Source organism: Paenibacillus sp. FSL R7-0272 (genome assembly GCF_037969905.1).
GTDB classification, from domain to species: domain Bacteria; phylum Bacillota; class Bacilli; order Paenibacillales; family Paenibacillaceae; genus Paenibacillus; species Paenibacillus polysaccharolyticus.
Map to the genome: position 1 here is coordinate 3,688,733 of NZ_CP150221.1, position 57,671 is coordinate 3,746,403.

The 57,671-nt window shown below is 44.5% G+C and carries 56 protein-coding genes and 1 riboswitch (1 of these 57 cut by a window edge); of the genes, 6 read left to right on the forward strand and 50 right to left on the reverse strand.

Going from position 1 to position 57,671, the window contains the following annotated elements; translation table 11 throughout:
* The 5 genes from MKY23_RS16260 to MKY23_RS16280 all read right to left on the reverse strand — a co-directional run.
* A protein-coding gene (locus MKY23_RS16260; protein ID WP_336120145.1) for a HAMP domain-containing sensor histidine kinase crosses the window boundary here: on the reverse strand, nt 1-419 show its 5' end (the start). It extends 1,135 nt beyond the left edge of the window; only the first 419 of its 1,554 coding nucleotides appear in the window; its start codon is at nt 417-419; its stop codon lies beyond the left edge, outside the window.
* Nucleotides 416-1,114 carry a response regulator transcription factor gene (locus MKY23_RS16265; RefSeq protein WP_090916668.1) on the reverse strand — a complete coding sequence of 233 codons (699 nt, stop codon included), beginning with the start codon at nt 1,112-1,114 and terminating at the stop codon, nt 416-418. Before MKY23_RS16265 ends, MKY23_RS16260 begins: the two co-directional genes overlap by 4 nt.
* A 14-nt stretch (nt 1,115-1,128) precedes the next feature.
* On the reverse strand, nt 1,129-2,400 hold the full coding sequence (locus MKY23_RS16270; RefSeq protein WP_090916670.1) for a hypothetical protein: 1,272 nt from the start codon (nt 2,398-2,400) through the stop codon (nt 1,129-1,131).
* A 57-nt stretch (nt 2,401-2,457) separates the two neighbouring features.
* Complete coding sequence (locus tag MKY23_RS16275; RefSeq protein WP_154890435.1) at nt 2,458-3,183, reverse strand: ATP-binding cassette domain-containing protein; 726 nt, start codon at nt 3,181-3,183, stop codon at nt 2,458-2,460.
* A gap of 83 nt (nt 3,184-3,266) precedes the next feature.
* Entirely contained in the window at nt 3,267-4,448 is a 1,182-nt protein-coding gene (locus MKY23_RS16280; RefSeq protein WP_339839495.1) for an MFS transporter, read from the reverse strand.
* Between the two features lie 221 nt (nt 4,449-4,669).
* Between MKY23_RS16280 and MKY23_RS16285 the strand changes: the two genes are divergently transcribed.
* Nucleotides 4,670-5,590 carry a helix-turn-helix domain-containing protein gene (locus tag MKY23_RS16285; RefSeq protein WP_090916674.1) on the forward strand — a complete coding sequence of 307 codons (921 nt, stop codon included), beginning with the start codon at nt 4,670-4,672 and terminating at the stop codon, nt 5,588-5,590.
* A 67-nt stretch (nt 5,591-5,657) separates the two neighbouring features.
* Complete coding sequence (locus MKY23_RS16290; protein WP_154890436.1) at nt 5,658-6,422, forward strand: HAD family hydrolase; 765 nt, start codon at nt 5,658-5,660, stop codon at nt 6,420-6,422.
* Between the two features lie 47 nt (nt 6,423-6,469).
* Here MKY23_RS16290 and MKY23_RS16295 read toward each other — a convergent pair whose 3' ends face one another.
* The 9 genes from MKY23_RS16295 to pdhA all read right to left on the reverse strand — a co-directional run bounded on the left by MKY23_RS16295 (nt 6,470) and on the right by pdhA (nt 18,526).
* Nucleotides 6,470-8,770 carry a DNA topoisomerase 3 gene (locus tag MKY23_RS16295; RefSeq protein WP_339830827.1) on the reverse strand — a complete coding sequence of 767 codons (2,301 nt, stop codon included), beginning with the start codon at nt 8,768-8,770 and terminating at the stop codon, nt 6,470-6,472.
* 124 nt (nt 8,771-8,894) lie between these two features.
* Complete coding sequence (locus MKY23_RS16300) at nt 8,895-9,386, reverse strand: Fur family transcriptional regulator (protein WP_090916681.1); 492 nt, start codon at nt 9,384-9,386, stop codon at nt 8,895-8,897.
* Nucleotides 9,387-9,768: 382 nt separating this feature from the next.
* Complete coding sequence (locus tag MKY23_RS16305) at nt 9,769-11,256, reverse strand: glutamate synthase subunit beta (protein WP_154890438.1); 1,488 nt, start codon at nt 11,254-11,256, stop codon at nt 9,769-9,771.
* Between the two features lie 594 nt (nt 11,257-11,850).
* Complete coding sequence (locus MKY23_RS16310) at nt 11,851-12,339, reverse strand: dihydrofolate reductase (RefSeq protein WP_090917302.1); 489 nt, start codon at nt 12,337-12,339, stop codon at nt 11,851-11,853.
* Between the two features lie 37 nt (nt 12,340-12,376).
* Complete coding sequence (gene thyA, locus MKY23_RS16315) at nt 12,377-13,171, reverse strand: thymidylate synthase (RefSeq protein WP_090916685.1); 795 nt, start codon at nt 13,169-13,171, stop codon at nt 12,377-12,379.
* A gap of 283 nt (nt 13,172-13,454) precedes the next feature.
* Nucleotides 13,455-14,870 carry a dihydrolipoyl dehydrogenase gene (gene lpdA / locus MKY23_RS16320; RefSeq protein ID WP_036613658.1) on the reverse strand — a complete coding sequence of 472 codons (1,416 nt, stop codon included), beginning with the start codon at nt 14,868-14,870 and terminating at the stop codon, nt 13,455-13,457.
* A gap of 3 nt (nt 14,871-14,873) precedes the next feature.
* Nucleotides 14,874-16,199, reverse strand: coding sequence for a dihydrolipoamide acetyltransferase family protein (locus MKY23_RS16325; RefSeq protein WP_090916687.1), 1,326 nt, complete (start codon nt 16,197-16,199; stop codon nt 14,874-14,876).
* A gap of 176 nt (nt 16,200-16,375) precedes the next feature.
* A complete protein-coding gene (locus MKY23_RS16330) occupies nt 16,376-17,353 on the reverse strand; it encodes an alpha-ketoacid dehydrogenase subunit beta (RefSeq protein WP_090916689.1) in 978 nt (325 codons plus the stop codon).
* A 105-nt stretch (nt 17,354-17,458) separates the two neighbouring features.
* Nucleotides 17,459-18,526 carry a pyruvate dehydrogenase (acetyl-transferring) E1 component subunit alpha gene (gene pdhA, locus MKY23_RS16335; protein ID WP_090916691.1) on the reverse strand — a complete coding sequence of 356 codons (1,068 nt, stop codon included), beginning with the start codon at nt 18,524-18,526 and terminating at the stop codon, nt 17,459-17,461.
* A 254-nt stretch (nt 18,527-18,780) separates the two neighbouring features.
* Here pdhA and MKY23_RS16340 point away from each other — a divergent pair, with 254 nt between their 5' ends.
* The gene (locus MKY23_RS16340) at nt 18,781-19,515 is read left to right on the forward strand and encodes an alpha/beta hydrolase-fold protein (RefSeq protein ID WP_221789410.1); all 735 of its coding nucleotides are present in this window, start codon (nt 18,781-18,783) and stop codon (nt 19,513-19,515) included.
* 249 nt (nt 19,516-19,764) lie between these two features.
* Here the strand turns inward: MKY23_RS16340 and MKY23_RS16345 are convergent, their stop codons facing one another.
* Entirely contained in the window at nt 19,765-20,235 is a 471-nt protein-coding gene (locus MKY23_RS16345) for a low molecular weight protein-tyrosine-phosphatase (RefSeq protein WP_339830834.1), read from the reverse strand.
* A gap of 6 nt (nt 20,236-20,241) precedes the next feature.
* A complete protein-coding gene (locus tag MKY23_RS16350) occupies nt 20,242-20,937 on the reverse strand; it encodes a trimeric intracellular cation channel family protein (RefSeq protein ID WP_339830836.1) in 696 nt (231 codons plus the stop codon).
* 191 nt (nt 20,938-21,128) lie between these two features.
* Here MKY23_RS16350 and MKY23_RS16355 point away from each other — a divergent pair, with 191 nt between their 5' ends.
* The gene (locus MKY23_RS16355; protein WP_090916701.1) at nt 21,129-21,770 is read left to right on the forward strand and encodes a thiamine diphosphokinase; all 642 of its coding nucleotides are present in this window, start codon (nt 21,129-21,131) and stop codon (nt 21,768-21,770) included.
* A gap of 338 nt (nt 21,771-22,108) precedes the next feature.
* The gene (locus MKY23_RS16360) at nt 22,109-22,609 is read left to right on the forward strand and encodes a C40 family peptidase (protein WP_090916703.1); all 501 of its coding nucleotides are present in this window, start codon (nt 22,109-22,111) and stop codon (nt 22,607-22,609) included.
* Between the two features lie 126 nt (nt 22,610-22,735).
* Here MKY23_RS16360 and MKY23_RS16365 read toward each other — a convergent pair whose 3' ends face one another.
* The 27 genes from MKY23_RS16365 to metH form a co-directional block, all read right to left on the reverse strand.
* On the reverse strand, nt 22,736-23,440 hold the full coding sequence (locus MKY23_RS16365) for a response regulator transcription factor (RefSeq protein ID WP_336120148.1): 705 nt from the start codon (nt 23,438-23,440) through the stop codon (nt 22,736-22,738).
* 141 nt (nt 23,441-23,581) lie between these two features.
* Complete coding sequence (locus MKY23_RS16370; protein ID WP_339830840.1) at nt 23,582-24,631, reverse strand: ThiF family adenylyltransferase; 1,050 nt, start codon at nt 24,629-24,631, stop codon at nt 23,582-23,584.
* Nucleotides 24,628-25,395, reverse strand: a complete 768-nt coding sequence (locus tag MKY23_RS16375; protein WP_154957390.1) for a thiazole synthase — start codon at nt 25,393-25,395, stop codon at nt 24,628-24,630. The genes MKY23_RS16370 and MKY23_RS16375 overlap by 4 nt, the downstream gene beginning before the upstream one ends.
* Nucleotides 25,396-25,478: 83 nt before the next feature.
* Nucleotides 25,479-25,682: a sulfur carrier protein ThiS gene (thiS, locus tag MKY23_RS16380; RefSeq protein ID WP_090916713.1), complete on the reverse strand. Its 204-nt coding sequence runs from the start codon at nt 25,680-25,682 to the stop codon at nt 25,479-25,481.
* The gene (gene thiO / locus MKY23_RS16385) at nt 25,679-26,923 is read right to left on the reverse strand and encodes a glycine oxidase ThiO (RefSeq protein WP_339830842.1); all 1,245 of its coding nucleotides are present in this window, start codon (nt 26,921-26,923) and stop codon (nt 25,679-25,681) included. The genes thiS and thiO overlap by 4 nt, the downstream gene beginning before the upstream one ends.
* A 77-nt stretch (nt 26,924-27,000) precedes the next feature.
* Nucleotides 27,001-27,732, reverse strand: a complete 732-nt coding sequence (locus tag MKY23_RS16390; RefSeq protein ID WP_154957392.1) for a thiamine phosphate synthase — start codon at nt 27,730-27,732, stop codon at nt 27,001-27,003.
* 249 nt (nt 27,733-27,981) lie between these two features.
* Nucleotides 27,982-28,091: riboswitch (TPP riboswitch) on the reverse strand.
* A gap of 39 nt (nt 28,092-28,130) precedes the next feature.
* On the reverse strand, nt 28,131-29,684 hold the full coding sequence (locus tag MKY23_RS16395; protein ID WP_090916720.1) for an ABC-F family ATP-binding cassette domain-containing protein: 1,554 nt from the start codon (nt 29,682-29,684) through the stop codon (nt 28,131-28,133).
* Between the two features lie 54 nt (nt 29,685-29,738).
* On the reverse strand, nt 29,739-30,761 hold the full coding sequence (locus MKY23_RS16400; protein ID WP_336120151.1) for a hypothetical protein: 1,023 nt from the start codon (nt 30,759-30,761) through the stop codon (nt 29,739-29,741).
* Nucleotides 30,748-31,299, reverse strand: a complete 552-nt coding sequence (locus tag MKY23_RS16405) for a hypothetical protein (RefSeq protein WP_336120152.1) — start codon at nt 31,297-31,299, stop codon at nt 30,748-30,750. Before MKY23_RS16405 ends, MKY23_RS16400 begins: the two co-directional genes overlap by 14 nt.
* Nucleotides 31,296-31,694, reverse strand: a complete 399-nt coding sequence (locus MKY23_RS16410; RefSeq protein ID WP_336120153.1) for a hypothetical protein — start codon at nt 31,692-31,694, stop codon at nt 31,296-31,298. Before MKY23_RS16410 ends, MKY23_RS16405 begins: the two co-directional genes overlap by 4 nt.
* A 16-nt stretch (nt 31,695-31,710) precedes the next feature.
* Nucleotides 31,711-32,196 (reverse strand): ABC transporter permease, encoded by a 486-nt coding sequence (locus MKY23_RS16415; protein WP_090916729.1) that lies wholly within the window; start codon nt 32,194-32,196, stop codon nt 31,711-31,713.
* A 61-nt stretch (nt 32,197-32,257) separates the two neighbouring features.
* Nucleotides 32,258-34,324 carry a hypothetical protein gene (locus MKY23_RS16420; protein WP_336120154.1) on the reverse strand — a complete coding sequence of 689 codons (2,067 nt, stop codon included), beginning with the start codon at nt 34,322-34,324 and terminating at the stop codon, nt 32,258-32,260.
* A complete protein-coding gene (locus tag MKY23_RS16425) occupies nt 34,314-36,113 on the reverse strand; it encodes an ATPase, T2SS/T4P/T4SS family (protein WP_339830846.1) in 1,800 nt (599 codons plus the stop codon). Before MKY23_RS16425 ends, MKY23_RS16420 begins: the two co-directional genes overlap by 11 nt.
* Before the next feature lie 34 nt (nt 36,114-36,147).
* The gene (locus MKY23_RS16430) at nt 36,148-36,978 is read right to left on the reverse strand and encodes a hypothetical protein (RefSeq protein ID WP_339830848.1); all 831 of its coding nucleotides are present in this window, start codon (nt 36,976-36,978) and stop codon (nt 36,148-36,150) included.
* Nucleotides 36,975-37,688, reverse strand: a complete 714-nt coding sequence (locus tag MKY23_RS16435) for a hypothetical protein (RefSeq protein WP_154957398.1) — start codon at nt 37,686-37,688, stop codon at nt 36,975-36,977. The genes MKY23_RS16430 and MKY23_RS16435 overlap by 4 nt, the downstream gene beginning before the upstream one ends.
* A 60-nt stretch (nt 37,689-37,748) precedes the next feature.
* Nucleotides 37,749-38,771 (reverse strand): SAF domain-containing protein, encoded by a 1,023-nt coding sequence (locus tag MKY23_RS16440; RefSeq protein WP_339830850.1) that lies wholly within the window; start codon nt 38,769-38,771, stop codon nt 37,749-37,751.
* A 16-nt stretch (nt 38,772-38,787) separates the two neighbouring features.
* Complete coding sequence (locus MKY23_RS16445; protein WP_339830852.1) at nt 38,788-40,275, reverse strand: serine/threonine-protein kinase; 1,488 nt, start codon at nt 40,273-40,275, stop codon at nt 38,788-38,790.
* 186 nt (nt 40,276-40,461) lie between these two features.
* Nucleotides 40,462-41,511: an SAM-dependent methyltransferase gene (locus MKY23_RS16450; protein WP_339830854.1), complete on the reverse strand. Its 1,050-nt coding sequence runs from the start codon at nt 41,509-41,511 to the stop codon at nt 40,462-40,464.
* Between the two features lie 6 nt (nt 41,512-41,517).
* A complete protein-coding gene (locus MKY23_RS16455) occupies nt 41,518-42,297 on the reverse strand; it encodes an ATP-binding cassette domain-containing protein (RefSeq protein WP_339830856.1) in 780 nt (259 codons plus the stop codon).
* Nucleotides 42,294-42,611, reverse strand: a complete 318-nt coding sequence (locus tag MKY23_RS16460; protein ID WP_090916746.1) for a thioredoxin family protein — start codon at nt 42,609-42,611, stop codon at nt 42,294-42,296. The genes MKY23_RS16455 and MKY23_RS16460 overlap by 4 nt, the downstream gene beginning before the upstream one ends.
* Entirely contained in the window at nt 42,608-42,949 is a 342-nt protein-coding gene (locus MKY23_RS16465; RefSeq protein ID WP_339830859.1) for a cyclic-phosphate processing receiver domain-containing protein, read from the reverse strand. Before MKY23_RS16465 ends, MKY23_RS16460 begins: the two co-directional genes overlap by 4 nt.
* An 18-nt stretch (nt 42,950-42,967) precedes the next feature.
* A complete protein-coding gene (locus MKY23_RS16470; protein ID WP_339830861.1) occupies nt 42,968-43,816 on the reverse strand; it encodes a deoxyribonuclease IV in 849 nt (282 codons plus the stop codon).
* Nucleotides 43,806-44,627, reverse strand: coding sequence for a DNA-formamidopyrimidine glycosylase family protein (locus MKY23_RS16475; RefSeq protein ID WP_090916751.1), 822 nt, complete (start codon nt 44,625-44,627; stop codon nt 43,806-43,808). The genes MKY23_RS16470 and MKY23_RS16475 overlap by 11 nt, the downstream gene beginning before the upstream one ends.
* A gap of 7 nt (nt 44,628-44,634) precedes the next feature.
* Nucleotides 44,635-45,444, reverse strand: coding sequence for a TIGR01457 family HAD-type hydrolase (locus MKY23_RS16480; protein WP_339830864.1), 810 nt, complete (start codon nt 45,442-45,444; stop codon nt 44,635-44,637).
* An 80-nt stretch (nt 45,445-45,524) separates the two neighbouring features.
* Nucleotides 45,525-45,689 (reverse strand): hypothetical protein, encoded by a 165-nt coding sequence (locus MKY23_RS16485; protein WP_339830866.1) that lies wholly within the window; start codon nt 45,687-45,689, stop codon nt 45,525-45,527.
* A 122-nt stretch (nt 45,690-45,811) separates the two neighbouring features.
* Nucleotides 45,812-46,756, reverse strand: coding sequence for a ribonuclease Z (gene rnz, locus MKY23_RS16490; RefSeq protein WP_339830868.1), 945 nt, complete (start codon nt 46,754-46,756; stop codon nt 45,812-45,814).
* 76 nt (nt 46,757-46,832) lie between these two features.
* Nucleotides 46,833-50,273, reverse strand: a complete 3,441-nt coding sequence (gene metH / locus MKY23_RS16495) for a methionine synthase (protein WP_339830870.1) — start codon at nt 50,271-50,273, stop codon at nt 46,833-46,835.
* Nucleotides 50,274-50,451: 178 nt separating this feature from the next.
* Between metH and MKY23_RS16500 the strand changes: the two genes are divergently transcribed.
* Nucleotides 50,452-50,997: a cupin domain-containing protein gene (locus MKY23_RS16500; protein ID WP_090916759.1), complete on the forward strand. Its 546-nt coding sequence runs from the start codon at nt 50,452-50,454 to the stop codon at nt 50,995-50,997.
* Nucleotides 50,998-51,065: 68 nt separating this feature from the next.
* Here MKY23_RS16500 and MKY23_RS16505 read toward each other — a convergent pair whose 3' ends face one another.
* From MKY23_RS16505 to MKY23_RS16535, 7 genes are all read right to left on the reverse strand, one after another.
* Nucleotides 51,066-51,740 carry a GntR family transcriptional regulator gene (locus MKY23_RS16505; RefSeq protein ID WP_339830873.1) on the reverse strand — a complete coding sequence of 225 codons (675 nt, stop codon included), beginning with the start codon at nt 51,738-51,740 and terminating at the stop codon, nt 51,066-51,068.
* Between the two features lie 105 nt (nt 51,741-51,845).
* A complete protein-coding gene (locus tag MKY23_RS16510; RefSeq protein WP_339830875.1) occupies nt 51,846-53,480 on the reverse strand; it encodes an extracellular solute-binding protein in 1,635 nt (544 codons plus the stop codon).
* Nucleotides 53,481-53,527: 47 nt separating this feature from the next.
* Complete coding sequence (locus MKY23_RS16515) at nt 53,528-54,400, reverse strand: carbohydrate ABC transporter permease (RefSeq protein ID WP_339830877.1); 873 nt, start codon at nt 54,398-54,400, stop codon at nt 53,528-53,530.
* A gap of 12 nt (nt 54,401-54,412) precedes the next feature.
* Nucleotides 54,413-55,342, reverse strand: coding sequence for an ABC transporter permease subunit (locus tag MKY23_RS16520; RefSeq protein WP_339839498.1), 930 nt, complete (start codon nt 55,340-55,342; stop codon nt 54,413-54,415).
* 613 nt (nt 55,343-55,955) lie between these two features.
* The gene (locus MKY23_RS16525; RefSeq protein ID WP_339830879.1) at nt 55,956-56,747 is read right to left on the reverse strand and encodes an HAD family hydrolase; all 792 of its coding nucleotides are present in this window, start codon (nt 56,745-56,747) and stop codon (nt 55,956-55,958) included.
* Between the two features lie 28 nt (nt 56,748-56,775).
* Entirely contained in the window at nt 56,776-57,288 is a 513-nt protein-coding gene (locus MKY23_RS16530) for a hypothetical protein (protein WP_090916770.1), read from the reverse strand.
* A 132-nt stretch (nt 57,289-57,420) separates the two neighbouring features.
* Complete coding sequence (locus MKY23_RS16535; RefSeq protein WP_339830881.1) at nt 57,421-57,630, reverse strand: DUF896 domain-containing protein; 210 nt, start codon at nt 57,628-57,630, stop codon at nt 57,421-57,423.
* Nucleotides 57,631-57,671: the final 41 nt, after the last annotated feature.

Below are 57,671 nucleotides of genomic sequence, written 5' to 3' on the forward strand. Positions count from 1 at the left end.
GCAACTGCCATCACCGATTCTCCGGTGTTGGGTTGTCTGCCAATCCATCGTCCCATATCCCCGTTCAAAGCCTGCATAACGTCGCTCGTTTGTAACATCGCTCGATCTGACTCAAAGGCCGTCGAACTCGCCAGCACGCGGCCGTTCAGATCCAGAATCTCCAGTTCAGTATTGTCTAATGCAAGTCGAACAAGGAGTCTGGACAAGTTGTTGTTGCCGTCTTCTCCATTACTAGCTCTGGCTATTGGCTCAAGAAAGTCTCTGTTATTGGTAATGTGCGTGCTAATGGTATTGTAAATGCTCTCATAATAATACCGCTGCACAGCTAGCATAAACACAAACTCAACAAGCACCAGAGCGAGGAAAACGACAATAAAGTAGTGTAATACGATCTGCCGCGTGATCCCCTTTTTGATCATTGATCCCGGCCCTTCCATTTGTACCCGTGACCCCATACAGTTTGCAGGTATTCAGGCTCGGAAGGATTGTTCTCAATTTTTTGACGTAGACGACGGATGTTAACATCAACAATTTTGGGATCACCCATATATTCTTTGCCCCACACATGGTCCAGTAGCAAGTCACGGCTCAGCGGCGTATTTTCTTTTTCCAAGAAGAACTGAATTAAAGAAAATTCCGTAGGTGTTAATTCAATGGCTTCATTATTCTTTTTAAACTGTTTGGAGATCAGATCTAGTGAAAACGGCCCCGATTGGAACGTTACTTTAGCCGCAGTTTCACGATGTACATTGACACGACGAAGAAGTGATTGAATCCGTGCAATCAGTTCAGTCGGGCTGAAAGGTTTGCTTACGTGATCGTCTGCCCCTACTGAAAGAGCGTATACTTTATCCTGCTCCTGAACTTTGGCTGTCAAGAAAATAATACCGAGCCGTTCGTTCGTTTCACGAATCCGTCTGCATACTTCAAACCCATCAATGCCAGGAACCATAACGTCCAGCAGTGCAAGATCAATATCGGGTACAGATTGCAAAATGCGTAAGGCCTCATGACCATCGCCCGCTTCCAGCACTTCGAATCCATTTCTTTTTAAATTAATGACGATAAAACTGCGGATAGATTCTTCATCCTCAAGAATAAGTACTTTACTCATCAAGTTCTTCCTTTCTATTCAGCTGAGAAGTTTTTACTTAATGCATCCTTGCCCGCCTCAGATTGTGCAACACGCGATGCAATCACCCGATCTTTTGTTCGAGTAATTTCCTTCCAGCTCTTTCCCTTTTCAAGATCCCACTGAGAAAACGTGAAATATTTGATTTCGGCCACGGTTTCATCCGTTTTGATCATCTTAAACCGAATGTATTTTTCCTTCTCCGATTTGGTGTCAATTGTGATCTTGCCATACCATTCAGGCTTTAAGTTCAAATGGAACAAATCCGCATCATCCCGGAACTGGAACGACACAAACTTTTTCCCCTCTTTGCCATCCCACTGGTAGAATGTATAAAACCACATGCGCGAATCAAATACGTAGTGCTCCCAACCTTTTGGTGTTTCTTTTAATCCAAACTCAATAATACCATCATTATTCACATCACCGCTTAAAATTTTGTCATCTCTGTACGTTTGATCCGGTGATTTAAAAGCACTAACAAGTTTATTGTCTTTCACGTACATGATCTGTGTAAACGAACTGCGATCATCCAGATCCGCATCAAGTACAATCCCCATTTTTCCGTCAGCGATCTCACCGCCAAGAGCGTTATACACTTCTTTAACCGTATAGTCAGTAACAACACGATCCATTTCCTTAAAGCTGTCATCCTGATACTGATACAATGCAATGCTGGCAAAACCACTGGCGTTTAGCGAAACAACAACAAAATCACTCTTGCCATCTCCACTTAAATCCAGCGCGTTACCCTGCATATCATCGATAATGACCTGATTGTAAGGCACGCCGCCCAGCACTTGTTCCAAGACTCCGCCTTTATATGAATATGCCGTTAGGGCTTTCTGATCCTGCAAGCTGACACCTACGATAATGTCCGGGTTCCCATCATTCGTAATATCCATTACTTTGAACGATTCCAACTCATTGCCTGGTACATCAAACGTCAGTTTTTTGACCCAGGTTCCCCCCTGCTCTTCCAAAATCATACCGTGGATACGTACATTCTCATTAGGCGTCTCGTAAAAAACAATGGCCTCGCGAATACCGTCACCGTTCAGATCTTCCACACGAATCATGCTGGTATTGCTCATATCTTTGGGCCGAATCAACTTACTTTCAGGCGGTGTTTCCTTCTGCACAATATTATACAGTTTCTCTTTGTCCGTCGACATCATCGGCGGCTTCATTAGAAGCTTGGGGTCACTGATCACTGTACAGCCACTTAGCACGGTTCCGAGCAAAACAGCCATTGTACCTGCTGCCATGCAGCGTCCCCATCGCGAATTAAGCAATTTCATCACTCTTTTCATTAAGCACTCATTTTAAATCTGATTTTTCTCCTGCTGTGTTAATCTCCGTCCTCGTATATCAAAAGCGATCCGGCCTTCTGCGATTCCCCAGATTCGCGAAGCATGTTTCTCTGCTAGTTCAATCGGTAACACGGCAATGACCGTAGCTCGTTCCTCTTCACACAATTTGCGTAACGTTTCCAGCACGGCATCAGCCGTATGAGGATCAAGTCCAATGACAGGTTCATCCGCCAACACAACCTTGGCACCATGCGCAAGCGCCCTTGCAATAGCAACACGCTGCTTCTCGCCGCCGCTCATTTTTTCAGCAAGCTGATGCGCTTTATCCAGTAAACCTAAACCTTCGAGGTGGTCCATCGCTCCCATGTAGTCATCCGAACGCACCATGCCCGTTGCCATCCTCCATAATGGAGTTTGACCAAAACGCCCGATAAGTACATTCTTCAGCGCCGTTTTTCTGGGATATAACTGTGGGTTCTGTTCCAAGTATGCCCATTCCCGCCGAATTTTCTGTTTACCGCTCCAGCCTTCTTTCAGAATATCCATGCCGTCAACAGTAAAACGCCCTGAATCCCACGTCTCCTTCATCGCCAAACATTTCAGCAACATGCTTTTGCCGCTCCCGCTGGAGCCGACTACCGCAATCATTTCCCCTTGTTGCATATCAAAACGAATATCACGTAGAATCGGAATACGATCCGCTCCAACGGATTTACTCAAGTTCTCCACTCTGATCATCGCGATGTCTCCTCTTGTCCATGTTTTTCCCTACTACTAGTGTACTCGGAAATGGACATCAATTTCCATGCGAACACCAGCTTCTATTTTAACACAAATTCTGCTTCGCGTTTACGCCGAAATAATAGTCCTGTAACACCAAAAATGAAATACAAGCAACCAAGCATCGTAAACATACTGCCAGGTGAAACCCAGTTGATCAACTGACCTCCCAGATTCGGTGCCACGATACTTCCGATCGTAAAGTGAAAGGACGCTACCACATTGGCTGCAGGTAACAAAACTTTAGGTAAAATATCTGCGGCATAAGCGAGTCCCAGCGAGAAAAATGAACCTACGAGTCCTCCGGCGATAAGCAACAGTACAAGTGTCAGCCAGAAATTCGTACCCGCTAAAGGAACTAGCATAAATGCTAAACCGCCACCCATTCCGGCTATCATAAGAATTACTTTTCGACCATATCGGTCACTTAATATTCCGAGCGGAAGCTGCAGGAATAGTCCACCAATCCCTATAAAAGGAAGCAAAGAGGCTATCTGATCCGTATCATATCCCACACGAAGTCCGTAAACGGGAAAGTTGCTGTTCATGCCTGCTTCCATATAACCGTATAAAAGAGCTGGCAACAGCGCATACCATGCCCAAGCGAAACTGCGGCGAAAGCGTCTTTCTGGAAAATGAGCATGTTCTGCTTTTTCCGGCTTGGTATCCGGTAGCTTCATCAGCACCAGAATGAGTACAGCGGCCATGCCAACAAACAGCACTAAAAATGGCACAGCATCACCATACCCGAGCAACTTGATTCCTAATGGCCCGATACTGAAACCCAGTCCGTAAGACATACCGTAAAGGGATATATAACGTCCTCGCTTCTCTGGCGCAGTGACTAACAGCACCCATAGCTGCGCTGCATAATGTAAAGCACTGTCTCCGATGCCGACAATCAGGCGTAGCACAAACCAAATTTTAATATCAGGAAAATACGGGAACAGGATCAAGGGAAGCATAACCAGAATCAAGCCGCCAACAATCAGTTTTTTGAATCCCAGTACCCCCAGTAAACGTTCGGCTGCCAGTGTCATTGCGAATGAGCCAATGTAGAGCGCAGCGGCATTTAACCCGTTTAACCCGGGAGAAACCCCTTGCTGTTCCAGAAAAATGGATAAGACAGGTAGCAACAATCCCTGACTGATCCCTGCTGCAACGATCACGGTAATTAAAATCAAATAATTAAAAGTTGAGGGTGATATTTTAGATTTGAACATCAATGCCACGACATTTCATTCCTCCTGCAAGCGCAAACAAAGAAAAATCGCCATTGCTGACGATCTCTAGGCTGTTATTTATATGGGTATATACTTTCTTTATAAATCGGGTCTAAGCCCCGAACTTGAACATTATAGTGGACAACGCCCGGTAAAACAAGCCATAATAGTACATAAGTCGCTGTGAATACCTAGATGTGACGGGAGGATTCTGCATCATTATGGCTTATCACGTTAAAATTGATGTTTCACCGATATATGAGATGCTCAACAGCTTTTTAGTTTATGTCACGAAAAAGTGGATTCAGCATCTGGACATTGGTCCTGAATGGATTCTGGACGTTGAGCGCAAGCTAAGTTCCAACGTACGTGCTGCGCTTGCACCCGCTGCTACGTGGCCTTTTGACGATTTTGATGTCTTGTTCGCCTGGGCAGCATATAAGAATACCACTTTAGAAAATCAAGACTTTCTGGACATGCTCACAGAGCTTTCGGCTGACGAATTATTTGCGCGCGTGTCTTCATTAATGCCTTCGCTTACGATAGAAGAATCGACGCGTATTCGAAACAGCTACGTCCCATTACTGCGACTATGGGATCAGCACTATTGCCGGAACATTAGCGAAGATCATCGTGTATGGCTTGAAGAGGATGCTGAAGAAAAACGCATTTTGCTCGAAAAAATGGGCCCTGAACTGTTAATAGAATATGCTACCGCAGGTGTTATTGTGGAACCGATCGCTGGATTAAACGAAGTGATTCTGTTCCCAACGGTGCATAACCGTCCTATTAACATGTACTGCTTCTATGAAGGCATGATGATTATTCAGTATCCCGTAGATATACCTGAAGAGAGTGAAGATGAGCCGCCAACGTGTTTGCTCAGGTTCACACATGCATTGGCAGACCCGGAAAGACTTCGCCTGTTAAGATATGTTTCGGACGAACCGAAGTCACTCTCGGAGATGTGTGAGGAGCTTGGCAAAGAACAAGATCCTGTCAAAGATCAGGTTACAGCTCTTCGCATCGCAGGTCTACTGCGTACACATTTACTAGGAAGCAATCGTAAAGAAAAATATAGCATCAGACCTGACGGAGTATCTGAATTGAATATGTTTTTAGAATCCTACATTCGCATCTAACTCGTTATTTTATTTTATAGGATAGTGAATGATCCGCAGGCAAGCGCAGGCAAGGAGTGAACTAGCATTGACCTTATTAAAACAACATATCTTGTTTGACCTTGATGATACACTCGTATATTGCAACAAATATTTCAATCTTGTTCTGGGAGAATTCTTTGAGAACATGCAACAATGGTTCGACGGACATGCCCTGACCACACAGCAGATTCGAGAGAAGCAACTCGAAATAGACGTGACGGGAGTGAACAAAGTCGGGTTTGCAAGTCACCATTTTCCACAGTCTTTGATTGATACGTATCGATATTTTTCCCAAAAATATGCACGTGTAACATCAACTAAAGAAGAAACGTATTTGAGCAAACTGGGCATGAGTGTCTACACCCAGGAAGTTGAGCCTTATCCGCATATGGTAGAAACGTTGGAAGAACTGAAGTCTGCAGGGCACTCTCTTTATTTGTACACAGGCGGTGAGACCGTCATTCAACAAAGAAAGATTGACCAGATGAAACTCTCCATCTATTTCGATGATCGAATCTATATTCGTCAGCACAAAAATATTGAAGCATTGGAAGGCATCCTGTCCAAAGGCCCTTTTGACCGGCGAGCAACATGGATGATTGGCAATTCACTTCGCACAGATATTATGCCTGCCGTAAATGCCGGAATTCATAGCATCTATATCAAACAGCCCAATGAATGGCAATATAACATTGTTGAACTGCAACCGAATCCGGAAACTTCCATGTATACCATTACAGCACTGGAAGAGGTCCCGAAAGTCATTCATGAAGATATAGAGCAGAAACAACAAAAAAGAACCCTTGGCTAAAGGGTTCTTTTTTTACTTTCAACTATAAAATCTACAGCGGCCTATGATCATGCTTCCTGTTTTTCACCGGATAATTGACCGGTAACTACATCTTTTAAAATAATTCGAGCTTTCACCATACTTCCATCCTTGCGCTTGAACGAGAGAACTTGCGTACTGCCCTTCTCTACCAATGACTTCAGCATTGTACTTGTTATTTTTTTGCCAGCGTATTCTTTCCAGACGACAAATGTACATCCTTCTTTGAAACGGGAACAGCCATACCCCTTCTTGCCCTCAATAATATGCCCGGAACAACCAGGTGAAGGACATGAAGCAAGCACTTCACGTACACCAGAACTTGCGGTACCCGATTTCACAGTTGTGCCTGTACTTGAAGCTGCGTTTGCCGTTGAAGTCCTGGTCGCTTTGCTACTACTCGTTACCTTGTTACCTGCTTTGTTGCCAGATCCTCTCGCTTTCCCCTTACCTTTGCCTCTCGCATCTTCACCAAAGGCATCAGCAGCAGCGGGAGCCTGTACACGCACTTTTTCAATGATTGATAATGTGAATTTCTTGACGTTTTCCATGAACTTGTCCTGTCCAGCTTCACCTTTAGAGATCTGATGTAACCGACGCTCCCATTGCCCCGTCATCTCAGGCGAAGTCAGCAAATCTACACCGGCACGACGAATTAATTCAATCGCTGTTCGTCCCTTCAGCGTCAGTTGCATCTTTTTCCCTTGCATCGTAATGTAACCTACGTTTTTGAGACGCTCGATCGTAGCCGCCCGTGTAGCCGGGGTTCCCAGACCGCTATCCTTCATCGCATCACGAAGTTCTTCGTTCTCGATCTGTTTACCTGCACTCTCCATTGCTTTGAGCAGTGTGCCCTCAGTATAACTTTTGGGCGGTTGAGTAGCTTTCTCCTTGAACTCGCTCTTCGTACATTGAATAGGCAAGTCAGGCTGTACAGCGAAAGCTTTGTCCGTCCATTCCTCTGCTTCCTCTTCTTCATTGCTATTTTTCTTCGCTTTTTTCCTACCAGAAGCACCTTGTTCCTGATCGCCAGAACCAAGCACTACTTTCCAACCGATGGATAATAGTTCTTTCACAGACGTTTTGAACTGATGTTTCTCAACCTCCGTAAGTACCGTATGCTGTTTATACTCGGCGGGGGGATAGAAATGAGACAGGAAACGTCTCACAATTAAGTCATATATATTTTGTTCTTCCTTGGATAGTGTCCCTGGTCGTTTCAGTGTTGGCAAAATCGCATGGTGGTCTTCCACCCGGCTCGGATTGCAGACCCCTTTATTATTTTTATGCACCAATTCCGGCTTTGCGCCCAAAGCGAGCTCACTGTACGTTCCGTTTTTGAGCAAATTCAATGTTTTGTGCATGCCTTCAATGTTCTGCTCCGTAACATAGTTGGAATTGGTACGCGGGTACGAGATCACTTTATGTTTTTCGTACAGGGCCTGTGCAATATCCAGTGTTTTTTTCGCGCCGTAGCCAAATTTCGCATTCGCTTCACGCTGTAAAAGAGTCAAGTCATACAACCGGTATGGATACTCCTTGGTTTGTTTGGCTTCATATTTAATAATCTGACCTGTCTTGCCCTTTACACTGTTTGCAATAGCCTCTGCTGTTGCTGCATCCGTAAGTTTATCTCCTTGACGTACACCCCGGTATTCAACACCTTCCTGCCGAAACCAGGCCGCCACTTCATAGAACGTCTGTGACTGAAACGCTTCAATCTCCATCTCACGATCATAGATGAGAGCCAATACAGGTGTTTGCACTCGTCCAACAGACAGTAGTGCATTATGCCTTGTTGTAAACGCCCGTGAGGCATTCATGCCAATCAGCCAGTCCGCTTCACTGCGTGCACGGGCAGCATAAGTCAGATTTTCGAATTCTGCGGCATCTTTCAATCCATCAAATCCACGCCGAATACTTTCAGCTGTCAAATCCGATATCCACAGACGTTTTACAGGCTGGCGCAACTTTAATTGCTGCTGAATCAGCGCAAAAATATATTGTCCTTCCCGCCCTGCATCACAAGCGTTAACAATCGCTGAAGCACGCTTTGCGAGTTCTCCGATGATTTTGAGCTGATCCTTTGTCCGTGGATTCGGTACAATTTTGAATTGATCCGGAATGATCGGCAAGTCCGCAATATTCCAGCGTTTGTATTTCGAATCATAGGCATCCGGTTCAGCCAGTCCAAGCAAATGCCCAATCGCCCAGGTGATAATGTACTGTTCACCTTCCAGATACGTGCGATTATTTTTGGCTTTTGGTTCTATGACGGCGGCAATGGTTCTCCCCATATCGGGTTTCTCCGCAATAACCAGTGTCTTCATCCGTCCATCTCTCCTCCTAAACCGTCACTATGACGGCAAAAAGGGGCCTTCCGCCGACGGAAGCCCCTGCTTCTGAAACTTATTATATCAGATTTTGGATTCAAGAGCACCTATTCGGGATGAATTAACCGGCTGCTGGCTCATCTAGCTCATGTTTTTGTCTGCATTCTTTACACACACCTTGGAAATCAAGTCGATGATCGGTCACAGCAAAACCATACTGACGCAAAACCTGTTGCTCCAATCGAAGCAATCCATCTTCCATAATTTCTTCCACACTGCCACATTCCGTACAAATCAAGTGATGATGATGGTGAGAGCCGTCTGTGCTACGCAAATCAAAACGTGCAGCTCCATCGCCGAAGTTAATTTTCTCTACAACCTGCAAGTCACTGAGTAGCTCTAGCGTACGATAAACGGTTGCGAGTCCAATCTCCGGAAACTTTTCTTTTACCAGGAGAAATACTTCTTCTGCGCTAAAATGATCTTTCTCATGTTCCAACAACACACGTACCGTCACTTCACGTTGCTGAGTTAACTTATATCCTTTATCAACCAATTGGCTTTTGATTTGATCAATTTGCTCTGAAATGGACTTGTCCCGATTACTTGCCATACGGGTGCACCTCCGTTATATGTTATGTTACCTATCTTTACTTAAACGTATCTACAGTCATGTACTCAATTCAATGTCATGTTTAGACAGCATCGTCAAAGTTAAAATTCTATTTCCCATTATGAATCAATCCGACTATGAATCAATCCGACTTCAATCTTATTTATAATAATTATAATCTAATAATAAGTCTTTATCTTAGAAAATGCAATGCTCTTATTCACATTGTCATCAGAAATGGAACAATTCAAAGAAAGTTTATTGATCAAAATATATAGCAAATACCCCTCGCATATACGAGGGGTATTCATCGCTTTGTTTATAATGTAAATACTTTATGATGTAAATTAAGAAGACAGAAAGATCGAACAATGGTACTGGTTTATACCAGTACTGTTGCGCCCATCAAATATTTATCCACTTCACGAGCGGCTTCACGGCCTTCATTGATAGCCCATACTACTAGACTTTGACCACGGCGCATGTCACCTGCTGCAAATACTTTATCTACGTTCGTGTTGTATTTGCCATAACGCGCCTTCACGTTCGTGCGGCGATCCGTTTCAAGTCCCAACTGCTCAACAAGCGTTTGCTCCGGTCCGTCAAAACCGATCGCAATCATCGCCATCTGCGCAGGGAATACACGCTCTGTACCTGGAACTGGCTGATAAATCTTGCGGCCTGTCTCATCGACAATACGTTCGATTTGAATCGTGTGCAGTTCTTTGAGATTGCCCTCTTCATCACCCACAAATTTGGTAGTCATGATGGAGAATTCACGTGGATCTTGACCAAACAACGCTTTGGCTTCTTCTTGTGCATAATCCAGTGTGTATACGTTCGGAAATTGTGGCCAAGGATTGTTAATTGGATCACGCTCCATCGGCGCCTGAGTATGCGTACCGAATTGTGTGATCGTGCGACATCCGTGACGCAGCGATGTAGCTACACAGTCAGAGCCTGTATCTCCGCCCCCGATTACAATAACATCTTTATCCTTTGCAGAGATGTAGTTGCCATCCTCCAGGTTAGAGTCCAGGAAGCTTTTGATGCTTCCATTCAGGAAATCCATCGCATAGTGCACACCTTTCAGGTCAGCACCTTCAATGTTAAATTCACGTGGCTTGGTTGCACCGCCACACAGAACAACAGCATCATAATCATTAACAAGTTGCTCAGCCGGAATATCTTTTCCGATCTCTGTATTCGTAATAAACTGAATTCCTTCAGCTGCTAGCAGGTCTACACGGCGTTGCACCACTTTTTTATCCAGCTTCATCGTTGGAATTCCATACATTAATAATCCACCGACACGGTCTGAACGTTCATATACCGTTACCGTATGTCCAGCCTTGTTCAATTGAGCCGCTGTTGCAAGTCCCGCCGGACCTGAACCGACTACAGCTACACGCTTACCTGTGCGTTTCTCCGGTGGCTGTGGTACAACCCAACCTTCTTCGAAGCCTTTTTCAATAATGGCTTCTTCAATCGTTTTGATCGTTACAGGCTGACCAATCAGGCCCACTGTACATGATCCTTCACAAGGGGCTGGGCAGATACGGCCTGTAAACTCCGGAAAATTGTTCGTTTTGTGAAGACGCTCCAGCGCTTCCTTCCACAAACCGCGATAAACGAGATTATTCCATTCTGGAATCAGGTTATGAACCGGGCAGCCTGACGTACCGCCAGTCATATCTATACCTGTATGACAATAAGGGGTACCACAATCCATGCACCTTGCACCTTGTGTTCTGAGCTCTTCTTCAGCCATATGTTTATGAAACTCTTCCCAATCCTTGATGCGCTCCGCTGGCTCTCGATCGGCAGGGAGCTGCCGTTTGTATTCCATAAATCCAGTAGGTGTAGACATCTTACGTTTCCCCCATCCGTTCTTGTCTTAATCCCTTCATGCGTATGGCTCTATATGAAATGGATTACTCTTTTACTTGAGTTTTTGTCTATTGTATCACAAAATCTACTCAAAGATATTTCAATTATAGTAGCACTTACGACATTGAATATTAAATGGATTATCCGCATAATTATTTGTATTTTATACATCATAGCGTTCAACTGAACGTATGGTCAATAGCTTAAATTTGGTCTTAAACCAGAGTATAATGTTTTTTTACAAGCGAAAGTTGAGAATAAAAAAAGCGATAACGTCATATAAATGTAAGATAAATTGTCATTAAAATCAAGCTTTTTAGTGAAGTTTATACTCATTTACGAAAATAAAGCTCAATTTAAAGCTTTACAACGTTGAATTCCTACAGTTTTTAGACTATTCGACCATAAACGAATGTTGATCCAATGTATATTATGCAAAATTCACCAGTCAATGTGTTATATTGATGTAATGGAATACGATTTGAAATGATTGTTCACAATCAATACAAAACATTATATTAAAAAAGACACTGTTCACGGAAAATTCCTGTGTTCAGTGTCTTTACATGTTTTTCTAACGTTTACGCTCGTAAAACTCGAATGTAAAAGGATATACGTTTTTCTCATCCTGCTCGCCTTCGATCTGCTTCTTTAACTCCCACTCGCTCCAGTCCACTTCCGGGAAAAACGTATCTCCCTCAAATTGCTCATGAATCTTGGTGACGACAAGCCGATCCGCAAACGGTAGAAACTCCCGATATACCTGAGAACCTCCAATTACACAAAGTTCTTCACCTTGAGCAGCCTTCAGACCTTCTTCAATCGTATGTACGATCTCTGCTTGATCCGCTCTATAATTCAAGTCTCGAGTCACAACAATATTACGACGGTGAGGGAGTGGCTTGCCGCCGAATGATTCCCACGTATTACGTCCCATAATTATCGTCTTGTTTATCGTTTGTTGCTTGAAAAAAGCCATATCTTTTGGCAATCGCCAAGGAAGAGAATTATGATGTCCAATCACACCATTCTCCCCCATTGCCCATACCAATTCAATACTCAAAGGCCGCACATCCCTTTCATCGAATACGTTATTGTGTTTATACTGCAATCGGTGCTTTGATACCTGGATGATGTTCATAATTTTCAAATTCAAAATCTTCAAATTTGTAATCAAAAATCGAATCAGGCTTACGTTTGATCACCAGCTTAGGCAAAGCAAAAGGCTCGCGCTCTAGTTGCGTTTTCACCTGCTCCACATGATTGGAATAGATGTGCACATCACCACCAGACCAGATGAAGTCGCCCACTTCCAGATCACATTGCTGTGCAATCATATGTGTCAGAAGTGCATAACTGGCTATATTAAACGGTAAACCAAGGAAGGTATCCACGGAGCGCATCGTCAGCATACAAGATAGTTTACCCTCCGCCACATAAAACTGAAACGCAAAATGACAAGGCGGTAATTTCATGTTGTTAATTTCGGCTACATTCCACGCACTCACCAGATGACGGCGGGAATCGGGATTATTTTTGATTGAATCCACTACAGCAGCGATCTGATCTATTTTCTCCCCGTTCGGCGCTTCCCATGTCCGCCATTGTGAGCCGTAAACCGGTCCAAGATCGCCATTTTCGTCTGCCCAGTCATCCCAGATCTTCACACCATTTTCTTTCAGATAAGAAATATTCGTATCCCCACTCAAAAACCATAGCAACTCATGAATAACGGATTTGAGGTGAATTCGTTTGGTTGTTACAAGCGGAAAACCTTTCGATAAATCATAACGAAGCTGTCGGCCAAACACGGATTGTGTGCCCGTTCCGGTACGATCTCCTTTGTGGACCCCGTTATCCAATATATCTTGTAATAAATCGAGATAGTTTTTCATGTTGGTATCTCCTCGCATCTCTATATATGTTTCGCACTCATACCCATCTGGGCCACAGACTTCGAGAGGTCTGTTCATTACTAAAGTGTACCACAATTGAGTACTAGGAAGAAATGAATTAGCTAAACAAGTTGAGGCGTGTATGCTTCTATCATTCTATGGACACCGATATCTTGATCTTCTCAATTACAACTCAAAAAAAAGAGACAAGCAACGCAATTAGCGCCACTCGTCTCTTTCGAATCTACATATAATGCCGGACGAATCCGATGCTTCGATGATCTTAACGGGAGATGATGTGGATCGGGTGACCCATTACCAATTCCGCTGCTTCCATCACGATTTCGCCCAAAGTTGGGTGAGCGTGAATAGTAAGCGCCAGATCTTCCAACGTTGCGCCCATCTCGATTGCAAGACCAAGCTCAGCAATCAAGTTGGAAGCTTCCAGACCAACGATTTGGCAACCCAATACAAGGCCACTTTCTTCGTCAGCAACGATTTTCACGAAGCCTTCTGCATGGTTCAAAGATACTGCACGGCCATTACCCGCGTAAGGGAATTTACCTGCTTTTACTTTGTAACCTTTTTCTTTTGCTTCTTTCTCCGTGTAACCTACGCTGGAGCACTCAGGATCTGTGAATACAACAGCTGGCATACATTTGTAGTCTACTACAGATGGTTGTCCAGCGATTGCTTCCGCAGCAACTTTACCTTCATAAGAAGCTTTGTGTGCCAGAGCAAGACCAGATACGATATCACCAATTGCGAAGATGTGCGGGATGCTAGTGCGACCTTGGTGGTCAACTTTAACGAATCCGCGCTCATCAACGTCAACACCGATCATATCAAGACCGAGTTCTCCGTCTGTATTAGGACGACGTCCTACAGTAACGAGCAGGTAATCTGCAGTTACTTCTTTGGATTCACCATTTACAGAATATTTAACAGTTACATCTTTATCCGTTTGCTCAGCGCTTTCCGCTTTTGCACCCGTTACGATTTCGATGCCTGTTTTCTTCATGTTTTTAGCTACAAGGCTAGTCATGTCTTTATCGAAACCTGGCAGTACCGTATCCAAACCTTCGATGATTGTTACTTTAGCACCGAATTTGGAGTACATTTGACCAAGCTCAGCGCCGATATAACCGCCACCGATTACGATCATGCTTTTTGGTACTTCAGGCAAGTTCAATGCTTCTGTCGAAGACAAGATGCGTCCGCCAAACGGGAAAGGTTTCAGTTCGATTGGACGGGAACCTGTTGCAATAATTGCATTTTTGAACTTGTAACGTGGTGACTCGTGATCGTTAAAAACACGAGCTTCGTTTTCGTTGATGAACATGCACTCACCGTTGAAAACTTCAACTTTGTTGCCTTTGAGCAAACCAGCTACGCCGCCAGTCATTTTCTTAACAACGCCGTTTTTGAATTCTTGAGTTTTGCTGAAGTCTACTTTAACGTTCTCAGCGGAGATACCAAAAGCTTCGCCGTGAAGAGCAGACTCATATTGATGAGCAGCAGAGATCAGAGCTTTGGATGGGATACATCCACGGTTCAAACATACGCCGCCCAGCTCGGATTTGTCTACGATCAATACGCTTTGGCCCAGTTGTGCAGCACGGATGGCAGCTACATAGCCGCCAGGTCCTGCACCAATTACTAATGTGTCGATATTGAGAGAAGCGTCGCCTACTACCATATCTTACACCTCCATAACAAGCAACTCAGGGTTAGCGAGCAGCTGTTTAATGTAATTCATAAAGTTTTGTGCTGTTGCGCCATCGATGATACGGTGGTCGAAGCTCAAGGACAATGCCATTACAGGTGCTGCAACAACTTCGCCGTTTTTGATAACCGCTTTTTCGCTGATGCGTCCTGTACCCAAGATAGCAACTTCTGGGAAGTTGATGATTGGAGTGAAGAACATACCGCCAGCAGAACCGATGTTACTGATGGAGATTGTGCTTCCTCTCATTTCATTCGCGCTCAGTTTGCCATCGCGTCCACGAGCTGCCAGATCACGAATGGAATCAGCGATCATCCAGATGGATTTACGATCAGCATCTTTGATTACAGGAACGATCAGGCCGTTGTCTGTATCTGTAGCGATACCGATATTGTAGTATTTTTTGTACACAATTTCATTTGCTTCTTCATCAATCATTGCGTTCAACGCTGGGAATTGACGGGAAGCTGCAACCAATGCTTTAACGATGAATGGCAAGTAAGTCACTTTTGTGCCTTTTTTCTCTGCGATTGGTTTCATGCGAGTACGGAAGGCAACCAGTTCAGTTACGTCCACTTCGTCCATGATTGTAACGTGAGGTGCAGTGTAAGCCGATTTAACCATTGCATTGGAGATCGCTTTACGGATACCTTTGAAAGGTACGCGCTCTTCTTCAAGGCGTTGATCAGCCGCTGCAGCTGCAGGTGCTGCGGATTTTTTCTCTTCTTGAGCCGGAGCGTCGGAAGAAGTTGCCGCTGCGGAAGATCCGCCACCGTTTTTGAAGGATTCTACATCTTCTTTGGTTACTTTACCGTTGTTGCCAGTGCCGTTAACCTGAGCGATGTCTACACCTTGCTCACGAGCAAATTTGCGAACGCTTGGCGTAGCCAAAACGTCTTTTGCAGGAACTGCAGGAACGCTGTTGTTGCCGCCTTCTTGAGCTGCATTGGAGCTTGAAGCTGCCGCAGAAGAACCGCTAGTATCAGCTCCACCTTGTGCTGCGTCTTTCTCTTGTGCACCTTGGTCTTCAGCAGGAGCGTCATCTTGCTCAGGCAGTTCGCCTTCTGCATCGATAACCGCTACAACTTCACCAACGTGGCAGACTTGACCGTCTTTAGCGAAAACTTCAGTTACTGTTCCGTTAACCGGACAAGGAACTTCAACAACCGCTTTGTCGTTCTGTACTTCCATGATGATATCGTCGTCAGTTACTTTGTCCCCGACTTTGATGTGCATCTTGATGATTTCGCCTTCGTGAAGGCCTTCGCCCAGTTCAGGGAATTTATATTCAAATTTAGCCAACTGAAAAACCTCCTTGATTATTTGCTCCATCCTGAAAACAACCCTTAGCTCCAAAAACCAACTGTTACTGCGAGCGCAAATAACTGTCAATCAAGGGACTAATGGCTGTTTACAGTGCAGCTTGCGCTACGATGTGAATCACCATACTGCGCCTTGCGGCATGTCAGATGATTGAATTAGAAGTTCATGACTTTGTTAACCGCAGCAACGATACGCGCCGGGTTAGGCAACCATGTATCTTCGATTTGTGCAAAAGGATATACCGTATCCGGGCCAGCTACACGCAGAACCGGTGCTTCCAAGTGCAGGATTGCTTTTTCATTGATTTGCGCAATGACTTCAGCTGCAACACCTGCGCTCTTTTGAGCTTCTTGTACAACGATTGCACGGTTTGTTTTCTTAACGGAAGCAACAACCGTATCGATGTCGATCGGGCTGATCGTACGAAGGTCGATAACTTCAACTTTGATCCCTTGTTTTTCAAGCTCTTCTGCAGCTTTTACAGAAGTATGAACCATCATACCGTAAGTAACGATGGTAACATCGGAACCTTCACGAACAACGTTCGCTTTACCCAGTTCAACAACATAGTCTTCTTCAGGAACTTCTGCACGGAAAGCATGGTACAGGTTCAAGTGCTCCATGAAAAATACTGGATCGTTGTCACGGATGGAAGCGATCATCAGACCTTTTGCATCGTAAGGGTTAGAAGGAACTACCACTTTAATACCCGGAGTTTGCGTGAGCAAACCTTCCAGAGAGTCTGTATGCAATTCTGCCGCTTTTACGCCGCCACCAAATGGTGTACGGAATACGATCGGAGAATTGTATTTGCCGCCAGAGCGGAAACGCATACGAGCAGCTTGAACTACCATTTGGTCAAGGGCTTCGAAGATAAAACCTACGAATTGAATCTCAGCTACCGGACGGAAGCCTTGAATACCCAAACCTACAGCCAGACCGCCGATTGCGGATTCAGCCAGTGGTGTGTCAAATACACGCTCTTCGCCAAACTCTTTTTGCAAGCCTTCCGTTACACGGAAAACGCCGCCTACATTACCTACGTCTTCACCGAAAAGCAGAACGTTAGGATCACGTTTCAACTCTACGCGAAGCGCATCACGAATTGCTTCTTTCATGTTCAATTGTGCCATTTGCTTCATTTCCTCCTTAAACATTGACAGTTCACATTTGAATTCATACATGTATACCGAGACACCAGTACCGGCGCCGGATGTTTATGCTTTATCGGAAAAAACTTATTGGAAATCAGCTTTTTGCTCTTCCAAGTGCTTAGGCGTTTGTTCGAACATGCTGTCGATCAAGCCTGAAATCGTCATTTTCTCGGTTTTTTCCGCTTTTTTGATCTCTTCGTTCACTTTTGCTTTTGCTTCTTCTTTCACACGTGCTGTATCTTCTTCAGTCCACAGACCTTTTTTCTCCAGATATTTAGCGAAACGTGCGATTGGATCTTTTTCGCTCCACTCAGCCTCTTCTTCTTTTGTACGATACTTGGAAGCATCATCAGAAAGGGAGTGTGGACGGAAACGATAAGTTACCGCTTCGATCAAAGTAGCGCCTTCTCCGTTACGTCCGCGTTCAGCAGCTTCCTGAACCGCTTTGATAACAGCGAAGATGTCCATACCGTCAACTTTAACACCTTTGATCCCTGCTGCTACCGCTTTATGAGCGATGGACAGAGCTGCTGTTTGTTTAGCAAAAGGAGTTGTGATGGCATAACCATTGTTTTGTACAAAGAAGATAACTGGCAGTTTGTAAACACCAGCGTAGTTCAGACCTTCATAGAAGTCACCTTCGGAAGATCCACCATCACCTGTGTAAGTGATAACCACTTGTTTTTGTTTCTTCAATTTGTAACCCATAGCAATACCCATTGCGTGCAGAATTTGAGCACCAATGATGATTTGCGGCATCAATACGTTAACGCCGTCCGGAATTTGTCCACCATGTTGGTGTCCACGGGAGTACAAGAATGCTTGATAAAGAGGAAGTCCATGCCATACGAGTTGCGGAATGTCACGATAGCCAGGACATACAAAGTCTTCTTTTTCAATTGCAAATTCACTACCAACCATTGTAGCTTCTTGACCAGATACTGGAGCATAGAAACCAAGACGACCTTGACGGCCAAGGTTTACTGCACGGTCATCCCAAGTACGGGTAAATACCATGCGATACATAATTTCTTTTAATTGATCGTCGGAAAGCTTAGGCATCATGTCTTTGTTAACAATTTCGCCGTCAGGAGACAGCACGGACAGAGCTTCTACATCCTCCGTGTATACTTCATAAGGAACCTTGCTCATTTTTTTCTTCACCTCAACAAAAAATTTGAATATCAAGTTCCGCTGTTATATTATTATTATACACCTGTTTCACTGCATACGTCAAAGAAATCCGTAATATTTTTATGTTTCCTTTTGGATTGTATGTATAACAGGGGTTTAATATTGGTATAACAGCATAATACATGATTGCGTGTTTGACCCATCCCCGCACCAGGTTAATCTTACCGTATTGCGCGGGTGAATGCAAAAATAACCCGGAAAGGTGACGTTTTATGACGGATTCCCGCTATTTGAAACGTACAATTGTTAAGGAAGAGATTGAAAGCCGTTATCTCGGCGAGAAACGAACCTTACGTATTTATCTCCCCCCAGGCTATAACGAACTGCTTAGCTACCCTGTCGTTTATTGTCAGGATGGCGAAGAGTTTTTCAACTTTGGCCGAATCGCTACCACAGCTAACCGCATCATTTTGGATGAAGGCGCCGAACCTTTCATTATTGTAGGGGTTCAAGTGGACGTCTCTGTAAGGACGCAGGAGTACGCTCCCTTTGGCAGTCGGTTTGAATCTTATACGAAGTGCTTTGCAGAAGAGATTATTCCCTATGTCGAAGAGAAATATCCTGTAAGGCGCTCTCCGCAGGAACGTGTTCTTGCTGGTGATTCATTGGGAGGCAGTGTTTCATTACATCTTGCACTGAAATATCCTGAGTTGTTCACCCGCGTTATCAGCATGTCTGGTGCCTTCTACTCCGCTTCTCAGGAAATCTATGCTGCAGCCGAAGACTTGTCCTGGTTGTCGATCTGGATGATTGTTGGTTTGCAGGAGACGGCCTTTGAAGCCGATACCGGAACGTATGATTTTGTACAGCTGAGCCGGGATACTCGTGATCTGCTGGAGAAACGTGGTGCTCTCATCTCCTATCAGGAAAAAGACGGGAATCACCAATGGGGCTTCTGGCAAAAGGAACTGCCTGATGCCTTGCTTTACTTTTTACAAGAAAGTTAATAGAAGATTGTCTCAAAAAGTTAATGCAGGAATGGCTAAAAGGTTCTAGCTACAATTAAATATTTCGTTGAACAGGCGGCTGCATAGCCGCTTTTCTTTTTACGATTTTTTGGACAATACGTTGTTACCGCTTACATTCATGCCCTGAAAAAGAAGCAGGAGTTCTAATTCGTTCCGTTCCTGCTTCTTTGCCATTTCACCAATAATAATGAGCTACTCAAGCTTGGCTTGTATTTTATCTAATTAAAATTAGGTTAAAGGATGCTCTTCTTGAATTCTGTTCAGCAAGACATCGCAACCTGCGTTCACAAGCTCGTACACTTCTTCAAAGTTCCCTGTGTAATACGGATCAGGCACTTCTCTCAGCTTTTCGTTCGGTAGCAAATCCATGAACTTGATAATCTCTGCCTCTTCTCCACCTGGCAGGCTACGTACATTCTCTGCATTAGAATTATCCATACATATAATGTAATCAAATTCAGTGAAGTCTGCACTCACAAATTGTCTTGCTGTCATGTTGGCATAAGAGATTTGATAACCATCAAGCAACTTACGTGTACCCTCATGCGGAGGTTTGCCCACATGCCAGTTGCCTGTACCAGCCGAATCAATCCGAATCTGTTCGCCAAGCCCCTTCTTCATCACTTTATGACGCATTACTGCTTCCGCCATAGGGGATCTGCAAATGTTACCGAGACATACAAATACAATGTTAATCATGATAAGTTACTCCCCCTTGCTCAAAGTACCTTGAATTACGGACGGTGCATGTTGCGGAATAAGTTTCTCCGGCTTCAAAACGACGGTTTCATTAGGCGTCAACGAGCGGCGCGGCAGCTTCCATTTGTAGTGCACGGAACACATCCGGAAAAAGACAACTGTTGCAAAACAGATCAGCAAACCAATGTTTGTTGTAAACCAGCCCATTCCGATGGCAAACCCTGCTGCCATTGCCCATACTGCATAGATCTCATCACGAAGAACAAGTGGTTTACGTCCGGCAAGAAGATCCCGAATGATTCCTCCGCCAATTCCCGTCAGTACAGCTGCAACGATTACAGCACTGATGGGATGACCCATATTAGCCGCATACAATCCGCCCTGAATTGCAAAGGCAGCCAGTCCAATTGCATCAAACAAAGCTTCAGTCCGTTTCCAGTGACTGATCCACTTCAAGGGCAATACAAAAGCAACAGCTACAGAAACCAGCGCAAGCATGATTAACGAGCCCTGACTCCATAATGTTGTTACAGGCACGCCAATAAGCACATTCCGGATCACTCCGCCTCCGAATGCTGTCACAAGCCCAAGTACCAATACACCCAAAATATCATATTCCTCTTCCATAGCTACAAATGCACCGGACATTGCAAATGCGATCGTACCGATAATGCTGAATACTTCAAAAATGTGTAAGTTCAACCTGTTCAAACCTCACTTTTCAAGTCATCTCCATGTCGCTCTCCCCATTGTATCCGCGAGTACGGAAATTGTGCAACCACATTTTGTCGATTATACTGGTTTGGTGTATAGTTTTATAGCTTAGCGCAGGATTTAGCTTCAATTAGAAAATCAAATGGTGTCCCTCTATAAATAAGGAAGGATGAAATAGAATGGATTATAAACGTATTGTCATCTTCACAGGTGGTCAACTCACGCAGGAATTCCTTCAGGAGATTCAGCCCGATGACGTTATTATTGCGGCAGACCGCGGAGCCTTGTATTTAATCGAACATGGTATCCAACCGCACATCGCAGTGGGCGACTTCGATTCTATAACGGAAGAAGAACGAGAGATCGTAAACAGTAACAGTGTAGAATTCATTGCTTGTGATCCGATCCATAAAGATTTGACAGATACCGAAATGGCATTTGAAACAGCTCTGGATCATGAACCTACTCATATTCTCATCTTTGGCGCAACGGGCACACGAATGGATCACACTCTCGCCAATGTTCATATCATGGTTCGTGCTATGCAACATCATATCTCTTGTGCGCTTCAGGATGAGCACAATTATATGACGTTAACCACTTCAAGTGCTGTTGTCGAACAACGCGGTTTTACCTATGTCTCTTTGCTTCCATTAACACATGAGGTCACAGGGATATGCCTGGAAGGATTCATGTACCCTTTGGATCACGCTACTATACGTATGGGACAATCCTTAGGGATCAGTAACAAGCTATTGGACAAGTCAGGCACAGTTACGATTGATAGCGGCCTGTTACTTATTATTCAAAGCAAAGACTGAACACTAAATACTATATTAGTAAGGCATTTTTAAGTTAATACGAGTCAAAACCTACAGCTCAACGCTTAATTATTACGTTTTTGTAACCTGTTATTTTGTTTCCTAAATCAAATTAAATGAAGAAATCCCCTTGATTATCAAGGGGATTTTTGTTTTATAGTTATTTCTGGATTCGTCAATGATTAATTTTTTGACATTTTTAATCGTATTTTAATAATTACATCTAAAGTACTGTCCTATCAACCTTTTTGCTTATGTATCCAATTTCTAGGGTGTTACAAACCTGTTATACTCGCTCTAGCAACTTAACGAAAACGAATTTTGGAGGTACTAACTACATGAAAACAAACTTCTTCATCCAAAAGGCCGTAACCGTCGGGTTGTGCGCTACACTAGGTTTTGGAGCTGTATTAATGACAAATGCACCTGTTGCACAAGCCGCAACGGCATCCGTATCAACAGGACAGCAAATTGTAAACTATGGTAAAAAATTCACTGGAACTCCATATAAATTTGGTGCTTCAACAACGACAACCAGATACTTTGACTGTTCTTCTTTTATGAAGTACATTTTCAAAAAATATGGTGTAGATCTTCCGCGCACTTCCGTACAACAATCCAAAGAAGGTAAATTCGTCTCTAAAGCCAACCTTCGTGTTGGTGACATGGTGTTCTTCTCGAGCGGCAGCCGCTCTACGGGTTCTAACATTACTCACGTTGGTGTGTATGCTGGAAACGGTAAAATTCTTCACACGTACGGCTCTCCAGGTGTAACCCTGTCTGATCTGAACTCCGGTACGTGGAAAAGAACTTACATTACAGCTCGCCGCGTCCTTTAGTCCATCTGCCTTTATAATTTAAACTGACGACCGGATCAATTGATCCGGTTTTTTCATATCATCCTATCCTTTAAATACCCGGATTAATCCTTGTTTCAAACTGGAGAATGGTGGAATATTTAAAAATCAGCTATCCACCAACATATAACCTATCCCTCGAACCGTCTGGATTAACTTCACCTCTCTGCCTTTATCCACTTTCACCCGTAGGTGTTTAATGTAAACATCAACAACGTTCGTATCCATGGCAAACTCATATCCCCACACATCGCGCAAAATATCTCCCCGTGTGCAGGCTTCATTCAAATGCAAGGCTAAAAACTCCAATAATTCATATTCTTTCGGGGTCAGGTTCAAATATTGCCCTCCACGACTCACTCTACGCGAACGCAGATTAATTCTGAGGTCTTGAACTATAATCATTTCCTCACCTTCATGGGAAGCACTGGCAAACAACCGGAGCAGGCTACGAATTCTCGCAAGCATAACCTTCCAATGAAGAGGCTCCTCCATTACATCATTCGCTCCAAAATCAAGCCAATCAATGACCCGTTGCGGCGAAACTTCAGGAATAATTACGATTAGAGGCGTGGATACACTAGGATTCATCCACCGCTTCAATGCAATTTTATCCTGTTCACTCTGATGCATATCCTCAGACTCTCGATCCACCAAAATAATCAAATGCGGACGAACAGCCCTAAAGTCCTCTATGTCGTTCAACTCATACCATTCTACATGCTTCACCTCATAACCCTCGTCTTGCATGATACGCTCTATACGGCCCACTAAATCCCCAGTACCCACTAATATGATAGCTGTTTTCATCATTTCTCACCCGGCCCGTCTGGTTTCCGTTGCTACTTGGCATGGATTGTACCGTTAGGATGCCATAAAAAGAAAAAGTCCATCCCCGCGGGGAACAGACTTTGTCAATGCATGAGTTTTGATATTACAAGTAATTGATGTGGTTTATCCAAAATATCGATGAACCAGCGTACGCGCTTCAGACGTATCTTTTGTGCCATGAACAAGGACACGCCCATCCTGAAAAATGACCAACCGATGTTGACCTGTTGTGAATGACACCAGAAAAGGATTCATTTCCACTTTTCCTTCACCAAGCCGTTCCAATCGATCTGCTGTCTGCGGAAGGTCCAGTTGTATGCGGCGCGCAGGACGAATCTGAACAGTATCCCTACCACATAACACATCGGTTTTCTCCAGATTGGATGCAGAAAGAAACGGGTACGTAGCTGCTGGGCTACATGATGCACATTCTTGCTTTTTTGCCCCATCTACATTAATGGATATGTACTCGTTCCTCCACACATCAAATGACAACAATTTACGCCGAAGAGTAGCTGTGTTACCACTTAGCAACTTCATCGCTTCCGCTGTCTGATTGGCTGTCACCATCTGCACCGCTTGAGGAATGATGCCCGACGTATCACAAGTATCCCCACCAAGTGGTACTTCTCCTAAGAGGCAGTTTAAGCAAGGTGTTTCGCCAGGCAAAAACGTATACGTAATGCCATAGCTACCCACACATCCTCCGTATATCCAAGGTATATTGTGTTTCTGTGCCATATCATTAATCAGTAATCTTGTATCAAAATTATCCGTTGCATCCATGATTAAATCGGTATGCTCCACTAGCTCTTCAAGTTCATCCACGCGCACATCCATCACTTTGGCTTCGATGCGAACGCTTGAATTGATTTCTGTTAAACGTTTGACAGCCGCCATCGCTTTGGGCATGCGCTCAATCGCATCCTGTTCAACATAAAGTTGTTGCCGCTGGAGGTTGCTCCACTCCACATAGTCCCGATCTACAATGGTAATTTGCCCGACACCGGAACGCACTAGCGTTTCTGCAATACCTGTTCCAAGTGCGCCGGCTCCGATAATTAAAACTTTGCTGTCTTTTAACCTCGCTTGACCTTCTTTGCCGAGCGGAGCATATCGTTCCTGTCTGGAATAACGATCACTCTGCTCCTTATGATGTAACTGATCTGTCATGTATGAACCATTCCTTCCACCGGACTGCTTGCTGCTGCATAACGTTTCACCGGAATCATGCCTGCCGTATACGCCAGTCTGCCCGCTTCGACCCCAAGCCGCATCGCTTTTGCCATGGCAACCGGATCATCTGATCCAGATACGGCTGTGTTAAGCAATACACCATCCGCCCCAAGTTCCATGGCATAAGCGGCATCTTTGGGAGAGCGTAACCCTGCATCTACAATAACAGGCACTGCCGCTTGCTCTATGATGATTTCGAGATTATAAGGGTTAATGATCCCTCTACCTGCTCCAATTGGCGAAGCTCCAGGCATGACTGCATGTACACCAAGCAATTGAAGCCGTTTAGCTAAAATAACGTCGTCCGAAATATAGGGCAACACGGTGAATCCTTTTTCGAGCAAAATGCTACAAGCCTTGTACGTTTCAAGCGGATCAGGGAGCAACGTTACTCCGTCTCCGATGACTTCGACTTTTATCATATCACAAAGCCCCGAAGCTCGCGCAAGCTCAGCGATCCTTACGGCTTCTTCCGCAGTCGAAGCACCCGCCGTATTGGGTAGCAATGTGTATTTGCTCAGATCCAGCGTATCCAGAAAGTGTTGCTTGCCCGTCTCCTCCAGATTCAGACGACGTACAGCAAAGGTCAACACCTGGGTACCTGAAGCTTCCACGGCCTGACTCTGTACTTCCATATCGCTGAATTTGCCTGTTCCAAGCAACAACCTTGACTCAAACGAATATTTACCAATCGTTAACATCATTCAACCTCCTAGGTTTTAGCAAGTTTCAACTACCAACTACTCAATCAACAAGATTCAACCACGCCTGTGAATCACTTTGCTTAGCCGCCTCCGACAAAATGAACAATCTCAATCCGATCTCCTTCTCTTAGCGTTGTTGTTCCATGGTGATCTTTGGTCAAAATATTGCGATTCAACTCAACCACCACGGTTTTCACTTGTAAGTTAAATGATTGCAGTAATTTGTCGACACGATTTAACTCGTCTTCAACCTCCATCTTTTGGCCGTTCACGATAATGTTCACGACATAACCCCCTTTCTGTTCAATCGTTCAGGCGAAAATGCTTCGATCCCGATCTCTTCGGCACTCTTGCCCTCTACCATGTCTGCGATCCAGCGACCTGTTATTGCACTAAGCAATATCCCATTACGAAAATGTCCATACGCTGCATACAAGCCTGAAACCCCTTCACATTTGCCTATATACGGCAGTCCATCAGGGGTGGAAGGTCTTATACCTGCCCATGCCCGCACAAAGTCCGCCTCCTTGATTCCCGGTACCCAATAACTTGCCGCTCCAAGCAATCGTTGCATACTATTTGCCGATACGCTGTGATCTTTTCTTCCTGGCAAACTGGTTGCGCCGATCCATACCTCTCCGTTTGCTTTCGGAACAATATAGGCATCTTCTGCATATACCGTGCGATCGGGTCTGCCTCCAGCCTGATCTGTAGTAAACCGAACGGCCAACATTTCACCTTTCACCGGACTTGAAGGCAAAACGACCCCCACTTGATGCATGAGTTGCTCCCCGTGTAAACCAGCAGCTATTATGATATGTTTGCAACACACCTCTCCCTTAGCCGTTTTAATCCCTTGAACACCATGCCTATCTACGATCAGCCGAATATCTTGAACTCCTTCCAAAATGCGGGCACCCATCATTTCAGCTGACCTCGCATAAGCTCTTGTCAATGACACGGGCAACACTTCGCTCTCCAATGATCGGTAATAAGCGCCGTACGTATCCCGATTCAACCACAACGCTTCTCGTTGCACTATGCTTCGATCCCACCAAAGTTGCTGCACTCCGGAAGTGGTATTTCGTCTATCCTTGTATTTACTTAGATCACCGTATGAACGAAACGGTGTAATAAATCCGTTGCGCCGTAAGCCAAGATCCATACCTGTTAAAGCGGATATTTGCTCTTTGTGCTTATGAAGTAATTCCCTACTGTCATATGCGGCTTGTGCCATGAGTGGATGAGCAAAATCCTCACTATCTGCTGCCAGCATGCCGGCAGCTGCACATGAAGCTCCGCTAGCAATTTCCGACTGCTCAACAAGCAGTACTTCCTGACCTCGGGATGCCAGTTCAAAAGCAATCGCACAGCCTATGACTCCACCGCCCACAATGATTGTTTCTGCATGAAAGGTTTCTGGTTTCTTAGTTAAAGTTTCGGATAGCGGTAGCCGCTTAAACTTATCTTGTTCACACGATGAGTCGATCACTTCCTCGGGTTGACTCGGTCCTCTCTGTACCATTTTGTCATCTCCTTGTTTGAACAACATTCCGATCTTATTAGGTTGGCGTCATTTCCAACTTTTTGATCGAGAAACATTCACTTCACTGCTTCCACAGCCTGTTTAAGAAGCGCAGCAGCATGAGCAGGGTTTGCATGTTTTAACACACTTGAGATCACAGCAGCACCCCTGGCTCCCGCAGACCTGACGGCCCGAATGTTATCCGGCTGGATCCCCCCAATTGCAATAACAGGTACCTTGACACTGGAGCACACTTCCGATAATGCATCTAATCCCCTCGCTACAGAATCCGGTTTGCTTGCACTTGCGTACACATGCCCGAAAAAAAGGTAATCCGCGCCATACTCTTCGGCAATTCTCGCTTCATGCAACGAATGCACCGATATCCCCAACCGGAGCCTCAAATCATGCTTGTTCTCGGGCTTTACCATTACTTTTGCCCTTTCCAGCATATCTTGGCTCCAATGTACCCCTTGATAAAAATGGCCTGACGAATATAGGTTCGCACCGTTGATTACAATGCGGGAAGCTGGAACACCCGCTTCTGCCATCAATTTGGCCCAGTTAAAACATTCCTGTTGCGAGAGTTGCTTTTCCCGGATATGAATGTAATGCACATAAGGCCATATATCTTTGGCTGCCTTCAACATGACTGACTGTTCCGCTTTATTCGTAGATATCACATGTAACTTAAAAAAGTCTTGCTCTAGTCCACACGTTGGTACAGATTTATCTGTCCGCTTGTACCACTGGTCTGTTGAAGTTTTACCTGATTCATGAGCATCATAATCAAACATCAAGGTATGCAATCTCGTTCTCGCTCCTTTCAGCTACAGGCTTGGAGAAGTAGTAATGACAAATATAAAACCAAAAAAGCCACTCCCGTAGGGGAGTGGCTGCGTATAAACAAAGGTTCAGTTCAATCACAAGCGTCTGACAAATACCTGTTAAACAGTTTGATAGTCAAATCTATAACTGTTTATTTTGATATTGAACCGCTTGGCATCACGATGTAATAAGATCCTGTTCTTACGTTAAGAATCATTTACTATCGTTTTCGCTGAAACGCGCCACTTCCCTACGCTGGTATGATCCAGATCAGGTGCAAAGGGTCCGGAATCGCATTCTTCCATCTCAGCCGCATCGTGCGGCCCCCCTAGTGTTCATATGAAGTTGTAGCCTATATTACCACAACCGGTTTTTTTTGTCATCGTGCTTTTTCGGACCACTCTTCTACATCCCACGTTTTGGTGACCCAGCCTTCATAAAAATCCGGTTCGTGCGATACAAGTAAAACGGTTCCTTTATATTCCTTCAGCGCCCGCTGTAGCTCAGCCTTCGCCGTTACATCCAGATGGTTCGTCGGCTCATCAAACAAGACCCAGTTGCTCTCACGCATCAACAGTTTGCACAAACGGACTTTGGCTTGCTCTCCCCCGCTCAGCATGTTAAGCGGACGAGTAATATGCTCATTTTTGAGCCCGCAACGTGCAAGATGTCCTCGCACCTCGTTCTGTGTTAGATGTGAAAACTCGTTCCATACATCATCGATCGGTGTAATATTCCCGGCTCGCACTTCCTGTTCAAAGTATGCCGTCTCCAAATAATCACCAAGAAACGTTTTTCCGCTAATCGGCGCTATTTTACCCAGGATCGTTTTGAGCAGTGTTGATTTACCTACCCCGTTGCATCCCACAATCGCGATCTTTTCCCCACGTTCAATCGTCATAGTCATCTTAGGTAGTAATGGATACGTATAACCGATCTCAAAATCAATACCTTCAAAAACGGTTTTGCTACTTGCGCGGGCATCCTTGAACTTAAATGTTGGTTTTGCTGCTTCGTCTGGTCGATCAATTCGCTCGACCTTTCCAAGTTGTTTTTCCCGGCTTTTCGCTCGACCAGAGGTCGAAGCTCGAGCTTTGTTGCGTTGAATGAAATCTTCCTGCTTTTTGATATATTCCTGTTGCTTCTCATAGGCATCAATATGCTGTGCTTTCTGCATATCCGCCATTTCAAGAAATTTCTCATAGTTGGCCGCATAACGCGTCAATTTTGCAAATTCCAGATGATAAATGACATTAACCACTTCATTCATGAACTCTGTATCATGGGAAATCAATAGAAAAGCATATGGGTAGTCTTTCAAATATCTAGTTAGCCACTCAATATGCTCTACATCCAGATAGTTTGTCGGCTCATCCAACAAAAGGGCAGTGGGTTTCTCCAACAACAATTTTGCAAGCAGGACTTTCGTACGTTGTCCACCACTGAGAGCTGCAACATCCCGATCAAGGCCAATTGCATTTAATCCCAAACCGTTTGCCATTTCTTCCACTTTCACATCAATCAGATAAAAATCGCCCTGTTCAAGCTGTTCCTGAATATCTCCCATTTCTTCAAGCAACTGCTCAAGTTTGTCTGGATCGGCATCAGCCATCTGATCCGTAATGGCCATCATTTGCTTCTCCAGTTCCAGTAGCGGCAAAAAAGCATCTTTAAGCACATCACGAATGGTCTTGCCTGGTGTTAACTTCGTATGTTGATCCAAATAGCCATATCGAACTTTTGGCGTCCATTCCACTTTACCGCTATCCTTAAGCAATTTTCCGGTGAGAATATTCATTAGGGTTGATTTTCCGGCACCATTAGCCCCAACCAGACCCACTCGTTCTCCAGCAAGCAGACGAAACGAAACATTTTTAAATAACGTACGGTCTCCAAAATTGTGACTGACGTTCTCTACTGACAATAAACTCATAAGATGAGACTGCTCCTATCTATATACATTACTTTTAGTTCACGTTCCAAAACCCTATTCTAGCACAGGTTCAGTCTTTTCTGAAAGTAATGACACTTGCGCGGAGCAATCATATTCGAAATAACCTCTGGCGGCTGCCTGCCTTGCAGTTGTAAACACCTCTTCAGCACGGAAACCGGGGTTACAGGTGGCAGGATAATGATATTTTATGCCTGTTGCGGGATCAATCCCGCCAACAACCGCCGTTTTTTTGACTAGCCGGCCTCCACCAATGGCATAATTGTTAATCTTCTGACCCCCTACAGCGATCCCCTGTATAAAAGCCATAATACCCGTATCATTGATCGAATTGTACCAATCTTCCTGCGAGACTAAAGGCATCGTGAATAGATAAGAGACACCATTTCTCCTGGAAAATTCATTATGTCGATTGATTACGTCTGCAAGTTCTTCCTGTATTCGGGTCACGATCCGGCTACGCCGCACCTGTTTAAAAGTTGTAGAGTCCTGAAGCAATGGAATCGTGGAATTCGAAGCCAGCTCCTGCTGAAATCCTTCGATCCATTTTCCTGCACCAGCATCATAAGCATACACATAACCGTCAAGTGTGAAATTAATGCTATTTCCGTCTGAATCTGAATATGTATAAGGTTTTTTGGGACTCCACACATGTCTATGAGACTTTTCCATCTCCCCAGTCATCTCGGTTTCCTTGGCAAAAATGTAATAACCATCATAATCCAGAACTACAATCGCTGGAATATAGTCAAACATATGTTGAATAGCTTCCTTGTCATCCTGTATGCCCATGTTTAATGCCATCGTTTGGGTAAAGGTGGTCAACGCCAGTTCCTTATCCGCTTTAACAAACTTGGCAGAATCATAACCTGCTTCAGCATGTTGTTTTTCATTCTGGTGCATGACCGCGCCAGCATCCATCACTGCGGTTTGTAACGCTGTTTTGTAGCGATAAGCCAGTTCATTGGCCTCTTGTGCATCTTGCGCATGAAACGAGAAGATATAAAATAACGGAAAGAAAATGAGAATAAACACGATAGAAAGCTCAGTAATCTTCATTCAGTACCATACCTCCATAAGAAGCAAAAATCGCAGAAGCCTGAACTGTACCTTGTAACCATTCTCGTATCATCATGGAAGGTGTGCGGTTGGTACTTTTAAGACTCACGGTGAAGAAGTCACCCATATTGAGCGTATATCTGCGCCCGGGATCATCGACGGACAATGTGCTAGACAACGGATATAACCGCTCCTGAATCTGTGACAAGTAGTATGCATCATGAACAACCTCGTATGTACCCATGAAGCTACTCTGACTCATCGGATCTGAATACTGGGGGACATATTTTTTGTGTAAATGTTCCATGGATATGTCAAAGTTGTTGCCCGTTTGGGCTAACTGTTCTTGAAACTCCGCGAGCATTCGAGGTGAGATATATCCCTTGGTGCGGACAGCATCCACAAATCGTATGACACTCTGAGTCGCTGTCAAGCGTGCAATATCATCCTGACGTTCAGCAGTCTCGGCTGCAGGATACACATAGAGCAGTAAAACGCCAAGCAATACCGCAAACAATTTGGATACTGCATTGATCACGGTCCCTGTACCTCCTTCCAAAAAGAAAGCTTTAACAATTCACCGGATGCACTTCGGTTATATTCAGCTCGATAATTCCCATCCAGCTCAACCGGAATCATAGCTGATCGATGTTCAAGTGGATCAATCACATACTCATGACCGTCTAACTGAACATGAACCCCTGTACCTGTCATTTGCCGCACCGTATGCAGAACCTCAGCTCCGGTGTATCCGACAAAACCACCTGTAAGAAGTGTCGTATGAACTCTTCCTTCCATAGCCGCATTTGTTTTCACCCTGTCATTCAAGGCTTCGTTTAAAATATGGATATTCCACTGCCCGTACAGGCAGGCTGTCACAAAAAGGACAACCGCCGTACAGAACAGCATCATATGCTGTGTGTTCCGGGTCATATTCAACCAGCTCCAGTCAGGATTGCTGGAATATCAGACCTCTAACCACATTGGATCGGTCTTTAACGATAATGGCTTTAAATTTACCGCTTGGATTAACGTATTGATTGTCCTTTTCACTCATCGTCTGATTAATGCTGCCTACCTTGTCATCAGGTGCAATGACAGAACCATAGTCCGCATTATTAACGTCCTGAGAGATGTTGAGCTGATTACCGTACCACTGTCCGCCTTTGTTTTTACCTGTAATAACCTGAATACCAAACTGGTCCTTGTCCGCGTATTTCCGTAAAGCATTGGTCACTTGTGATCCACTGATGGTTGTTCCGTCATACACAGTAAATGCTGCCTGAGAAAGCTCGGTTTGAATATCTGCAAAGTTATTCTGAGCTGTTTTCGTTGCCTCCTGAGCCGAAATAAATAACAAAACTACAATCGTAATCAAAGCAATCGTCAAAAATATCCCCGCTGCCACCTTTAAAGCACTTGATGCATTATTCATACTAAATACCTCCTAAAGTGTTATGAATGATTATTTTTCAGTTCTTCGTACAAGCGAAACACTACAATTTCTGGATTTGTTCATAATACATGCTCATCTGTACAAAACTCATGCCTACCAGCGGAATAACAAGATACATGAAGATCAGAGCGTACATGGGTGTAAAACCGATCGTCCTCCCCCATCCAGCCTTGATATCAATGATTTTGCTATACTCCTGTTTGCGCTGTTCAAAATAAAAGGCCATCATGCTTTCTAAATCATCAAAAGCTTCTCGAATGGATATTTTACCTAGAGCCAGTTGCAGTTTATCAATCAAACGTTGAAATTCAGGCAAACCCACCTCCTCTTTTAATTGTTCAAGCGCTTGTTCAGCCCCATGTTCGAAGTGCAACAAACACTTTTGTAGTGGCCTTTTGAAAATGACAGCGAATCGATTAAGCCATTCTACGATCTCCTCCACAGACATTCGATCCATCTCTCGTAAAATCGAAATGACTGTCTGAAATTGATAAATTTCATGTCTCATATCCAACCTTCGCATTTTACGCTGGAACAACATAAGCCAGATGGGCAGATTATAGCCCCCTATCCCTATGAGCAGTGCCAAAACAATCTCCCACCAACGCATATATTGGTTGTTATATGATTCGATCTTGTCTATAATCCGCTGAATTGTTGCTGTCTGAGCATCATGATCAAGCTGGGCTGGTGCAAGTTGCAACAGCGCATTGGAAATATCTTCATATGTGGCTGCTCGCTTCATCTCAACATACGCCATAACTTTTCCATCCAGTGCCGTCTTCTCTCGGGCAACTTTCAAATCTGCCTCTGACATTGCACCAAACATGCGGTCATCCCTGATTGGATCGTGCAATATGTGATTACGCTCGACTTGATGTAGCAAAAGAATCAAGCCTACAGTCAGAACCAGACAACTTGCGAATAGCAATAATCTGCGAATAGCTAACCATTCGTATTTCAGCTCGGTACTGCTCTCTCTCATTAACCTGATCGTCTGATTGTAAGGAGTTGTTCCTGGTTTGGCTGCAAAGAGCATCGCCAGCCTCCGCAAAAAAATATGCTTATACAAAAAACGATCCAGTCTGGATTGTTTCTTCCCGGAGCGGTAGCGGGTTTCATCATATTGCTGAAGACGCTGTAATAGCAAGTAAGCAACAATGATGATAATGTATATGGATATTTTAGTGATAAAACCAAGTTTGCTTCGATAAAAATCATCCATCGTCGGGAAACTGACCCGAGCCCAACGCTCAATTGGCCCTGTAAAGAGTACAGGTACAAGAGCAATCACGTTTAACCCTTGTAGCAGATAATCAAGCCTGTCACGCCTTAATATCTCCAGGTGTATCTCCTGAGTAAGATTACCTATACCTTTCAGATAGATGGAGCCCTGCTCCTTATCCTTATCTCCGAACTCCATCACCATATAAGATACACCGGCAAAACCTTTGAGAAAACGGTTGGGTGCCACTTCATAATATCGTTCAAGTGCTTCATTGGGGTCGGGAGAAGTCAACACTTCATAGATTAGCCTCACCTGCTCGGCAGCTTCTCCTGTACCTGCTTCGGACGCTTCATAGAGCGCTTCCTCAACCATGCCATGCTGATGATACCGATGTCTTACATCGGCGAACAAATCTAACATTTGCACCAGCAGTTTTTTCTCCATACGACTCAGGCACATATCTAACACAAGACTGTTCAGCACGATAGCACACAGCGCAGCCAGAAGAATAAAAGCGATACCTGGCTGTAACCAAAACAACACTGTACTAACACTTCCGTACCCGCCCATAATAATCAGAACAACAGTCATCGTGACTCTGCGAAGCGCTGGTTCATCACTGGCATAACGATATGAGATTCTTTTTTGCACTTGCAAAATATACGTGGAAAGCAAGGGTATCTTCATACCGACTTGATATGCCTGCAACAGGAAACTTCCCCAATCTCTATACTTCTTACCTTGAAAATTCACGATTTTCCCCGTAGCGTACATCGAGGTTGACTCTCTCTGCCTCAGCATACGAAGAATGATCAGCGTGATGACTAAACCAATTACACAAAAACCGACTACAACCAACAATAGCCATTTAATGCTCATAGGTTTCACCCCAGTGTTGTCCAATAAACCGCCCAAACTTCTCGGCATCTGGTAGCGTCATCTGCTCCTGCATGTCTACGATGCTAGAAGCCGAGATCGGAGCAGTAGCCACATATTTCCCTTGACGATACTCTACGACATTTCTAAATGTGAACCCCGCCCTTTCTTCCATACTTTCCGCTTCACGGGAATGGGGAATACATTCAGTAATCCGCTCAATATATCTGCGGCCCTCTGCATCTTTTTTCATATGAACATCAAAGTTAATGACACTGACAACCTGTTCTTCAGCAATATGTTCATGCTGAAACATTCCTGTTTTAAGTAATGAATTCCGGAGTGAAAACACCAGATCACGGAATGTCTTGGCGTGATGTGTAAACAGGGTAAACAAACTCGCCACCTGTGACATCTGAATCATCCAGGCAGCCACCTCATCACTCGCAACCTCACCAAGAATGTTTACTGTCCCATCTGTTTTTTTCTGTAAATCCAGTCCCTGCTGACCCGATATATGTTCCGTTTCCCGAAAACTCAGAATGTTACGGCGACTGTATATCCGTCTTAATTGCAACTCAAATGCCATCTCCTGTACACGCAAAGTATAGGAAGCATAGATATGTTTCACCATCGCCATCAGCAATGTTGTTTTACCAGAGCCCTGTGCACCGGTTACTGCCGTGATCCGACTACCTTTCATCAAATATTGCAACAGTTCTATTGGTAATTGTGCGTTGTTACCTGTAATCAATTGTTCAAGGGAGGCGTTGGGAATATCAAACTTCCGAACAAAGAATGCCCAGGATTCCGCAAAAGGAGGACGCACAACGACAACACGTGAGCCGTCTTTCATCTCATTCACTTTATAACCACTTGCTTCCGATAATTGACCAGGATAATTGTATTTATATATGTTCTGACACACTCGTTTCAACTCCCGGATGCTGCCAAAGCTTAAGAAAGACAAATGAATAGACTTCCCTTTATAAAAAATCCATACACTCTCCATCCCGCTTAGCGGTTCCTCGTTATGCTCATCCTCAAAAGCATGTTCCAAAAGATCATTCCATGAAGCCGGTACATGATTCCCCGTATATGGCAGTATTTCAAGAGCCCCGCTTACCCCTCCGCTGACACCATCGATCCGTTGATCCCTGATTTCATCTACTACCGAGAATCCTTTATATTGTTGGTAGATACGCTGCACGATAATTTCTACCTTTTCTCTAAATCCCAATTCCCGGTATTCACAATCAAAAACATGCTGGATATCTTGATCGGAAATATAGTAACTCCCGCTATCTTCTGAGCCTTCTTCCAATCGGAGTTTACCTAAATCATAGGTATCAATCATTCTGGAAAGAGCATCTACCCCAAATTGCTCACGGTATAAATAAAAGATGATCTCGAAGCGGTCTTGCACGCTTAATCGTTCTGGTTCAGCAAACATCATCACTTCGTCGACGTTGGATTTATTCAAACCAATACTTCGTGTCAACAAGTCACTAATCAGGTTTTTGACATACGTCTTGTCACTGATGCTTCCTGATACACAGCTTTTGAGCGCCTTTCTCATCTCAGCTCGTTGATTGATTCTGCGGCGATACTCTTCTTCATGTAAACCGGCATCGGAAAGCTGGCTATGGCTTATTTCATGCAATGAATTTTTCACTTGTTCAATCAATGTCTCAAACGTAAAGTACTCTTGCTCAGGTATACGTTCATTTTTTTCCCGGATATAGGCTCGATACTTGAACCATACATACCATATACCTGTAATTAGAATCATTGTGATGAATATCGCATTCCAGACCACTAGAGATTCAGGCTCCCCTTTCCAGCCTCTTCAGCACAGTACGCATGCCCGTACCATCCATAATCAGGCGAGCGAGTTCAGCCATAGCTGAGGCAAAACTCCCTTTTTGAACTTGTTTTTTCTCAGTCAGACTCTCCAGTTGCAAGTATCTGGCGACATCTCTGCGGTTGATCGCATCCAGATACCCGGTCGTATACGGGACTGCGGAAAGACTTCCCTTGTATCTAAAACCACGCTTTATATTGGAGAGTGTAGCACGAGAATGCGAATCATATTTATTGATAAGTACATGTAGCTTCCGTTCTGTTATTTGTTCAGGCAGGATCTCTTCGAAAAAGTGTTCCAGATCCCTCATATTCTGATTCAGAACAACGACAACATAATCAGCCTGCTGCACAATAAGCTGTGAATCAACATTAGATTGCCCTGCATCCAGAAGCACAAGATCATAACATTGATTAGCAGTCTCCAGCAGTTTTTTTAACAACTCCTCTTTTTCACTCACAGAGCGCTCCTTTCTATACACGCTCCCAGTCAGTAGATCAAGCTGCTCTTTCAACAGCGGTTTGGTGTAATCTTTCAGGTTGTGCTTGTTAAGGCTACCACTAATAAACAGCCGTTCAACAGCATCCCAACCATTTTCTTCAAAAGAATATGAGACATCGGCTGAACTCTTCTCATCCTGAAATATTCCTGATTCTACACCATAATTTGCCGGACCTGTGTTGACAAGCAATACTCTGGCTCTATACTGGAATGCTGTCGCATAGGCACTCATTAATGCACTTGAGGAACATCCCGTTTCAGCAAATGGACTCCAAAAAGCAACCGTACTCATGCCCTCATCCTCCCCGCTTCTTTGATCGCACGGCGGCTGCGAACGCTCTCCCACCCGGTCAGTTGTTCCACAACACGACATAAGGATTTTTTGTAATTTCTGGACAGTGGGCCGAGATTCACACGGTGATAATGTTCATTTTCAAGCTTGACCGCAGCACTCAGTTCATCCCACGGGAGGATCAGGGACTCTCCAGTCCAACGAAAGGGGCCACCCTCAAGGTAGGCCCACAGATATTGGGCTTCAAGTCTACAATCCACTCCATTAATCAGCATTCGTTGGAAAGCCAGCTCTTCAGGAAGCTCATGCTCGTTGAATAACTTTTCCAGCCACCCTTTCCCTCGTTCCAGATTATATCGTTCATAATCGCTCACCCAGACGCGAACTTCTGCGGCAAGCCATAAATGAGGTGAAGCAAAGTGCAAGGTCTCGATGTCATATAACACATAATCATAACCATCCAGGCTCTCACCGTTGATCTGCAAATGTTGTTCTACCGCCATTGAAGTAACAAAATGACATGCAATATCAAATCCCTCAAATTCCACAACTCGTAATGATTGCTGATGATCTCCAACACTGTATCCATATTTTTGTTGCAACGTACCGTCCACTAAGAGAACCCGCTTACCTGTTGAAGCAAGTATTTTACTCAGATATAACATCAGATCATTTTTCTCACATAAACCTGCAAAAATCCAAATGTGCACTGATTAGCGCCCCTCAATCTCAATTTAATGTTGTTATAAAAATTAATGATTTAATGCAAATTACTCATTTCCCATCAGCAATTGCTGTTGCTCGTTCAAAGTTGAAGATTCAATAACGTCCGGTGCCTCTCCCGTGTGATCTGTTCCCCTATTGCCTGATCCGTCGTTCCAGATCGTTCCTTGATGCTCAGATGAATCTTGAACTGTTGGCCTTTTATTATACGTAACAGAAGATTGTGCCACATCTTGTTCGACACCATTAGATGGGGCTGACATGGAGGCAGCGAGCGAACTTTCGAGTGAATTTCGAACTTGTCTCGATAATTCCTGCTCGGCATGACGAACGATGTTGGGATCACTCTCCAGTAGCTTTAACACTTCGGAATTGGCTGGATATGTCGGAATAGCTGCTGTCTGAAATTGTGGTTCTACATAGGTTAGAGCGTAGATTGAAGCTTTATGTAAATAGGCATCCACGATCGCACTGGACAACGACAAAATTTCTTCTTCTGTCATCGTAATCCATAGTGTTGCTGCGTTTAACCGTTCCACCTTTTTCTTGGACAAGAGAATGTAGTCTTGACCTGTAGGAAACTGAATACGTACGTCGATCATGTCTCCTTTGGCTAGCGAAGATGGTAGCAATACCACTTGCAACTCGCGATTTCTTAAATCAGCCGATGCAGGTGTTCCCTCATATACCATCTCCGTTGTAATCGCCGTTCCTTTTTTAAGCTCAATTTTAGCTGACTGTCCTTCCAGCTTTTGCGAACTAGACCATAGATTGCGTGGAGCCTGAGCGTCCGGTATTGCAATCAGTTTCAGATCCTCTGGTGAGATAAGTTCTCCCGCTTCGATATCCCTGATGGTTACCCACCCTCGGGCACCAGAATTCCACTGTTGCAACAATTCCGCTTCTTTCTCCTCATACGCTGACAGATAACGTTCCTCCATAGCTGATCTGACATCCTCTTTGGTGCTCAGCTGATATACCACATAACCTCCAAAAATCATACCAACAGCTCCTGCTCCAATCAGTCCTGCATAAATCAGTTGACGACTTTGTTTTCTTAATTTGGACAAAAGAGGCTCTCCTTTCCTAATCTCCTCTACTCATGTACTTTTTAAGTGAAAAAAATGAACGTTTTGGGGTCTGCCCTACCATTAAATGCCCTAGAATTTGTGAGAATACCTTATCCATATGAACATCCTTGTCAAATGGGTCCAGCTGCAGTGGTAAACCGTATACGTGGGATGTATCCAGTGTTTTACGTACACGCTCCACTGCGTCTGTTGCGGCGAGCGGAAGGCAGTATATCCATTTCTCCCGGGGAAAGCGATAATGCGTGCGTACAAAAGCTCCAATCTCCGCTTGTTTCCATTCTGCACCAGAACCAATAATGATAGGCAGATCTGCACGCAAAAGCTCCTCTAATCGATTCTGATCCTGTCCGCTTCCTAGATCCATCACAATAAATTGATAGCTGCCGCCCAGCAGGGATAAAATATCGGCCCGGCCAGACTGCTTCCAATAATGCACGCCATCCACCGCAAACTGCCTGCTTGATGCTACAGGTTTACCACCTAGTGCAATTTGCTGGATACGTGTAAATGATTGAGAGCGAGGTGACATTTCGATCACTGCGACCTTAAAGTTCTGCCTCTCCAGATAATGGCTGATCGCTATAGCTGTATGAGTAACACCAGCACCCGCTGAAACCCCGGTAAGAGCAATTACTCTCGTGCCCACGCCAAGCGTTAGCTGTTGATCTACAGGCGAGGACATCATTCCCGGTATTCGAAGCAGCTCCTTCCTCACCTCATTCGCCGTTTGAAACCTTTCATTCACGTCATATCGTAGCAATCGTCTGACAACAGGGGCGTATGTTCGCGGGACATCACTCCGTATAGAACTTTCTACGCCTTGAATCCATTCGGTGTAAGCTCCACTCGTCATTAGATACAGCATCAAGGCTCCAAGACCATATAGATCTGAACGTGCATCCGTTTGTCCGGAACCATATTGTTCTGGTGCCGCAAATCCAGCAGTCCCGAGTTTAACCGTATCTTCAGCAAGATGCGTCTTATAACTGCGGGCAATGCCAAAATCAATCAAGCGCACTTCATGCTCTGGTGTAATCATAATGTTGGACGGCTTCAGGTCTCGGTAAATGACAGGAGGATCCAAGTTATGCAAATAACTTAGAACATCCAGTAATTGAAGTACAAATTCCATCAACTGTTCCACCGGAATTTTACCCCGGCACTGTTTGAAGTAGTCGCTCAGCGTTAACCCTTCAATATATTCCATGACAAGGTACGTATAACCGTCATCGTCAGGAGCAAAAAAATCAACAATCTGCGGAAGTCTCGGATGCCGAAGTGATGTCAACAGAGCCGCTTCTCTCTCCATACTGTCTTCATAGGGCATCTTCGTGACACTTTCCTTCACAGCCCAGATCTTCCCTGGCAGCTTCAAATCCTCTGCCTCATACACATGGCTCATTCCTCCTGAACCAAGAATCGATAGGATACGATATCTACCTCCCAGCAGGCTCCCGCGTTCCAGCCTCGCCGGATGTCTCATAGGTCTACCTCCTTCCAAACAACATAAAAAGGGAAAGCTTCACCGATAATGAGCACACTGAAATTCCAGTCATGCTCACTTCGGGATGCTTTCCCTCAAATTTATTGTCGTTATGGTTAATATTGGTATCATTATAGTACACATAATCAACCGTTGTAAAGCAGAATATTTTATAAGTTAAATGACTTAATATTTAATCATATAAAGCGTGATCTCTTCACGATTATGAAACAGCTGCTTCGAACGCTGAATCTGCATCCGTGAACGCTCAAACGTATCGATCACTTCTTTTATAAGCGCAAGTGGTTTCTTGTGAAGCAATTTCACCGTAACAATGGCTGTCCCACCGGATTGGAGACTATACAGAAGGTCAGATACCAGTCTGCTCATCAGCTTCGGACTCCAGCTCATATCACATACAAGCAGATCGAACTCACCTTCGCGGAAGCGCACATCCCCTGCATTTTTTTTCAAAAACGTCAATTTAGGTGAAGCCAGTAAGGTTGCATCCATCTTCGCCGGGTCTACCGCGGTTACCTCAAGCCCGCGCTCAAGCAGGAATGATGTCCATCCCCCAGGCGCTGCGCCAATATCAAGTGCTTTGTGAAACGAAGTAAAATCAATACCAAACGTTTGCTCCGCTTCAAGCAACTTAAACTTGGCTCGTGAGATTTGTCCTTCTTCCTTCTGAAAACGGATCGCTCCGCCACTCCAGTCGGACAGATTCTGTTCCGGTCTGGATACACCTGCATATAACATATCATTAGCAGCAAATACCGAAATGACATATTCCGCATCCCGAATAACCCATTCACAGCCCAGATCATCCAGTTTTTCCGTCAGCATTTGTTTCAAAGAAGCTGCGTTTTCGCGCCAAAAAGAACCCTCCGTTTTGCGAGTTTGCAAGACGACCTGCGCATCAGACAATTCCTTATGGTTCAGAATAAATGCAATCAATTTCTCCAGAGACTGCTCCGCATCCTCTGTATTCTCTTGAAATTGAACAGGCTGAATATGACGCAAAAACGTCGGAGACTCTTGCAGAAGTCTAATCGAAACTTCTTCCTCTGCAACTGGTAAACCAGCCAGTAGAATCTCACCTGGAACCAGCACCGTGCTCTTCACTGCTCCAAAAGTACGGCGCAGCTCCTCCTGTGCATAAGGTGCAAATCCGTGATTGGCCGTGCATATAAAACGGGAAAAGTCTGTTTCTCCCGAAAACGATTGTGTACTCAACTTGTGTTACCCTCCAGAACGTACGCGTATCCATGGACGATCCTCATGCCATTGAACTTCCACCGGAATATCATACGTATGCTTAATTGTATCTTCTGTTAAAATCTCATGTTTTGGCCCCGCCGCAGCAATGCGTCCATCACGGATCAATGCGACATGAGTAAACAACGGCACGATCTCTTCCACATGATGGGTGACGTACACCACCGTCATATTCCGCTGGCGCAGACGATCAATTTCAATCAGCATCTTCTCACGTTCATACAGATCAAGGCCCGCACATGGCTCGTCCATAATAAGCAACTTTGGTTCCGCCATTAACGAACGTGCCAACATGACTTTTTTTCGTTCTCCCTGGGATAACGTTCCCAGCGGGTGATTTGCCAGTTTTGCGAAACCCATCTCATCCAGCAGTTGCATCGCCTTTGTTTTCACTTCATCTGGAATCGTCTGATAAAAGCGCAAAAAGGCATAGGCTCCTGTAGCGACAACCTCCCACACCGGATCACGTAAGGTCAATTTTTCAATCAGTGTTTGGCTGATATAACCGATCTCTTTGCGAACCTCCCGGACATCGCATTGCCCGTACACATTACCGAGCACTTCAATGCGTCCCGAACTTGGAAACATATATCCATTCATCATTTCCAGCAGTGTAGTTTTACCTGATCCATTACGCCCCAGGATAACCCAATGTTCCCCTGGTTCAATGCGTAAATGAACGTCATCAAGTATTTGATTTTCTTCGCGACGAAGCGAAATGTTCTGCATCACTACAACACTCATTTTAACACCGCCTTCCGAATCTCATTGAGCAGATGCTCAACCGAGTTCATCCGATAGACCATCCTGGGTACATCTTGGTCACCATCAAACAACATTAAAGCCGGTACACTCGAAATCTGAAACTGCTGCACAAGCTCCGGAATATCATGAATATTCATCTCATATAAAACACCTTCTGGCAACATGTGCTCAGCGACCTCCAGCATTCGACGAGCTGCTGCACACGTTCCGCATAACGGAGTATAGATAAATACCGCTTGAGGCAACCCTTCCCATACACCGCGCATTACCATTTTAGACGTAATCGGCTTCATAACTTTTCAGCCTCCGCAGCCACTCGCAACATGACTTCACCTGTCATCGGACCGTTATGAATTATAACGGATTCAGGTTTGTTGCTATACAACATCTCGTACATCTGGCGTTTTCCGTACATACTCGACGTATGTAAATAGATCTCACGCGGATAGAGCCCTTCCCGTACAATCGCTGCAGCTACTTCACCGCCATTCATCGAATCCGGCCCAAGTTCATAGTCCAGTGATAGAATGTCTACTTCGCCATCTCGCAATAACAAAAGGCATTCCTCAGCATTGGTAGCCAGAACAAACCCTTTTGGACAAGAACGATAGTCATCCAGAAAAACATGCATCGTCTCGCACCTCCCCACTTATAACCAGGAACGCATGAGCTGTATATCTTCACTGTGCGTTCCGTCTTCTCCTGTTTCCGTCTCCATTACAACTACCGCCTGCTTAATATGGGGTGCTTGCAACAGTTTCTTCATTGATTCATAGCCCATATGTCCATGACCAATTCTCGCATGTCTGTCTTTGTTCAGACCGGATGCATATTTGGAATCATTAAAATGAACAGCCGCCAGGTCATCCCAATATCCCAGCTGCCTGCCTTTTTCCAACAAAACGTTCTCATCTCCAGCCTTCCACATCCCTGAAGCAAAAGCATGACATGTGTCGAAACAAAATGCAATATGCTCAGGGAATCGACTCAGCTTGCGAATCTGGATCATTTCCTCCATCGTTGTCCCCATGGGTCCATGATCCCCTGCCTGATTTTCAAGCAAAATTTTGGATTCGCCTTGCCACCCTTCCAGCGCGGTGTCCAGACAGTGAATCAAATTACGATATCCCTCTAGCGGATCTTTCGTCTGTATATGGCCAAAATGAACAACCGTTCCAACCGAACCACATGCATTAGAAATCTCAAGATCATTGCGAATCGATGAAACAATAGCATGAAACCCCGCCTCTCCACGGGTCATACCTAGTGCCGGATTCGTAGGATAAGGTGAGTGAGCAATGGATGCCATACCATGTTCTTCACACCAGTCCCTGCACAATGTAGCATCTTTTTGATCAAGACTTTTCAGACTAAGACTGCGCGGATTTTTCGGAAAATACTGAAAAGCCGTCGCTCCCATCTCATATGCTCTCTTGGCCGCCTGTAAAAATCCACCTTTAGTGCTTACATGTGCGCCGATGCCGGTTTTAGGCCTCATGCTGACATTGCGGACAGAAAAATGCCTTTTTGCCCGTAATTTCAACTCGTTCAATGGTTCCCCCGCAGCGAGGACAAGTTTCACCCTCCCGGTCATATACCCGGCACTGCTCGTCAAACTTTCCTGTTTTGTTGTCTCCCTGCATTAGCGGCATTTCCATATAACCGCCCTCGTGCGCAGCCTCACGTAACACCGATTGCATAGAGTGATACAGTCGCTCTGTCAGTTCAGTTGAGTTCGCAATGTTCTGCGTTTTTGAGCTCGGTCTAAGTCCCGCAGCAAAGGCGATTTCATCTGAATAACAATTGCCGATGCCAGCGATAATATGTTGATTTACCAAGGTTGTTTTGAGTGTTCCCCGGCGACCTTTAAGCAGTCCAGCAAAACGTTCCTTATTCATTCTTCGATCCAGAGGTTCTGGACCTAGATCGGACATTGCTTCTTCTGTCTCCTTGGAAGTCATCAGATGCAAGTACCCAAGACGCAAACCGATGAAGAACAGAATATGTTCTCCGAATTGAATCTCTACCTGTGTGGTGCGGTCAGGACGCTCGTTCTCTGTCCCCCAGAACAACATGCCACCCAGCATAAGATGCAACACAAGACGTTTGCCGTTTGCAAGGTGAAAGATCAGATGTTTAGCGCGCCGTTCCACAAATATAATCCGATTGCCTGTTAACTCATCTATGAACACATCAGCAGTCGTATTGATCGTCTTTTCACGGTTCACAACTACTCCTGTTATCGGTAAATCAAGTATATGCTCGGACAATAACATCCTGTAATTTTCCATTTCCGGTAACTCTGGCATTCTTTATCTACTCCTTCTTGGAAGCCTGGCCTGCCTTTTGGGCTAACCATGCAGTCATTGTATGCAAATCTTCAAAAACATGATCTGGACGTGCCTTCACTGCTTGAATATGTCCATCCATATTTTCATGTGTAGTAATGCCTGTCAGAACAAGTATCGTTTCACAGCCTGCTGCCACGCCTGCAGCAATATCCGTGCGCATATTATCTCCGATAACAGCCACTTCTTCTGCCTTCAAGTTCAACCGGCGTATGGCTGATCTCATAATAATGCTTGAGGGTTTACCGATCACCGTTGGCTGAACGCCGGTCGCCGCCTCAATCGCAGCCCCAATCGTGCCCGCGCCGGGCGTTAATCCATCATCAGCCGGAAGCTGAAGATCAGGGTTAGTCATAATAAACTTAGCTCCCCCATTAATCCAGCGGAGTGCCTTCGTTAATTTTTGATAGGTAAATTCACGGTCGATGCCTTGGATCACAACATCTGGCTCATCCTCCGTCAGAATTAAACCCGCTTCTTCAATGGCCTGTAACAGCCCACGTTCCCCGATGCATGCCACCTTCGCCCCGGGGAAATCTGCAGCAACGTATTCAGCCGCGGCAACCGCAGAGGTACATACCTCGGAAGCATCCGCTTCTATCCCCATGCCATTTAAATGATCAGCCACACCTTGGGGTGTACGGGAAGAATTATTGGTCACGAACAAATAAGGTACTCCCTGCTTTCGCAACGTGCGAATGAGCTCATCGGCTCCATCAATACGATGCCTGCCATGATACAATGTACCATCCAGATCGATCAGATAGGCCTTAATCATACATTGCACTTCCTTTCTTCATTCCTTCATTCTGTTAACATTTCATCCCCTTAACAAAATCAGGCGATGCAAACAAACCTTTATACTATGTATTCAAGCATGTAGGAGGGTTCAGCCTCATAGAAAGAGTCACATAACAAGTCGAACCGGATCGAACACAGACGGTTTAACTCGCGCGTCTTCTGTACAAGCTTGTCATTTCCTGCGCTTTCCCGGAAAATAATTCGGAAAATTTCCCTGCTCATATTGCCCATCCTACACGCTTTCTGAACAGATTGCAAAAGGGACCTCGGGAATATTTCTCCCTCAGTCCCGTCTCACTCGCCGGTTGTTGATATGGCCTGCGTCATGAATCAAGTCCTCTGCTTTATTGCGAAGAATCATGCTTCTCATGAACCACAGGAATCAGTTGGTGCTCGTTCGCAAGCCTTGTGTTCGGAAAGATGCTCTTCGCTTCATCGAGTAGTGGCTGAAGCTGTTCCTCATCTTTATAACGGGAACTGAAGTGAGTCATAATGAGCTGACCCACATTTGCCGCTAGGGCCGCTTCCGCCGCTTGTCTGGATGTACTATGATAGTACTCATGAGCAGTGTCAGCCAGATCATGCATAAACGTCGCTTCATGAACAAGAACGTCTGCATCCTGGGCCAGAGGTTTCACGTTTTCGCAAGGACGGGTATCACCCAGAATCGTAATCACCATTCCACGTTTCGGTGCTCCTAAAACATCCTCAGGACGTACCGTATCACCACTGTCTGATGTAATCGTCTCTCCCCGCTTTAACCGTCCGAACAACGGGCCTGGTTTCAGACCGTAAGCCGCTAATTTAGCCGAATCAAGACTACCTGGGCGATCTTTCTCCGTAACCCGATACCCATAGCTGTCAATACGGTGCTCGAGCAGGGCCGATTCGACGATAAAGCTGTCATCTTCAAACAATACACCGCCAGTATGCTCCACAATATTCAAATCATAATTCAAACGAGATTGGCTAATCTCCATCGTTGTTGCAATCATGCGCTCCGTCCCTGGTGGTCCATACACCGTAAGCGGAGTCGTTCCACCCTGATATGCCCTGCTGGACAGCAAACCAGGTAATCCAAACACATGGTCACCATGCAGATGGGTAATAAATATTTTCTCCAATTTGCTTAGTTTAAGCGGAGAACTTAAAATCTGATGCTGTGTCCCTTCCCCGCAGTCAAACAACCACAGCGCTCTGCGCTCATCCAACATTCGTAGTCCAATGGACGTTACATTCCGTTGCAGCGTAGGTACACCAGCATTAGTTCCCAGGAAATATAGTTCCATTCTGGATCGCACCTCTTTCTGTTGCCAGCAAAAAACCTCCGACCATGCGGAGGGCTTGCCTGAACAACTTATCAATTTATGCTTTTTCGACGTTAAAATATTTGGCCTGCGGATGGCTAAATACCATCGCGGACACCGATGCTTCAGGTTCCATCATGAAACCTTCCGTCAACTCTACTCCGATATCTTCAGGCTGCATCAGCTTGAATAACGGACCCTGATCCTCCAGATCCGGACAAGCCGGATATCCAAAAGATACTCGAATCCCCTGATAACGTGCGCCATGACGTTGTTTCATCGTCATATCAGCCGGGTCAGGGAAGCCCCAGATATCCCTCATCATGTGATGCACACGTTCTGCCAGTCCTTCCGCCACTTCCAGTGCTACAGACTGCAACGCATGCGAACGTAGATAATCCCCTTGATCCTTCCATGCCGTCGACAGCTCGCGCACACCATGTCCCGCAGTGACAACGAGGAAGCCCACATAATCCATTTCACCGGATTCAACTGGCTTCAGGAAGTCGGACAGACACAGGAACGGCTCCACCTTCTGGCGTGGGAACGTAAAGGTATGCAGGATGTTGCTCGTATCTTGCGGATCATAAATGATGACGCTATTGCCGCTCGACTGCGCCGGGAAGAAACGATACATCGCATGAGCCTGAATGATTCCGTCACGAACCGCTTCCTGCATAATGCCATCAACGACCGCTTTCAAATCGGTTGCCTTCTGATCACCCGCAGCGAGCAATTGCTCTACTGAACCACGAAGTCCCAAATGGTGTCCAAGCAGCATCTGCATGTTCACATAAGGCAGGATGTGTGATAACGGGTAATTCCGCAATGTATGTCGCTCTAGATCAGGGGGTACAAGCACCGGATGATCAGCTGAAATGGCCGAGCGTTCTACCCGGGTTAACTCAGGTAGTGCTTGAACCTCTCCTACATTTGAAGCATCAGCTTCTTTTTCCGCATCCATTTCTGCTTGCATCGCTTCCCGTGACACTGGATTCATCAGCTTGTTTGCCAGATCCAGACCATCCATTGCATCCTTCGCATAGACTACCATTCCGTTATATTCAGGACGAATCCGGTTTTTGGTAAACTTACGAGTCAATGCCGCTCCACCTACCATGATTGGCACATCAATACCAGCCGTGCGCAGATCCTGAGCGGTAAGAATCATCTGCTGAGCAGACTTAACGAGCAAACCCGAGAGGCCAATAGCGTCCACTTTTTCTTCCCTATACGCCTCAATAATACGCTCTGGTGGTACTTTTATACCCAAATTAATGATCCGGTAACCGTTGTTGGACAAGATGATCTCCACCAAGTTCTTACCGATATCATGTACATCCCCTTTAACGGTGGCAAGAATGATCTTTCCTTTGACAGAAGTTTCGTTCTTCTCCATGAACTGCTCCAAATATGCGACGGAAGCCTTCATCACTTCTGCACTCTGAAGAACCTCCGCTACAATTAACTCATTGTTGTTAAAGAGACGCCCGACTTCTTCCATGCCGCGCATCAACGGACCGTTGATGACTTCAAGCGCTGTATATTTGGCTAGAGCTTGCTCCAGATCGGGCAACAAACCCTCTTTGCTTCCTTCAACCACATAAGATGCGAGACGTTCTTCTAATGAAAGGTTCGAGATTTTTTCTTTCTTCTCTACCTTTTTGTTACGGAATGCCGCTACGAAGGCAGCCAGAGTATCATCGTTTGTATTATATAAAAGCTCTTCCGAGAGTCTGCGTTCTTCTTCCGGTATGGACGCGTAGCGCTCCAGCTTCTCGGTATTCACGATGGCATAATCCAGCCCTGCTTTAGTACATTCGTACAGGAACACGGAGTTTAGCACCTCACGACCAGCCTCAGGCAAACCAAAGGAGATGTTACTAATACCCAGAATCGTATGACACTCTGGTAACGCTTCTTTAATGATACGGATACCTTCAATCGTTTCTTTTGCAGATCCGATGTACTGCTCATCACCCGTTCCTACCGGAAAGACCAGTGTATCAAAAATCAGGTCTTCTGGCTTCAACCCGTATTTGTTCACCAGCAAATCATACGAACGTTTGGCTACTTCAAGCTTGTCCTCGCGGCTGATCGCCTGACCACGCTCGTCAATCGTTCCGACAACTACCGCTCCGCCATATTTATGCAACAAAGGTGTTACCAACTCAAATTTCTCTTCGCCATCCTCAAGGTTAATGGAGTTAATAATCGCCTTCCCTTGAGAATATTGAAGCGCTGTATCAATAACTGAGGCATCTGTTGTGTCGATCATCAGCGGAACCTTTACTTTTTTGACCACAAGTTCAAGGAACTTGATCATATCTTCCGTTTCCTCACGGTCAGGGTCCTGTACGCAGACGTCAACGATGTGTGCACCGTTTTTCACTTGAGCCCGGGCAATTTCGGAAGCTTCTTCGTACTTGCCCTCGACAATTAGTCGTTTGAATTTCCGTGAACCAAGCACGTTGGTGCGCTCACCAACCATATATGGACGATTGTCCTGTTCGACATATACCGGTTCAATTCCCGACAATGCAGGCGGGTGTGTTCCGTTCAATTCTCTTGGGGGGTATTTGGCGAGTGTATCACGCATGGCCCGGATATGTGCTGGCGTTGTTCCGCAACATCCTCCTGCAATGTTCAACCAACCCTGTTCTGCAAAAGCACCGATCTTCTGCGCAAGTGAATCCGGTGATTCGTGATAGTTACCATTCTCGTCAGGCAAACCTGCATTGGGATAACAACTCACAGCTACAGATGCCATGCCAGACAGAGATCGAATATGGTCACGCATGAATTCCGGACCCGTCGCACAGTTTAGTCCTACCGAGATTGGGTTAAGGTGTTCTAAGGATATATAAAAAGATTCGATGTTCTGACCGGCCAAGGTCGTACCCATCGGTTCTATGGTTCCTGAGATCATGAGAGGCAGCTTGATACCGCTTTGATCAAATGCTTGCTGAATACCGATACTACCTGCTTTGACATTAAGAGTATCCTGTGAAGTTTCAAGCAGTAGCGCATCAACGCCTCCCTCTATTAAAGCGAGGGCCTGCTCGAAATAACTGTCCACCAGCTCTTGGAATGTCACCCCGCCAGTCACAGACAGCGTTTTGGTTGTTGGTCCCATCGCTCCGACCACATATCGTGGTGACTCCGGTGTGGAGAAGCGGTCAACAGCTGCTTTTGCAATTCTGGCCGCTTCGAGATTTATTTCACGTGCACGATCTTGAATATCGTATTCGGCGAGAACCACTGAAGTTGCACCAAATGTATTGGTCTCGATTAAATCGGCACCAGCTTCCAGATAATCCTCATGAATACGTTGGATCAAGTCTGGACGGGTTAGCACCAACATTTCATTACATCCATCCAGATCTTCACCGCCGAAATCTTCGCTGGTCAGATCCACTTGTTGAATCATTGTCCCCATTGCGCCGTCGAGGATTAATATTCGTTGTTTTATTGCATCGTGTAGACTAAGCTTATCCAATATCTTCACCCCCGCAAAACGTTAAATCTTAGTTTAACAGAAACTTACTTAATGTGAAAGATCGGTTTTGCTCCCGAAAGGTCGCGGATTTGCAGGAATGAAGCAGAATTGTGAATCGACAAATTTTGAGCAATCCGATATAATATCAATTAATCCAAGTGGAAAAGAGGGAAAGCGCATGGCTGAAATTGTTATCCGAAATACGAACGAACGAATCACTGGAGACGAGAACGTTCGAAATTTCTTGAACAAATATGACGTATTATACGAGAAGTGGGACGCTTCCAAATTAAACACGGAACTGCAAAACAACTTCGGCTTAACGGATGATCAGAAGCAAGAAGTATTAGAAACCTTCGATTATGAGATCAAAGACTTGGCGGCACGCCGCGGGTATCAAATCTGGGATGTCATTACCCTTTCCGAGCAAACACCAGACATCGAAGAGAAACTGGCCAAGTTCGAAGAGATCCATACGCATGCGGAAGATGAAATCCGTGCAATTGTTGCAGGTAAAGGTATCTTTGTCATTAAAGCAACTGATGATACAGGTTACTTCAATGTAGAACTGTCTCCGGGTGACGTTATTTCCGTTCCTGAAAACACACCGCACTTCTTCACTTTAATGGAGAACAAACAAATTATTGCGGTGCGCCTGTTCATCGAAAAAGACGGCTGGATCGCCGATCCGTATCCTGATCCAACGTTTATCAAAAACGCCTAACTTTGATTAAAAAGTTAACGTGCTTAACTAACCCCCTGCTCATGAGAGTCGGGGGTTAGTGTGATAACCTATATGAAATAGTGAGGATACTTGTCCTTTAAAATCTCCTGCTCGTATACTACAAGCCTAAGATGTGCTTCCATAACCTGTGCTGCTTCCTCCGTCTGACGCTCTGTAACCAGCCTCAAAATCTCTTTATGTTGAGAGATAATCACTTCAAGATTCGAGTCTTCTGCTAACCGGAGTAGTCGTAATCGATTAAACGGCATGTTCAACTGTCGCAACATTTTCCACGTCCGTAGCTTTCCAGTGCCCTGAAACAAAATCTGGTGGAATTCCTCATCCAATTCGAACAGTCGATAGAAGTTCTTTTTCCCAATACACACTTCCTGCATGGCAATGTTGGTTTCTAATTTGAACATGTACTCTTCAGGAAACGAAGTACAGGCTAACATGACAATTTCCTTCTCCATCTTCTCGCGCATAAACCTGCCTTCTTCCACATGCTCCAGGTTAATATGCGAAACAATCGTGCCACTCTGTGGAATGATATCCAGTAGTTCTTCTTCGGCAAGCTTCATAAAAGCTTCTCGTACCGGTGTGCGGCTCACCTGTAATTCATCTGCGATCTCTTTTTCGGAAATTTTGGTACCTGGTTCAAGCTCCAGATGAAGAATTCGTTCTTTGAGCAAATTATAAGAATACGCCCTGGTAGAGCCTCTTGTTTTCTGATTAAATGCCATGCCTTGACCTCTTTCTCTCAGCCATATTCCTTTCATATTAGCACAAACTACCGATTCACTTAAATAACTTTAGCGAAACGGTAGCTCGGCTTCAGATCTTACAAATTACTTTTTGTTTTCCTTATACGTCTTATAAGTGTCGTTCGCCATCTTCACATAATTGGACAAACCCTGACTCTCCAGCTCTTTTAGGAATGTATCATACTCGGATAACTTCCGTTCACCTATAATAAACTTCAACGTATTCTGGTCTGTGTAGTCTTTGAGCGGCGTGCTCATCAGTGTTACACGTTCACGATCTTCGGAAGAATAAGGGATAGGTGGTTCAGCCGGAATCACTTCCTTTGTCTCTTTCATATTTTTCTGGAACTCAAGTTCTTCTTCGCTAAACATGGATTGAAGCAGGTCTGTTGTTCCACCGTAAGCAAATACACCACCAGAGAATCCGAAGTCAACGCGAAGGTCTTTCGTACCCTTAGGGTTCAAACCATTGTAATTAATATCATCTACTAACTTGCGTTTGCCACCTTCTTTAGTGTACGTCTCGTTCTCTACACCCCACTTCGCAAATTCCTGTCCCTCATCACTGTAATACAACCAGTCGATAAATTGTAAAATCGCTTTGAAATTGTCACTATCTTTAATCTTCCCGGAAATCATCACACCGTTTTCGAGTCTGGAACCCGACATCAGCTGCCCTTTCGGCCCTCCCGGAACTGTGATCTTAGCAATCGAGAATTTCCCTTCACCCAACGTTTTATTCATATCATTTCGATGCAGTACAAGTGTCTGTGAGTTACCGTTAATAATAAATGATTTACCCGAAACGAACTTTTGAGTAGCTTGATCATCGTCTTGCGTAAAGCTTTCCTTATCAAGGAGTCCTTCTGCAACCATTTTGTTAAAAAACGTCAGCAATTCTTTGTACTCTGGCGTCGTTGCCGTGGCAACAAATTCATCCTGGTCGGCTTTGTAGGTCAAGCCATTTCCATATCCCCATCCAGCCTTAGTCCCAAAACCCGTAGCTGCAATGCCAAGTGTACTGTTGAATTTGAAACGGTCTGAAAATGGAATGGAGTCCGGATAGATTTCTTTTAATTTTTTGGCTGCGGTATAGAGTTCATCCCAAGTTGTAGGAATGGCAATATTATTTTCTTTAAAAATGTCTGTTCTTATGATCAGTGTATAATCAGGCCATACTTCCTCATGTAATCCTGGTAAAACATAATACTTACCGTCCTCCTGACGCAGTCCTTCAAGTTCAGGTTCGAGTTTCCACTTTTCAATTTTGTCCTTGAAGTTTGGCATCAAATCAATGTAATCACTGATCGGCAGAATCGCTCCAGAAGATACAAAAGCAGATTCTTCACCCGGATAAGTCTTTGGAATAACGAGCGGAGCATCGCCAGAACTGATTAACAGCGATCGCTTCTGTGGATAGTCACTCATCGGCACGATGGTTGGCTCCAACGTAACTCCTGTCATCTCCGATATTTTTTTGAATAACAGCCAGTCTTTTTTATAAGGATACGTCGGATGATCACTATACAAAATAGAAAGATTAAATGGTTCCGTCGCTTTGAATGTTTCGCCCACTTTATAACTCTCCATGGCTGATTTCGTGCCCACTTCGGTAACATCTGGGCCAGTCCCGGCACCACTGCTACAAGCAGCAAGTACAGCAGACATTGTCATTGCCAGAATCATCTTGCTAATCCGTTTACGAGGCTTTCTTTTCAATCCATTCATCCCCTTTTGTTTAGTTTCCAAACCTATGTGTGCAAAGGTTACTGCTTAACAGAACCCAACATGATACCCGTTACAAAATATCGCTGTACAAATGGATAGATGGTTAATATAGGCAGGATCGTTAACACCATCGTTACCGATTTGATGTTAGCAGCAATCTGAGTGAGATTGTCCGCAGAGGTCGCTCCCGCAGTGGCACCACTCGTTGCCCCGGCAATCATATTACGCAAATAGATCGTGACCGGAAACAGCTCTTTTTTGTCCAAATACAAAAAGGCAGGGAACCAGGAGTTCCAATGTCCAACAGCGTAGAACAGCACCATCGTGGCCATGACCGCTTTACTGAGAGGCAAAATGATACGAAGCAAAATACCGTACGTGTTTAACCCGTCAATTGATGCTGCTTCCTCTAACTCTTCTGGCATGTTCTCAAAAAAGGATTTCATGATGAGCATGTTATATATGCTGATTGCACCTGGGACAACCAGTGCCCACATGGTGTTATTAAAACCAAGGGAATTAATGAGTACGTAGTTAGGAATCAGACCCCCGCTGAAAAACATCGTAAACACGGCAAACATGGTCAGAAATTTACGTCCCATCAATCTTTTTTTAGACAATGCATAAGCAAAAATCGTCGTCATAAACATTGAGATTAAAGTTCCCACCACAGTGTAAATGATCGTATTTTTATAGTTCAACCAGAACATGTTGTCCTTTGAAATGGTTTTATACGTATCCACATTGAACCCTCTCGGGAACAAACTTACCTTGCCTGAATTGATGTACGCTTCACTACTGAAGGATTGGGCAACAACGTTAAGGAAGGGATAAAGTGTTATAAAAACGATAAACAGCAAGAAAGTGACATTGAACACTTTAAATACCTTGTATGATCTTGATTCCTGCATGGTGCTCCTCCTTTACCATAAACTTCGTTGTGTCAGTTTGCGTGAGATTGCGTTTACAGAGAAAACCAGAGTCAGCCCAATAATCGATTCAAACAAACCAATTGCTGTGGCATAACTGAAGTTGCTGGATTCAAGACCTACACGATATAAATAAGTCGATATTACATCTGAAGTCTCATAAATAAGCGGATTGTACAAAAGTAAGATTTTTTCGAAACCTACAGCCAGGAAGTTCCCCATGTTCAAAATTAGTAACGTGACAATCGTTGGCAAGATGCCTGGAATCGTTACGTGAATGGTTTGCTTCCAGCGATTCGCTCCATCAATACGAGCTGCTTCATACAAAGAATCATCAATCGTAGTTAGAGCTGCCAGATATAGAATGGCTCCCCAACCCATCCCCTGCCAGATTTCAGAAGAGATATAAATGGTTCTGAACCACTCTGCTCTCTGCATGAATGGAATGTTATCTCCTGTAAAAAAAGCAACAAGACCGTTAATTGATCCGTTCACTGCCGTTAATTGCAGAATCATACCGGCTACGATAACAATCGATAGAAAGTGAGGCAGATACGACGCTGTTTGCACAAATTTTTTAAATCGTTTGCTCTTCACCTCGTTAAGCATCAGTGCGAAAATAATCGGCACGGGAAACGTAAATAACAACGCAAGCCCGCCGAGCATAAGTGTGTTACTGAAAACTCGCCAGAATGTTGGGTCCTCAATGAACATTTTGAAGTACCTTAGCCCAACCCAGGTTTCTCCAAAAATACTGCCACCCGGGACAAATCGTCTAAAAGCGATAATATTACCTAACATCGGACCATATTTGAAAATAATCAGATAAATGATGGGAAGAACGAGTAGCGAGTACAACTGCCAATCTTTACGAATCAATATGGCAGCTGTTCGCAACTTGCTTTCTTTACGTGAAGATATCATCGGTATCGTTGCCTTAGATGTTTCTGACTCCATGTGTCATTCACTCCGATCCATAACTTGATTAAGAAAGATACTTTAATCGTTGTTGACAAGTCTTCTCTCTCCTCGTGTTGTAGAGGATACCTGTCTATTCGATTCACCTCCACTACAAAATCAAAAATGTAAACGGTATCAATTTGGAATATATGTACATCCAATCATATGCAAACGTGTGAAACCTGACTGAGCATGCATTGCTTGAATGTCGTTGAATTGATCAGTCATTCTATAAAGCGCTTACAAAATAGTGATTAAATCATTCGCCTTTTTCTTCTTTCATTCATCTGAAAATGTACTTGTAGTTTGATCAGTGAATGGTCTCGAAATATTGTAGAAATAAAAACTAGTCATACTAGTATGTTAGTTGTATTCTAAAGCAGCTTTTTTTTAATTTCAATAACTTTTCATTAAAAATTTAAATAATCGCCCCTAACAATGCATTAAAAACACTCTTACATGGAATGCATTAAAACAAAAAAACATTGGTTACGATACATGAACAAACGATCATTCATGTCATAACCAATGTTAAATGAACAGCTATTTGGACGAAGATTTTATGTCATCTATGATTTTAAAAGTTTGCAATAAGCCCCTCTAATTCAGACAAATGTTTAATCTCGTGGTTCGGTGAATAACTTTCATTATTTGTTTTGTTCTCCCGGTTAATCCATACTGCACGAATACCTGAAGACAACGCACCACGAATATCTGTTGTTAACTTATCGCCTACCATCATACTTTCTTCTGGTTGAACACCCAGTCTACTTAGAGCGTGCTCAAAAATGGATGGATCTGGCTTACCTTTACCAAAGCTACCTGAGATAATAATCTCATCAAAGAAAGGAGATAACTCCGGAACACCATCAAGTTTCTCTTGCTGTAAAGCAGGACATCCATTAGTCAAAAGCAACAATCTGTACTTTCCTTGCAAATGACGCAACGTATCCATCGTTTCTTCATATACATGAGGTCTCGATCTACGTTCTGCACCAAACTGTGAGGCCAGGCGCTCTGCAAGCTCTTCTTGATCGACACCCAGCTTTAGTAAACCGCGGCGCCAAGACTCCTTGCGATAAATTGGAGCCAATTGTTCAAGCTGACGAAATTCCGGTTGTTCTCCTGCCGTAAAGTTCGCCCAAAGTCCTTCAAAAGGGTTAATTCCAATCATTTTGGTAAAAGGAAACGTTTCGTAAGATTCATATAGTTCACGCGCTTCATTACGAACAGCCTCTTCGAGTGCCTCAGCATTAACACCTGTTTCTGCTGCTGCAATCAGACAAGTTTCATGAAAGGCTTCTCGAACACTCCGTTCGTCCCATAATAAAGTATCATCCAGGTCAAACATAATCGCTTTTAACGCCATTCCGATCATCTGCCCCTTTACACGTTAATTACTTATCAATCGTTTCTACGGTAATCTGGTGTGCTTTTGCAAATTTCAGCAACCGCTCGGTAATCGCTTCTGTATCGTAACGATTTAACAACTTGGTGAAAACCCATCTTTTTCCACGACTGTTGTGCTCAATAACAACAGTGCCTGGCTCAAAACGGAATTTGATAATATCGTCAACCCCGATCGATCGTTCACGATTCCCCTTCGTTGTGATGATTCGATTACTGCTAATTTTAACGTAAGGACGGCGTAGCATAAAAATGACAGCCAAAAATACATAGAGCAACATTGTGACCCAATCCCAGGTTGTCATCGGTGCTTTCACTAAAAAAGTACTCATGAACAGATACAAAAACGCCAAACCAATTAAAAAGATAGGGAACAAAAGGCTTCTGCCTTTGTAAATATCCTCACCTGGATTTCCTGTGATTGGTTGACCGCTTTTTTTACGTTGCTGATTCAATTGCTTCGAATTTTTCCGAACCGTTCTCTCGAACGAACGCCGTGACATGTGAATCCCCCTTATGTGTCTTGTATCGGCTTACATAATTATACTGCAAACCGATGTTCCCCCTTATAGTAAGCATCCCCAGCTAACATGAAGAAACCTAAATATCATAACGATATGTTTAGGTTTCGTAAATTAATGTTTGAGTTTGCCTTGGTGGCCTTGGCCCTTGTCGTCGTCAACAATCTCAATTGAATCGAGTTGCTGTCTGAAGTTGCTACGAATGTTACCCAGGTAAATTTCTCTCAATTTGGCACGTTCAGCAAGTTCTTCCTCTGATAGTCCAATGGATTTCTGCTTGCGAGCCAATTCGTTAATACGTGCTACCAGACTATCTATATCCAAGCTTGTCCCCTCCAAAAATACAAAGTCATATTAACTTTGAC

Coding starts and splice junctions, on each gene's coding strand:
- MKY23_RS16430 (WP_339830848.1), bottom strand. CDS start 36,978: ATGAGTACGGTTGCTTTTTGGAGTCCATTTGCTGAAACGGGATGTTCC.
- MKY23_RS16500 (WP_090916759.1), top strand. CDS start 50,452: ATGGCTGAAATTGTTATCCGAAATACGAACGAACGAATCACTGGAGAC.
- MKY23_RS16295 (WP_339830827.1), bottom strand. CDS start 8,770: ATGAAGACACTGGTTATTGCGGAGAAACCCGATATGGGGAGAACCATT.
- MKY23_RS16400 (WP_336120151.1), bottom strand. CDS start 30,761: ATGAAGATTACTGAGCTTTCTATCGTGTTTATTCTCATTTTCTTTCCG.
- MKY23_RS16480 (WP_339830864.1), bottom strand. CDS start 45,444: ATGATTAAGGCCTATCTGATCGATCTGGATGGTACATTGTATCATGGC.
- MKY23_RS16300 (WP_090916681.1), bottom strand. CDS start 9,386: ATGGCAAGTAATCGGGACAAGTCCATTTCAGAGCAAATTGATCAAATC.
- MKY23_RS16375 (WP_154957390.1), bottom strand. CDS start 25,395: ATGTTAACGATTGGTAAATATTCGTTTGAGTCAAGGTTGTTGCTTGGA.
- MKY23_RS16410 (WP_336120153.1), bottom strand. CDS start 31,694: ATGACCCGGAACACACAGCATATGATGCTGTTCTGTACGGCGGTTGTC.
- thiO (WP_339830842.1), bottom strand. CDS start 26,923: ATGGTACAGAGAGGACCGAGTCAACCCGAGGAAGTGATCGACTCATCG.
- rnz (WP_339830868.1), bottom strand. CDS start 46,756: ATGGAACTATATTTCCTGGGAACTAATGCTGGTGTACCTACGCTGCAA.
- MKY23_RS16280 (WP_339839495.1), bottom strand. CDS start 4,448: ATGTTCAAATCTAAAATATCACCCTCAACTTTTAATTATTTGATTTTA.
- MKY23_RS16345 (WP_339830834.1), bottom strand. CDS start 20,235: ATGATTAACATTGTATTTGTATGTCTCGGTAACATTTGCAGATCCCCT.
- MKY23_RS16505 (WP_339830873.1), bottom strand. CDS start 51,740: ATGGCATTTAATCAGAAAACAAGAGGCTCTACCAGGGCGTATTCTTAT.
- MKY23_RS16395 (WP_090916720.1), bottom strand. CDS start 29,684: ATGAGTTTATTGTCAGTAGAGAACGTCAGTCACAATTTTGGAGACCGT.
- thyA (WP_090916685.1), bottom strand. CDS start 13,171: ATGAAAAACTATCTCGATTTATTACAAGATATATTGGATAACGGGGTC.
- MKY23_RS16530 (WP_090916770.1), bottom strand. CDS start 57,288: ATGTCACGGCGTTCGTTCGAGAGAACGGTTCGGAAAAATTCGAAGCAA.
- MKY23_RS16425 (WP_339830846.1), bottom strand. CDS start 36,113: ATGATTCTAATTACAGGTATATGGTATGTATGGTTCAAGTATCGAGCC.
- MKY23_RS16365 (WP_336120148.1), bottom strand. CDS start 23,440: ATGATGAAAACAGCTATCATATTAGTGGGTACTGGGGATTTAGTGGGC.
- MKY23_RS16420 (WP_336120154.1), bottom strand. CDS start 34,324: ATGAGCATTAAATGGCTATTGTTGGTTGTAGTCGGTTTTTGTGTAATT.
- MKY23_RS16355 (WP_090916701.1), top strand. CDS start 21,129: ATGGATTATAAACGTATTGTCATCTTCACAGGTGGTCAACTCACGCAG.
- MKY23_RS16460 (WP_090916746.1), bottom strand. CDS start 42,611: ATGAAGCCGATTACGTCTAAAATGGTAATGCGCGGTGTATGGGAAGGG.
- MKY23_RS16475 (WP_090916751.1), bottom strand. CDS start 44,627: ATGCCAGAGTTACCGGAAATGGAAAATTACAGGATGTTATTGTCCGAG.
- MKY23_RS16415 (WP_090916729.1), bottom strand. CDS start 32,196: ATGAATAATGCATCAAGTGCTTTAAAGGTGGCAGCGGGGATATTTTTG.
- MKY23_RS16525 (WP_339830879.1), bottom strand. CDS start 56,747: ATGGCGTTAAAAGCGATTATGTTTGACCTGGATGATACTTTATTATGG.
- MKY23_RS16445 (WP_339830852.1), bottom strand. CDS start 40,275: ATGAGACATCCGGCGAGGCTGGAACGCGGGAGCCTGCTGGGAGGTAGA.
- MKY23_RS16465 (WP_339830859.1), bottom strand. CDS start 42,949: ATGCATGTTTTTCTGGATGACTATCGTTCTTGTCCAAAAGGGTTTGTT.
- MKY23_RS16305 (WP_154890438.1), bottom strand. CDS start 11,256: ATGTCTACACCTACTGGATTTATGGAATACAAACGGCAGCTCCCTGCC.
- MKY23_RS16520 (WP_339839498.1), bottom strand. CDS start 55,342: ATGATATCTTCACGTAAAGAAAGCAAGTTGCGAACAGCTGCCATATTG.
- MKY23_RS16470 (WP_339830861.1), bottom strand. CDS start 43,816: ATGAGGCCTAAAACCGGCATCGGCGCACATGTAAGCACTAAAGGTGGA.
- MKY23_RS16330 (WP_090916689.1), bottom strand. CDS start 17,353: ATGGCACAATTGAACATGAAAGAAGCAATTCGTGATGCGCTTCGCGTA.
- lpdA (WP_036613658.1), bottom strand. CDS start 14,870: ATGGTAGTAGGCGACGCTTCTCTCAATATCGACACATTAGTAATTGGT.
- MKY23_RS16265 (WP_090916668.1), bottom strand. CDS start 1,114: ATGAGTAAAGTACTTATTCTTGAGGATGAAGAATCTATCCGCAGTTTT.
- MKY23_RS16515 (WP_339830877.1), bottom strand. CDS start 54,400: ATGCAGGAATCAAGATCATACAAGGTATTTAAAGTGTTCAATGTCACT.
- MKY23_RS16485 (WP_339830866.1), bottom strand. CDS start 45,689: ATGAGCAGGGAAATTTTCCGAATTATTTTCCGGGAAAGCGCAGGAAAT.
- MKY23_RS16285 (WP_090916674.1), top strand. CDS start 4,670: ATGGCTTATCACGTTAAAATTGATGTTTCACCGATATATGAGATGCTC.
- MKY23_RS16360 (WP_090916703.1), top strand. CDS start 22,109: ATGAAAACAAACTTCTTCATCCAAAAGGCCGTAACCGTCGGGTTGTGC.
- MKY23_RS16275 (WP_154890435.1), bottom strand. CDS start 3,183: ATGATCAGAGTGGAGAACTTGAGTAAATCCGTTGGAGCGGATCGTATT.
- MKY23_RS16270 (WP_090916670.1), bottom strand. CDS start 2,400: ATGGCAGCAGGTACAATGGCTGTTTTGCTCGGAACCGTGCTAAGTGGC.
- MKY23_RS16455 (WP_339830856.1), bottom strand. CDS start 42,297: ATGAGTGTTGTAGTGATGCAGAACATTTCGCTTCGTCGCGAAGAAAAT.
- MKY23_RS16340 (WP_221789410.1), top strand. CDS start 18,781: ATGACGGATTCCCGCTATTTGAAACGTACAATTGTTAAGGAAGAGATT.
- MKY23_RS16370 (WP_339830840.1), bottom strand. CDS start 24,631: ATGACAGATCAGTTACATCATAAGGAGCAGAGTGATCGTTATTCCAGA.
- pdhA (WP_090916691.1), bottom strand. CDS start 18,526: ATGAGCAAGGTTCCTTATGAAGTATACACGGAGGATGTAGAAGCTCTG.